A 55,846-nucleotide genomic window follows, 5' to 3' on the forward strand; every position below is an offset into this window, starting at 1 on the left:
CCATTGGCGATCTGTATGTGCTGGGCCATCCGGTAATCGGCGCTTATACCGCCTATAAATCCGGCCATGCCATGAACAATCAACTGTTGCGCAATCTGCTGGCCGATCAGGAAGCGTGGGAATATGCCACCTTCGAGCGTACCGAAGAAGCCCCTAGCGGCTTCCAGGCACCGATTGGCATGCCGCCTGTCTTGCAATACGCCTGAGCCCGGGTAGGCCCTGATGCTGGTCTTGCGACTTTTACTGGTCATCGGGGTCATCGCGGTGGCTGTTTCCATGGCGGTTTACCTGCTGTCTGGCGATAAACGCTACCTCCGCTTCTCCTGGCAATTGATCAAGTTCACCGGTGTTTTGCTGTTTGTGGCTGCTGTCATCATGGCCATGGGCCGCATTATTCTGTTCTGATTTCCCTGGTGTAACCAAAAGTCCCAAGACTGGTTTGCCTGCGCGGGATTGCGTGGCAAAACGTGTCCTATTCGTGCCCCATAGCCAGTAGCCCTGTGCTATGCTTTTCTCAGTAGTAATCGACACAGGCTTTACCCATGCAACGGTACTCCGCAGTTTTCAGTTTTGCTCTCATGCTCATGGTGTCCACGGCGGCGTCTGTACTTCTTGTGCCTGCAGCCCATGCTGCGAGTAATGAAGAGTTGTTCAACGATGCCCGCATCGCCTACAAAAACCGGGATGACCTTACCCTGGAACGTGACCTGCAACAGATGCAGGCTCAAGACTACCTGCTCGCCCCCTACGCCGATTACTGGTTGATGCTGCTCAGGCTCAACCAATCGGATAGCCAGACGGTACGCACTTTCCTCGCCCAATACGCCGATATGCCTTTTGCTGACCGCGTGCGCGGAGAGTGGCTAAAGGGCCTCGCCAAGCGGCAGGAGTGGAGCACCTTTTTCGACGAGCTTCCTGCCTTGAAGCGGGATGATGCCGGCGTCAGCTGCTATGCACTGGAAGGGCGCGCCATTCGCGGCGATAGCGATGCCCTGAGTGAAGGCCGGGCGCTCTGGATGAGCGCCACTGAGCAGCCTGCCAATTGCCTCGCCTTGTACGATCGCATGCAAAAAAATGGCGCCTTGAGCAATGACCTGGTCTGGGAAAAGTTTAGGCTGCTGATGGCCGATAACAAGGTGAGCCCGGCCAAGCTGGTGGCACAGCGCATATCCACAATGGATGCCGCCGCACTCAAATTGCTGGACAAGACCTATCAAAATCCACAGCAGGCCCTGGAAAAGAAAACACTTAGCCTGAAAACCCGCTATGGCCGCGAGCTCAATCTTTACGCCCTGGACCGTCTGGCCCGCACGCAGCCTTTATATGCGCTGGATATGTGGCAAAAGCTGCAAGCTTCCTTTGAGCCCGCTGAGCAGGATTACTTCTGGAGCAGATTAGCCCTGCATGCTGCGCGTCGCCACGACCCGGCTGCCCTGAGTTTTTATGATCGCGTCCCTGCGGCTGCCCTGGATAAGGAACAGATGGCCTGGAAAGCCCGCGCCGCGCTGCGCGTCAGTGATTGGCCACGCCTCTTGAACACTATCGCTGAAATGCCAGCCATGCAGCAGCAGGAAGCTGCATGGCGCTACTGGAAAGGTCGCGCGCTGAAAGAGCAAAAGCAGGTTCCTGCCGCCAATGCCCTGCTGGTGCCTCTGTCGCGCGAGCGCAGCTATTATGGCTTGCTGGCGGAAGATGAGCTGGGCGATGTGCTGAGTGCGGTCCCTGCTAGTTATCGACCCACGTCGGCAGAAGTGGATGCCGTAAGTGCCGTGCCCGGCATACAGCGCGCGATGGAACTGCAGCGCTACGACATGCGCTGGGAGTCGCGTACGGAATGGGCCGCAGCGACTACCGGCTTTGATGACAAACAGATGATCGCTGCCGCTGAGTTGGCCGCGAAGCAGGAATGGTATGACCTCGCGATTATTACCGCCGACAAGACCACCAACACGCATGATTTTTCCTTGCGCTACCCTACGCCTTATCGCGAAATCGTGCGCGGTTTTGCCAAGGAGCAGGGGCTGGATGAGGCCTGGATTTACGGTCTTACCCGCCAGGAAAGCCGCTTCATGCACTATGCTAAGTCGGGCGTGGGTGCTTCTGGTCTGATGCAAGTGATGCCTGCCACTGCCAAGTGGATCGCCAAGCGCATGGGGCTGGATAACTACCAGAACACCATGATTCACCAGCTGGATACCAATGTGCAGCTGGGGACTTACTATATGCGCTACACGCTGGATCTGATGGGTGGACAATCCCTGATGGCAACGGCGGCCTATAATGCAGGACCGGGGCGCGCACGGCGCTGGATGGCGGATCAACCGCTGGAAGGGGCCATTTATGCTGAAACCATTCCTTTCAGTGAGACGCGCAACTATGTGCAGAAGGTGATGGGTAATGCCTATTTTTACGCGCATCGCTTGGGCACTAAAATACTAAGCCTCAAGCAGCGGCTCGGCACAGTGGGCGGCGGCGGAGGGGTAATGACGACGGAAGAGGCGGAAAACTAAGCATGAAAATAAAACAAATATGTGTACTCGGTGGTTCCGGTTTTGTCGGTAGCGCAATCGTTCACCGGTTGAGTGCGGCCGGCTATCTGGTCAAGGTGCTGACGCGCCGGCGTGAAGCCAGCAAGCATCTGATTCTGCTGCCTAATGTGCAAGTGGTGGAATGCGACGTCATGGATGATCAGGCGCTACGTACGCACCTCACAGGCTGTGATGGCGTGATCAATCTGATTGGTATTCTGCATGAGAGCCGCAAAGCCAGCTTTGAATCGATGCACGCCGAGCTGCCCAGCCGACTGGTGCAATTGTGCGTGAAGCTGGGAGTCTGTCGCCTGCTGCATATGAGCGCCCTGCAGGCAGCGCCTGATGCGCCCAGTGCTTATCTGCGCTCGAAGGCGAAAGGCGAAGCCGCCGTGCTGGCCAATGCTGATCGACTCAATGTCACTATCTTCCGGCCATCCGTCATTTTTGGCCGCAATGACAGCTTTCTTAATCTGTTTGCCAGCCTGGTCAAGCTCATGCCCGTGGTCGCCTTGGCGAAACCCCAAGCGCGCTTCCAGCCGATATGGGTGGAAGACGTGGCGCAGGCCTTTGCCAATGCCATTGAAAATGCCGATACCTTTGGTCAGGTTTACGAATTGGGCGGCCCGCGCGTATACACCATGAAGGAGCTCATCCTGTTCGTGGCATTTGTGCTGGGCAAAAAGCGCATGGTGGTGGGGCTTAACGACAAGCTCTCCTATCTGCAGGCCTACGCGCTGGAAAAAATGCCAGTGAAGTTGATGACACGTGACAATCTGAGCTCCATGGAGGTGGATAGCGTGACCAGTGCGCCTTTCCCCGCCGTGCTGGGTGTGACGCCTACCGCACTGGAAGCGGTGGTGCCTGAGTACCTGACCAATGACACGCCACGCAACGCCTATAACCGTTTCCGCGGCTTGGCTGGTCGTTAGGGCCTAGTTGCTCATGCAAACCTTTGTCGTGGGCGGTGCGGTGCGTGATGCACTGCTGGGCCTGCCCGTGCAGGATCAGGATCATGTCGTGGTCGGCAGTACGCCTGCCGAGATGGAGGCGGCGGGCTTTCGCCGTGTCGGCAAGGATTTTCCTGTCTTCCTGCATCCGGATACCCATGAGGAATATGCGCTGGCGCGCACTGAGCGCAAAACCGCCAAAGGGTACAAGGGCTTCGAAGTGCATGCCTCCCCAGATGTCACGCTGGAAGAAGACCTGGCGCGACGCGATCTCACAATCAATGCCATGGCGCGGGCCGATGATGGCAGTCTGATCGATCCCTATCAAGGCAAGGCGGATCTGGAGGCGCGCCTATTGCGCCATGTCAGCCCGGCGTTTGCGGAAGATCCTGTGCGTATTTTGCGGGCAGCGCGTTTTGCCGCAAGGTTTACCGAGTTCAATCTTGCCCCGGAAACCCTGGCTTTGATGCAGCAGATGGTGGCCGATGGTGAAGTGGATGCCCTGGTGCCGGAACGGGTGTGGCAGGAGCTGGCAAAAGGCCTGATGGAGGTTAAACCTTCGCGCATGTTTGAGATGCTGCGCGCCTGCGGGGCCTTGCAGAAAATATTCCCGGAGCTGGACCGCCTGTGGGGCGTGCCGCAACCGGCCCAGCATCATCCCGAAATAGACACCGGCGTGCATGTCATGATGGTGATTGATTATGCAGCCAGCCAAGGCTATTCGCTGGCTGTGCGCTTTGCCGCACTGACGCATGATCTGGGCAAGGGCACCACGCCGCCCGACATCTGGCCACGGCATATCGGCCATGAATTGCGCAGCGTGGATTTGCTCAAGGATGTGGTCAAACGCCTGCGCGTGCCCAACGATTGCCGTGAACTCGCGCAACTGGTGGCCAAATTTCATGGCAAGGTGCATCAGGTCAATGCCATGCGCCCGGATACCTTGCTACACTTTTTGCAGGAGCTGGATGCCTTGCGCCAGCCGACGCGGTTTGATGATTTTCTGAAGGCCTGCGAGTGCGATTCCCGTGGACGGACTGGGTTCGAGCACAAAGCCTTTCCTGAAGCTGCCTATCTCAAGCATCTGTTGCAGGCGGTTCAGCAGGTCGATGCTGGCGCCATTGCCCGACAGTTTTCCCATCCCGAAGAGATTAAAAGCGCCGTATTTACTGCCAGGCTGAGTGCCTTGCAGCAAGTATTGGCCGCCAGCCATTCCTGAAAAGCGTCACCCTGCGGTGACACTTATGTGCATGGTGAGATTGGACATAGCTGGACTGTTTACAGCCCACGCCCTGTGTGAGCCAATAGGGGCGCCATTTGTAAGCAGATTGCACGCAGAGTGTTGCATATAAAGCATGCATCTGGTGCATATTGATCGTGCGTTGTGCATGTCAGCGCAAAGGCAAACTTCCGAGTAGTCTAAATCGCAGCATTTAAGCGATTTTTGACGATTTTCCCCCGAAACATGTGATTGATAAGACTTGGCACGCCGATTGCTTAAGTTACAGCAAACGTAACTTAAGGAGCCTGCACCATGAAACGAGCACTTGGTACTTCCTTTATCGCCGCGGTTGTCGGTCTTTCCCTCAACCATGTTGCGCAAGCAGCAGAGATGCCTAACAGTCAGGCAACGGCCAACTTCACCATGAGCGAGCCGGTGGCATTGACCAACAATTCAGCCACTTTGCTGGCGATGGCCGATACTGGTCGCACGGACCGGTTGTCCATGACGGGAACAGCAGATGCCAACATTCTGTTTGATGCGCCAGTGGCACCAACCCAGTCTACAGAGCTGGCCTTGCGTCCTGTGCCTGAGCCCAAAGCCGTGATGCTGCTGACCGGTCTCGGTTTGCTGATGTTTGTGGGTTATCGCCGTTCACGACTGTAATTTCTTAGTCGATAGCGCATCCATTCGCTACTTCAAGGCGATAAAAAAGGCGGACATGTTCCGCCTTTTGTTTTTTCGAGCTTTGGGTAAAAAACCTTTTTGCTGGATTAACTAGGTTTAGTTAATTAGGTTTTATCAGTTAACAAGCAGCCCGAGTTGTTGCTGCACGAATTCCATCGGTTTGCGCTTGAACCCGCTCTTGGCGAATTGCTGCCAGCGACCCACGACAAAACACAGCATCAGGTTGGCCTTGGCTTCGGGCTGCAGTTCACGCCCGGTTTGGGTTTCTGCAATGCGCAGGCTTTGCTTGAGTGTGGACTCAATACGATCAAACAACTGATTGATGCGAGTTTGCAGCGCGTCATCTTCATTTACCAGCGCGTCCCCGATCAGGACACGTGTCATTCCAGGGTTTTTTTCTGCGAACAGTAGCAGGATGGTCACAATGCGCTGTGCCTGTTTCATGCCTTCTGTTTCTTCACTGGTGATTTTGTTGATGAGGCCAAACAGGGTTTGCTCGATGAATTCGATCAGACCACCAAACATCTGCGCCTTGCCAGCGAAGTGGCGATAAAGCGCCGCTTCAGATACATTCAGGCGAGCAGCCAGAGAGGCGGTGGTAATCTTTTCGCGCTTGGGCGTTTCCAGCATTTTTGCCAGCGTTTCCAGAATTTGTTGTTTGCGTTCTCCAGCCATTGGATGTCCTTAGCTACGTGTCAGGTAAGCGGATTTTAGGGGAAAATGGCCATAAGCGAAATAGCTGATTGCCCGCGGCGCTTACAGATTGCAGCGAGTAAGCGCTAACACGCTGTTTAATCTGACAGATACATAACATGGCTTGTGCAGGCGGCGCGTGATGTGCACAGTCTTCATTCCGAGGCGCCGGGCGGTACGTAATGCAGGCACATTATCCTCCACCATGATGCAATGGGCGGGATTGGCACGCAGGGTGCGCAGCAAACTCTGAAAGCCCCGTACGGAAGGTTTGGGGTGGAAGCGGGTGGATTCGACGCTGTGCACAATCTCGAACATGTCCTCCACGCCAATCAGCTTGAGTACGCGCAGAGCGTATTGCATGGGCGCATTGGTGAAAACAACTTTGCGACCAGGCAGGCGCTGTAAGGCATGACGCAGGCGCTTGGCATGCACCACCATGTCGGGCAGGTTCATCAGCTCGTGGGTGCGCACCAGAAAATGATAAGGATCAGTGCCATGGTGGCGCATGAGCCCTTTCAGCGTGGCCCCATAAATACGCCAGTAACGCTGGCGCAAGGCATGAGCTTCCGCCTCGCCTAGCGCCAGGGTATCCATGATGTATTGCGTCATGGCGCGATTCAGGTGCGGGAAGATATGGGCGGACGCGTCGTGCAGCGTGTCGTCCAGATCAAAGATCCAGATAGGGCGCAAGGCGGAGCGACTGCTTTACTTCGCCTTGATCAGGGTGCCTACCCCTTCGTCCGTCAGCACTTCCAGCAGCAGGGCATGCTCCACCCGGCCATCGATGATGTGTACCGATTTGACACCACTGCGCGCAGCATCCAGCGCCGAACTGATCTTGGGCAGCATGCCGCCGGAAAGCGTGCCATCGGCTACCAGATCGTCAATCTGCTTGGGTGTCAGGCCGGTCAGCAGGTTACCTTCCTTGTCCAGCACGCCAGGCGTATTGGTCAGCAGGATGAGTTTTTCTGCGCCGAGAATTTCGGCCAGCTTGCCTGCTACGACGTCGGCGTTGATATTGTAGGTTTCGCCTTCCGTGCCCACGCCGATCGGTGCGATCACGGGAATAAAGTCGCCGCTATCCAGAAACTGGATCAGGCTGGGGTCTATGCCGCTGATTTCCCCGACCTGGCCGATATCGATCATTTCGTCCGGCTTGTCCTTGTTGGGGATCATCAGCTTGTGCGCGTGAATGAAGTTGCCATCCTGTCCGGTCAGGCCGACTGCCTTGCCGCCGTTACGGTTGATCAGGTTGACGATTTCCTTGTTGACCTGGCCGCCCAGGACCATTTCCACGATATCCATGGTTTCTTCATCGGTCACGCGCATGCCCTGGATGAACTCGCCTTTTTTGCCCAAGCGGTCCAGCAGCTCATTGATTTGCGGGCCGCCGCCATGCACGACGACGGGGTTCATGCCAACCAGCTTGAGCAGCACGACATCGCTGGCAAAGCATTCCTTGAGGTGTGGATCCGTCATGGCGTTGCCACCGTATTTGATGACGATGGTCTTGTCAAAAAAGCGTTTGATGTAAGGCAGGGCTTCCGCGAGGGTCTGGGCTTTTTGCGCGGAGGTGGTGTCGTTCAGCATGTGGAGTCTCGGCGTTGGCAATGCTGTGCATTTTACCTTGAACGGCTGCATTTGAGATGGTGTAATCTGCTAAAAAACAAGGGGTATGGCGATGACGTCCGATATTGAAATTGCGCAGCAGGCCAGCATCCTTCCCATGGAGGACATCGCGGCCCGTTTGGGGCTGCCTGCCACGGTGCTGGAGTTGTATGGCGCCCACAAGGCCAAGATCAATCTGCACAAGCTGCCGGTGCCTGCGCACGAGAAGCAGGGCAGCCTGATTTTGGTCAGCGCCATTAGCCCGACCCCCGCTGGCGAGGGCAAAACCACCACCACCATCGGGCTGGGCGATGCCTTGCAGCACATCGGCAAATCGGTGTGCATCTGTTTGCGTGAGCCCTCCATGGGGCCGGTGTTCGGCATGAAGGGTGGGGCGACCGGCGGTGGTCACGCCCAGGTCATGCCGATGGAAGATATTAACCTGCATTTCACTGGCGACTTTGCCGCGATTGCGGCAGCACATAATCTCCTGGCCGCGCTCATTGATAACCACCTGCATCAAGGCAATACGCTCGGGCTGGATGTGCGGCGCATTACCTGGCGCCGGGTGCTCGATACCAATGACCGCGCCCTGCGGCAAGTAGTGGTAGGGCTGGGCGGCAAGGCCAATGGCTATCCGCGCGAAGATGGATTTGACATCGTGGTGGCTTCCGAAGTCATGGCGATTCTGTGTCTTGCCTCTTCGCTGGCCGATCTCAAGCGCAGGCTGGGCAATATCGTGGTGGGCTATCGCACCGATGGGCAGGCGGTGACGGCGGGGCAATTGCAGGCGCAAGGCGCCATGGCCGTGTTGCTGAAAGAAGCGATCAAGCCCAATCTGGTTCAGACGCTGGAACATACCCCGGCCCTGATACACGGCGGCCCGTTTGCCAATATCGCGCATGGCTGCAACTCGGTGTTGGCGACGCGAATGGCATTGCAGCACGCCGATTATGTGGTCACCGAGGCCGGGTTTGGCGCCGACCTGGGTGCGGAAAAATTCATTGATATCAAATGCCGCAAGAGCGGCTTAAGACCGCAGGCATGCGTAATTGTGGCGACTGTGCGGGCACTCAAATATCACGGCGGCGAGCCGCTCGCTGCTCTGGCGCAGGAGAGTCTGCCCGCTCTCAAGCAAGGACTGGCCAATTTGCAAAAGCATGTGGAAAACGTCAGTACGCATTACGGTCTGCCCTGTGTGGTGGCGCTGAACCGTTTTGCGCAGGATACCGAGGCTGAGCTGGCGCTGGTGCAGGCCTGCATGGCAGAGCAGGGCGTCAAGGTGGTGATGTGTACGCACTGGGCAGATGGGGGCGCCGGGGCGGAGGCGCTGGCGCATGAAGTGGTGCGGCTGGCGGCTGGCGAATCCGCCGTGCGCTTTGTCTATGCGGATGAAGATACGCTCTGGGAAAAACTGCGCAAGCTTGCTACTGCGGTGTATGGGGCTGCCGATATTGCGGCGTCTTCCCAGGTTCGGGCGCAATTGCAGGCTTGGCAAGATGCTGGTTACGGGCATTACCCCATCTGTGTGGCAAAAACCCCATATTCTTTCAGTACCGATGCTGCTCTGCGCGGAGTGGCTGTTGGCCATACCCTTGCCGTGCGCGAAGTCAGGCTATGTGCCGGTGCCGAGTTTATCGTGATGATTTGCGATGGCGTGAACACCATGCCGGGCTTGCCCGCCGAGCCTGCGGCGAATCGTATTGATATTGATGATGATGGGCGGGTAAGCGGTTTGTTTTAATCTTGCCTGGTGCTGGCGTGTTTCAGGCATGAATGGAAGGCAGAGGATAAGCGTAAAAAACGAAAAGCCCCGACAATATGCCGGGGCTTTTCTCTCGGGCGACTTGTGATCGCGCTGGGATTGTTGCAGAGGGATCTTAGTTAATGGTGAGTTTTCTGGCGCTGGTTGCCGCTTTTTTCGGCAGCACCAATTGCAGTACGCCATCCCGGTATTGGGCTTCGGCGCGACTGTCGTCAATTTCATTCACCAGCTCAAAACTGCGCGAGAGTTTGCCGTAGTGACGTTCGCTGCGTAGCAGTCTTCCGTCTTCCTTGGCATCCTGTTCGCGCCGGGATTCCGCGCTGATGGCAACGCGATTGCCATCAATCGTGACATGAATGTCTTCTTTTTTTACGCCGGGCAGATCAGCATGCACGGTGTAATGGTCGTCGTGTTCTTGGACGTCAATTTTCAATACGGCGGAGCGCTCAGCGCTGACTGGACGGAAAAAGCCCTTGAAGACATCGTCAAACGGATCCAGTGCGCTGACGGTGAAGGGATCGAAACGGGTAAGGTTGGCCATGTTTAATCTCCTTTAATGACATTGGGAATTGTGTTCCTGTTGTCATTAATGGGATCGGGCTTTTGGTTTTCAAGCCCTCATCCGTATCTATTTTCGCCGCCATGCGGCCTGGTTTTTACAGTTGCTTGGTAAATACCTTGGAGCGGCGTTGCAGGTTGTAAAGCTGCTGCCGCTGCTGCGGCAGGGCGTTCACATCGCGCTCGATGAATCCCCGCTCTTCAAACCAGTGCTCGGTATGGGTGGTCAAGACAAATACCGATTTCAGGCCTTGTTCCTTGGCAATGCTTTCGCAGTATTGCAGCAGCCGGTCGCCACGTCCGCCACGGCGATAGGCATGATGCACCGCCATGCATGCCAGCTCTGCGGTTTGTTCTTCCGGGAATGGGTAAAGCGCCGCGCAGCCAATGATCCGGCCATCATGTTCCATCACATGAAAGCGGGTGATTTCCATCTCCAGGCGTTCGCGGCCGCGCCGCACCAGTACGCCCTCGGCCTCCAGTGGTTCTATCAGTTGCAATATGCCGCCCACATCGCCGATTTCTGCTTCACGCATGGATTCCAGCGGCTGCTCGGTCACCATGGTGCCAATGCCGTCGTACGTGAATAGCTCCTGCAGGATGGCACCATCAATGTGGCGGCTGATCAGGTGGGTGCGGGCAACGCCTTGGTCGCAGGCGCGCACGGCGGCGGGCAGGTAATATGCCTCATCTTCGCTGAAGTTTTGCGCCCCACTGCCCTGTGTGTTGTTTTCCACATTGCGCAGCAGGTTTTTGGCTTTCAGCGCGGTCATTTCACGCAGCAGTTCGCCGCGCACGTTGTGCACACCATTGGCATCCATCAGGAAGATCAGCTTGTCCGCGTCGAGTGCAGCAGCGGCGCTCACGGCCACATCTTCCAGCGTCAGGTTGAATACTTCACCCGTAGGCGAATAACCCAGCGGCGATAGCAAGACCAGTTCGCCGTCGTCCAGCCGCTTCTGGATGCCGATGGCATCGACCTTGCGCACGGTGCCGGTATGCTGCAGGTCCACGCCATCGCGTACGCCCAGTGGCCGCGCCGTAACGAAATTACCGCTGGCAACGCGGATATCGGAGCCAGCCATCGGTGAGTTCACGATGCCCATGGAGAGCTGGGCTTCGATTTCTACCCGAATGGCGCCGTTGGCTTCTTTTACCGCTTCCATGGCTTGTGCATCTGTCACCCGCAGGCCGTTGACCAGGCGGGTTTCTATGCGGGCGCGCTTCAGGCGCGATTCGATCTGGGGCCGGGCGCCATGCACCAGCACCAGCCTTACTTCCAGGCTGGCCAGCAGGTTAAGGTCATGCGACAGGGCGGTAAACTGCCCGTCTTCAACGACTTCGCCACCAAATGCGATCACAAAAGTCCGGCCGCCAAAGGCGTGAATGTAAGGTGCCGCCGAGCGGAACCAGCGTACAAAATCCTGGGGATGTTGCATGGGGCGCGGCGTGGATGCGGGAGTGGTGGCGGTGTCGGCCTGCGCATACAGCTGGGCGGGTGTGCAGTCCAGCGCATGACAAAGCTTGCGCAGCATGGACTCGGAAACGCCTTGTGCGCCGCGCTCGATGCGGGAGAGGTTGCCGCTATCGGTGCCTACATTGGCGGCGAGTGTTTGCAGGGTGAGCGCGAGGGTTTTGCGCCGTTTGCGGATGGCTTGGCCCAGTGACATGGCGGTGTCCTTTTATTTAATGCGCAGACTTTATATAAATTTTGCGTAATTTGCAATTAATGAAATGAGTCTGTCTTGCCGAGAGTCAAGGGCGATGCTATAAACAGCCTTAATTCGCCTTCATTCCAATAACATCAATATCGGTGGCTTCATGATCAGATCCCTGCTTGCCCGACTGCCGCGCACGGCCACAGCGCCTTTTTGTCCGTCCGAAGTACGTGGCACGGTTCAACTGGCCCCTGGGCTGCCATTCTGGAAAAAGCTGCTGAAATTTGCCGGGCCCGGTCTTCTGATTGCAGTGGGATATATGGATCCGGGCAATTGGGCAACCGATATCGAAGCCGGTTCCAAATATGGGTACGCGCTGCTCTTTGTGATTTTGAGCTCCAGCCTGATTGCCATTTTTCTGCAGGGCTTGTGCATACGCTTGGGTATTGCCAGTCGCCGTGACTTGGCACGTCTGTGCCGGGATCACTATAGCCGCCCCGTCAATCTCACTTTGTGGGGCATGGCGGAGCTGGCCATTATTGCCTGCGATCTCGCGGAGGTGCTAGGCGCGGCCCTGGCGCTGCACCTGCTGTTTGGCTGCTCAATTCTGACGGGTGTGGTGTTGACGGCCTTTGATACCCTGATCGTGCTCGGGCTCAAGGGCAAGGGATTTCGCCAGGTGGAGGCGATAGTGCTGGGGCTGATCATGACCATCAGCTTGTGCTTTGTGGTGCAGCTCTGGCTGGTGGGGCCGGATTTTGCCGCCGCCGCTGCGGGCCTTGTGCCATCGGGCACTGCCTTGCAGGATGCTGAAGCGCTTTACCTCGCCATCGGCATTCTGGGGGCGACGGTGATGCCACATAACCTCTACCTGCATACCTCCATCGTGCAGACGCGCGTGGTGAGCGATCGCCCGGCTGACAAGCGCGAGGCTATCCAGCTTTCCACCATCGATACCGGGGTGTCGCTCAGCCTGGCCTTTTTCGTCAATGCGGCGATTCTGGTACTGGCGGCGGCGGCTTTTCACGCCAATGGCCACAGCGATGTGGCGGATATCCAGGATGCGCACCAGTTGCTGAGCCCGGTGGTAGGCACGGCGGCCGCTGGCGTCTTGTTTGGCCTAGCCTTGCTGGCCGCCGGGCAAAGCTCCACGCTGACGGGCACGATTGCTGGTCAGGTAATCATGGAAGGATTTCTTGACCTCAAGATTCCCTGCTGGCAACGCCGCCTGATTACCCGGGGTCTGGCGCTCATTCCCGCCTTCATTGGGGTTTCGTTGTGGGGTGAAGGGGCGGTGGGCAAGTTGCTGGTGCTAAGTCAGGTGGTGCTGAGCTTTCAGTTGCCGTTCGCCATTTATCCATTGATGCGGCTTGCCAGCAACCGCAAGGTGATGGGGGAGTTTGCGATTGGTTGGATGAGTCAGGCGCTGGCGTGGTTTCTATTCCTGATGATTTCCGCGCTCAATGCCTGGCTGGTGTTCCGGTTTTTTGTGGCTTAAAAATCACCCCATACTGTATTGATGGCAGCAAGCGCAGCAAGGGCCGCGGTTTCTGTGCGCAGGATGCGCGGGCCTAGCTGTACTCCGGTAAAGCCCTGCGAGGCGGCCATGGCAATCTCTTCGCTGGTCAGCCCGCCCTCGGGGCCTATCAGCAGGCAAATGGGCCCCTGCGGGATCGGGAGTTCTTGCAGGCGTCTGCCCGCCAGCGGGTCTAGCGTAATGCGCGTAGCAAACGGCGGGGCGCTTGCCAGCCATTTTGCCAGCGATGTTGCCTGCCCAACCTCGGGAAGAAAGGCGCGGCCAGACTGTTCGCAGGCGGAGATGGTAACGTTTTGCCAATGTTCGCGTCGTTTGTCTGCCCGGTCACCGTTGAGCTTCACCACGCTCCGCTGGCAACTGATGGGCTGAATGGCGTGAATGCCGAGCTCTACCGATTTCTGTATCGTGAAATCCATGCGGTCACCCGCCGAAATGCCCTGTGCCAGCGTGATCTTGAGGTCAGGCTCATTGCTCACGGCGGTAGCTTGCCCGGTTTTTACGATGACTTCGTTTTTGCGGATGACTTCGATTTCAGCGCTGTAGTCATGACCGTCGCCATTAAACAAACGCAGGGTATCGCCCACCTGCAAGCGCAGTACCTTGACTGCATGGTTGGCAGCCGTGGTTGGGAGGACAATTGAGCTGTTGCTGGATAAAGGCACATCAGAGAAAAAGCGGGGGCTGGACATAAGAGCCTAAGTGAATGTTAGTATTGCGGATTATTTTAAAAGAACGACTTGCTGGCGGCGAATTTTTATAACATGGCAATGGGGTTTTATGCGCAGGTGTCGGGAGACGCATATGTCGGGTCAGCATGCCAAAGCCAGCGGGTTAACGCAAGATAGGAGTAGTCGATACAAATGGCAAGCGTAAATCCCCCGGTATGTGACTTTGGCTGGAAGGCTCCTGACTTCAGTCTGCCCGATGTGAATGGCCGAATCTGGACCCTGGCAGATATCCGCGGTGAGCGTGGCACACTTGTCATGTTTATCTGTAATCATTGCCCATATGTGCAATCCATACGTCAGCGGCTGGTGAATGATGTGCGTGAATTGCAGGCGCAAGGTATCAATACGATTGCCATCCAGTCCAATGATATCCTCGCTTATCCGGAAGATGGCCTGGATCGCATGCGGGAAGTGGCCGCTGAGTATGGTTTTTGCTTTCCATACGTCATTGATGAGAGTCAGGATGTTGCCCGCGCTTATGGGGCGGTGTGTACGCCTGATTTTTTCGGCTTTAATGCCGGGCTCGAGCTGCAGTATCGGGGACGTTTTGATGCATCACGCAAGGAGCTTGCACCAGAGAGTAGCAGGGATTTATACCGCGCCATGGCGCAAATTGCGGCCACAGATCAAGGGCCGCGTGAACAAATTGCCAGTATAGGCTGCTCACTCAAATGGAAAGAGTGAGTCATTTAATAAAAGCTTGAGCTTGTATATTCCTTCATTAATTACTGAGTCTGCATTGTACTCGCCCACCATTCAAGGGGTGTTAGCCAAGCTGATTGCGCTTACCAGCGAACGCGATGTGAACGCGCTGGAGATTTCGCTCGCCCATGCATTGTTTGAGCTGGTGGCACCAGGCGCTGTAGCCATCTATAAGCTCGAAGATCCACATAGCAAGAAATTCGCCCTCACCGTGATGGAGGGGGCGGATACGCCTGGCGCGCAGATTCCTCCTGATTTGCAGCATATGCTGGAACAGTGCGTTGCGACGGGGCAGCGCCAGCAATATGTGCGGCAAGATGGCGAAACCGTGACGCTGTACCCCGTGAGCTGTGCCAAAAACAAGCCGCTGGCCGTCATTGGTGTCACCGCGCCTGAAGTGGCTGGTTTTGATCAGATCACCGGCATGTTGCTGCAGGTGTATCAGAACTTCATCGCGCTGATTAATGATAATGAGCAGGACACCCTGACCGGGCTGCTTAATCGCAAGACCTTCGAACACAAGGTGAACAAGGTGGTAACACGCGTGCAAAACCGGCATCAGCGCGAAGACGATGCGCTGGGCTTGCACTATTACATGGCGATTTTTGACATTGACCATTTCAAGCTGGTGAATGACCGCTATGGCCATTTGCTGGGGGATGAGGTGCTATTGCTGTTCGCGCAGCAAATGACGTACAGCTTGCGTGATCACGATCTGCTGTTCCGCTTTGGCGGTGAAGAGTTTGTCGCTATCTTTGAATGTCACGATCATGACGAAATGCAGATGGTGCTGGATCGTTTCCGCGAGCGGGTGGCTGAATTCGAGTTTCCGCAGGTGGGCCGCATCACTGTGAGTGCCGGGTATACCGAGATCATGGCGTACGATGCGTCTTCGCATATCATCGATCGCGCGGATGTGGCTTTGTATTACGCCAAGCATCATGGCCGTAACCGGGTTTGCAATTATGAACGGCTGGTGGCGGAAGGTGCTCTGGAAAACAAGCGAAACGAAGGGGGAGTAGAGCTCTTCTAGTCCTTTTGATTAAACGGCGGTATTGCTCAAAAGTGGGTTCTAAGGAATAATTAGGCACTGAACGCGTACCGCAGTAGCAACGTTATATAGCGTTACATTCCCTGCATCAGGGGATTTCCAAAAGAATTTGAGGTAAGGCTTCTAGTCGGCTGAGATGGCCGGGTAGATGCCTTTTTTCTCTTTAACCGTGGGAGATTTTAATGGCAACTCGTGTAGATTTAGCAAACGCCATCCGTGCGCTTTCGATGGACGCTGTCCAGAAAGCCAACTCGGGGCACCCAGGCGCGCCTATGGGTATGGCGGAAATTGCAGAAGTAGTGTGGAACCACAACCTGAGCCACAACCCGACCAATCCTCAATGGGCTAACCGCGATCGCTTCGTGCTGTCCAATGGTCACGGCTCCATGCTGATTTACTCCCTGCTGCACCTGACTGGTTACGATGTGTCCATCGAGGACATCAAGACATTCCGTCAATTGCATTCCAAGTGTGCAGGTCACCCTGAATATCACTACGCTCCTGGCGTAGAAACCACCACTGGTCCTCTGGGCCAGGGTATTGCCAATGGCGTTGGTTTCGCCATGGCCGAAAAGCTGCTGGCCAGCCAGTTCAACAAGCCAGGCCACGACATCGTTGACCACTACACCTACGTGTTCCTGGGCGACGGCTGTATGATGGAAGGCGTTTCCCACGAAGCTTGTGCACTGGCCGGTACCTGGGGTCTGGGCAAGCTGATGGCATTCTGGGATGACAACGGCATCTCTATCGACGGCCACATCGAAGGCTGGTACACCGATGACACTGCCAAGCGTTTTGAAGCTTACGGCTGGCACGTTCAATCGGTAGATGGCCACGATGTTGCTGCAATCCAGGCCGCTGTTGATGCTGCCAAGAAGGTAACTGACAAGCCATCCTTGATCTGCTGCAAGACCATCATCGGCAAGGGCTCTCCAAACAAGTCCGGCAGCCACGACTGCCACGGCTCCGCACTGGGTGACGCTGAAGTGGCTGCCACTCGCGCCAACATCGGCTGGAACCACGAGCCATTCGTTATCCCTGCTGACGTATACGCAGGCTGGGATGCCAAGTCCAAGGGTGCTGCTGCCGAGTCTGCATGGGACGCCAAGTTCGATGCATACGCCAAGGCTTTCCCTGCTGAAGCTGCTGAATTCAAGCGCCGCATGGCAAATGAACTGCCAGCAAACTGGAAGGAAGCGACCACCAAGATGATCGCCGACTTCAACGAAAAGGCAGAAGGCGTTGCCAGCCGCAAGGCATCACAAAACGTGATCGGCGCTCTGGCTCCAATCCTGCCAGAATTCCTCGGCGGTTCCGCTGACTTGACCGGCTCCAACCTGACCAGCACTGGCAGCTTCGTGCATGTGGATGCCAAGAAACCAGGCAACTACATCTCCTACGGTGTACGTGAATTCGGTATGGCTGCGATCATGAATGGTGTGGCACTGCACGGTGGCTTGCTGCCATTCGGCGGTACCTTCCACATGTTCTCTGACTACATGAAGAACGGCATGCGCATGTCCGCGCTGATGAAGCAACGTGTTGTTTACGTGCTGACTCACGATTCTATCGGTCAAGGCGAAGACGGCCCAACCCACCAACCAGTTGAAAACACCTCCGGTCTGCGTTATATCCCACGCATGAACGTATGGCGTCCTGCTGATGCGACAGAAACTGCCGTGGCATGGGTGGCGGCTGTTGAGCGTACCGATGGTCCTACCAGCCTGGTGCTGAGCCGTCAGAATCTGCCTGGCATCAAGCACGATGCTGCGCAAATTGACCTGATCCGCAAGGGTGGTTATGTATTCTCCGACGTGGCTGGCAAGGCTGATGTGATCATCATCGCCAACGGTTCCGAGCTGGATCTGGCGATCAAGGCTGCTGCTGAGCTGAATGCGGCTGGTACCAAGGTGCGCGTGGTTTCCATGCCATCCACCAACGTATTCGACGCACAAGACCAGGCTTACAAGGACAGCGTGCTGACCCCAGGCGTGAAGCGTGTTGCAGTGGAAGCTGCTCACCCTGACTTCTGGCGCAAGTATGTTGGCCTGGAAGGTGCTGTGGTCGGTATCGACACCTTCGGCGAGTCCGCTCCAGGCGGCGTGCTGATGAAGCACTTCGGTTTCACGGTTGAAAATGTTGTGAAAACCGTAAAATCCGTACTGTAATAGTGTGTAGTTAAGTAAAAAGGGAGCCAGTCTAGCGTTGGCTCCCTTTTTCTTTACCAGGAAAGGGAAGACAAAATGGCAATCAGGGTTGGTATCAATGGTTTTGGCCGCATCGGCCGCATGGTGTTTCGCGCAGCTGCCCAGCATTTCACCGATATTGAAGTGGTCGCAATCAACGACTTGCTTGAGCCGGACTATCTGGCATACATGCTGAAGCATGACTCGGTACACGGCAAATTCAAGGGTGATGTCGCCGTCGAAGGCAATCATCTGGTGGTGAACGGCAAGACGATCCATCTGACCGCTGAAAAGGATCCGGCCAACCTCAAGTGGGACGAGGCGGGCGTGGATATCGTGATCGAATGTACGGGTTTCTTCCTTACCAAGGAAACCTGCCAGAAGCATATCGATGCAGGCGCCAAAAAAGTGGTGCAATCGGCCCCCTCCAAGGACGATACCCCCATGTTTGTCTATGGTGTTAACCACGCCAGCTACCAAGGCGAAGCGATTGTGTCGGCAGCTTCTTGCACGACCAATGGCCTGGCGCCGGTTGCCAAGGTGCTGAACGATGCATTCGGCATCAAGCGCGGCCTGATGACCACGGTACACGCTGCCACGGCAACGCAGAAAACCGTTGATGGCCCCTCCAACAAGGATTGGCGCGGTGGTCGCGGCATTCTGGAAAACATCATTCCTTCGTCCACCGGTGCTGCCAAGGCTGTCGGCAAGGTGATTCCTGCCTTGAACAAAAAGCTGACTGGCATGGCCTTCCGTGTGCCAACTTCGGATGTTTCCGTGGTTGACCTGACCGTGGAACTGGAAAAAGAAACCAGCTACGAGCAAATCTGCGCCGCGATGAAAGCCGCTTCTGAAGGTGAGCTGAAGGGTGTGCTTGGCTATACCGAAGAAAAAGTGGTGTCCACCGATTTCCGTGGTGAAACCTGCCCATCGGTATTTGATGCCGATGCTGGTATTCAGCTTGACCCGACCTTTGTCAAAGTCGTGGCCTGGTACGACAACGAGTATGGCTACACCTGCAACCTGATGCGCTTGGTTCAGCACGTCGCCAAATAAGGAGCTGGGCATGAAAGTCATCAAAATGACCGACCTGGACCTTAAGGGTAAAAAGGTACTGATTCGTTCTGATCTCAATGTGCCGGTCAAGGACGGCAAAGTGACCTCGGATGCCCGCATTACCGCATCCATGGCTACCATCGAGCACGCGCTGAAAGCGGGTGCCAAGGTCATGGTGACGTCCCATCTGGGGCGTCCGGAAGAGGGCGTGTATTCCGAGGAGAACTCGCTCAAGCCGGTGGCCGACGTGATTGCCGCCAAACTTGGCAAGCCTGTGCGCCTGATCAAGGACTGGGTGGATGGCGGTTTTGAGGTGGCCGAAGGTGAACTGGTGCTGCTGGAAAACTGTCGGTTTAACAAGGGCGAAAAGAAAAACCTCGATGAAACGTCACAAAAGTACGCCAAGCTGTGCGATGTCTTTGTGATGGATGCCTTTGGTACCGCGCACCGGGCTGAGGCCTCTACCCATGGGGTCGCCAAGTTTGCGCCAGTCGCCGCAGCAGGCATCTTGCTGGTAGGCGAGCTCGATGCACTGGGCAAGGCCTTGCTGTGTCCGGCCCGACCTATGGTCGCTATTGTCGGTGGCTCCAAGGTGTCGACCAAACTCACCGTGCTGGAAAGCCTAGCTGAAAAAGTGGACCAGCTGGTGGTGGGCGGGGGTATCGCCAATACCTTCCTCAAGGCTACCGGGCATGAAGTCGGCAAGTCTTTGTGCGAGGATGACCTGGTGCCCACTGCCAAGGCGCTGATCGACAAAATGTCGGCACGTGGTGCAGCGGTGCCGATTGCCGTGGATGTGGTCGTCGGCAAGCAATTCGATGCCAACGAGCCTGCCGTGCTGAAGGACGCGAATGATGTGGCCGCAGACGACATGATTTTTGACATTGGCCCGAAATCTGCTGAGGAATTGGCAGACATCATCATGAATGCCGCCACTGTGGTCTGGAATGGCCCGGTGGGTGTGTTTGAGTTTGATCAGTTTGGCGAAGGTACCAAAAAGATTGCCGAAGCCATTGCCCAGACCAAGGCGTTTACTCTGGCGGGCGGTGGCGACACCATTGCGGCTATTCAGAAGTATGATATCTACGACAAGGTGTCCTATATTTCAACCGCCGGTGGCGCTTTCCTGGAGTTTCTGGAAGGCAAACCGCTGCCAGCAGTTGAAATCCTGGAGGCTCGCGCACGCGGCTAAGCGTCTATCGCGCGGGTATTCAGCAAAAGGGGCGCTTGCGCCCCTTTTTTTATGGGCAGCCGTTATTTGTAATCTGGTTTCAGGTGGCTGAGCCTGCGGTCTGCAGGTGACTGCCACATCAGGAGGTAGCAATGGAATTACGCAGAACCAAGATCGTGGCGACGCTGGGGCCAGCCTCCAGTGAGCGTGAAGTGCTGGAACGCATGCTGGATGCCGGGGTGGATGTGGTGCGCCTGAATTTTTCGCACGGGCAAGCGGCGGACCATATCGCCCGTGCAGAGCTGGTGCGTGAACTTGCGCGTGCCCGCCGTCGCTCGGTGGGCGTGCTATGCGATTTGCAAGGCCCCAAAATCCGTATCGGCAAGTTTGCTGATGGCAAGGTGCTGCTGCGTCCTGGCGACAATTTCATTCTGGATGCCGCCTGCCCGTTAGGCGATCAATCGCGCGTCGGGCTGGATTACAAGACCCTGCCACAAGAGGTGGTCACAGGGACGGTGCTGCTGCTGGATGATGGCCGTATCGTGCTCACCGTGGATTCGGTAGAAGGCACGGCGGTCTATTGCACCGTCAAGGTAGGCGGCCTGCTGTCCAATAACAAAGGCATTAACCGCTTGGGCGGCGGATTGGCGGCCGAGGCGCTCACTGAAAAAGACCGCGAAGATATCAAGACCGCTGCTGCCCTCAGCGCCGACTATATCGCCATCTCGTTTCCGCGTAGCGGGGCGGATGTCGAGCTGGCGCGGCAACTGGTGCAGGAAGCAGGCGGCCATGCGCATATCGTCGCCAAGATCGAACGGGCAGAGGCGATTCCTGCGCTGGAGGAGATTGTGGATGCGGCTGATGTGATCATGGTGGCGCGGGGGGATCTGGGCGTGGAAGTGGGGGATGCTGTGGTGCCCGGCTTGCAGAAGCGCATGATCCGACTGGCCCGCGCCAGGAACAAGCTGGTGATTACCGCCACGCAGATGATGGAATCCATGATCCTCAATCCCATCCCGACCCGTGCCGAAGTGTCGGATGTGGCAAACGCCGTGCTGGATGGTACCGATGCGGTGATGCTGTCGGCGGAAACAGCGGCCGGGCAGTTTCCGGTAGAAGCGGTGGCAGCCATGCACCGCGTATGCAAGGAAGCAGAAAAAGAATATTACGATGACAGCATGCGACGACTGGGCCGCGAGACCTTTGACGAAATCGACGAAGCCATTGCCATGGCCACCAGTTACAGCGCGCGGCATTTCCAGGTCAAGGCGATAGCGGCGCTTACCCAGTCGGGAAAATCGGTCATCTGGCTATCGCGTGCCAGCACCCATGTGCCAATCTACGCGCTGAGCCCTGAGCAGAATACGCGCCGCAAGCTCACGCTGTGCCGTGGGGTGTATCCTTATCGCATGGATATCGGCACGCATGATATCGACCGTATCCTGTTTGATGCGGAAGAAGAGCTGGTATCGCGTGGTGTGGTGACCAACGGCGATTATATTTTGCTGACCTTTGGCCAGCCCATCGGCAAGGCTGGCAGCACCAACACCATGAAACTTGTCCAAGTAGGGGAACATCGCCAAAGTTAGGAGTTTGCCATGGCACTCATTACGCTCAGACAGGCACTGGATCACGCGGCCGAATACGGCTACGCCCTGCCTGCGTTCAACGTCAATAATCTGGAGCAGATACAGGCGGTGATGCAGGCTGCCGATGCGGTGGATAGCCCGGTCATTCTGCAAGCCAGCGCCGGCGCCCGAAAATATGCAGGCGAGATGTTCCTGCAGCATCTGGTGCTCGCTGCCATTGAAACCTACCCGCATATTCCCGTGGTCATGCATCAGGATCATGGCGCCTCGGCTGATGTGTGTGTGCAGGCCATACGGCTTGGCTTTTCCAGCGTCATGATGGATGGCTCGCTGCGTGAAGACGCTTCTACCCCTGCCGATTTTGCCTACAACGTGGAGGTGACGCGTCGCGTGGTGGATATTGCCCATGCGGTGGGCGTTTCCGTGGAGGGCGAGCTGGGCGTGCTGGGTTCGCTGGAAACCGGCATGGCGGGCGAGGAAGATGGTGTGGGTGCCGAGGGTCATCTGGACCACAGTCAGTTGCTAACTGACCCGGAAGAAGCTGCCGATTTTGTACGGTTTACCAATGTGGATGCCCTGGCGATTGCCATTGGCACTTCCCATGGTGCCTATAAATTCAGTCGACCGCCCAGCGGCGATATTCTTGCTATCGAGCGCATACGTGACATTCATGCCCGCTTGCCCAATACCCATCTCGTCATGCACGGCGCATCCTCTGTGCCGCAGGAGTGGTTGCAACTGATCAATGCGCATGGCGGCGATATCCCCGAAACCTATGGTGTGCCAGTGGAGGAGATTGTGCAGGGCATACGGCATGGTGTACGCAAGGTGAATATTGATACCGATCTGCGCATGGCGTTTATTGGTTCGGCGCGAGAATTTTTGCATGGTGGGCAGCACAATCGCGAGCTTGATCCGCGCAAGCTGTTGACCGCTGCCACGCAGGGCATGGCCAGCATTTGCCAGGCGCGTTTTGAGGCATTCGGCTCGGCCGGGCAAGCGGGGCGCATACGGCCTGTTGCATGCGCCGAGATGGCACGGCGCTATCGCCAGGGCGAGCTAACGGCTCTGGTGCAGCCGCGCTAGGGGATTGTGATTCTTGCGTAAGTGCTTGCTTATCTGCATATCGTGCGGGTGTGGTTGTAAGGTAAAATAGCGCTCAGGCCAGCATGCCAGGATTCACCTCGTGAGTCTGGTGCATCCGTTCATGGCACATAAGACAATATCAAGTAAAAACCTTGGGGAGCGCCAGCATGAGACCAAATAAATTTAGCAGCCTCGGCCAGTACGGCCTGGGCATTGTCGAGCAGATTGTATTGATCGTAATTGCGCTGGCGACGGTGGTGGCGACGTATCAGCAAATCGCCCATATCTGGCAGGCATGGTCGGTGACGGTGGGCGATTTGCTCCTGCTGTTCTTGTACCTTGAAGTCATGACCATGCTCAACCATTACCTGGGTTCGGGCAAGCTGCCAGTGCGCTATCCGCTATACATCGGCATTATTGCCCTGGCCCGCTATCTGGTACTGGATATCAAGGAGCTGGATGCCTGGCGCATTTTTGCCGTATCGGCCTCCATCCTGCTGATTGCCATGGCGATTTTGCTGGTGCGTTATGGCCATGTGCGCTTCCCCTATACCGATGGCACCGATCTGCAATCCAAATAGCACAACAACTTCCAGATGGCCTTAGCCGCAGACCGTATTAACGCATATTGATAAGGAACCCGTTTTGACAGCACCTCTCATGCGATCCAGCATTCACAGCCTGCCTTTGATAAACCAAGGCAAGGTCAGGGATATTTACGACATCGACGACAAGACCATGCTGCTGGTGACGACCGATCGCCTGTCGGCTTTCGATGTGATTTTGCCGACGCCGATTCAGGACAAAGGCGCCGTGCTGACCCAGATTGCCAATTTCTGGTTTGATAAGCTGGGCCATATCGTCCCCAATCACCTGACCGGCATTGCGCCGGAAAGCGTGGTGGCAGACCCCGCAGAAAAAGCCCAGCTGGCGCGCCGCGCGCTGGTGGTCAAAAAGCTGAAGCCTTTACCGATTGAAGCCATTGTGCGTGGCTACCTGGTGGGTTCTGGCTGGAAAGAATACAAAACCGCAGGCACGGTCTGCGGTATATCGCTGCCCGCTGGCCTGCAAGAAGCTTCGCCATTGCCGCAGCCATTGTTCACCCCATCCAGCAAGGCTGAGATGGGCGACCACGACGAAAATATCACCCTGGAAAAATGCGCCCAGCTGCTGGGCAAAGAGCTGGCCGAGAAAGTGGCGCGCATCAGCATTCAGCTCTATACCGAAGCCGCGGCCTATGCGCTGACGCGTGGCATTATCATTGCTGACACCAAGTTTGAGTTTGGCCTCGATGCCGCTGGCGAACTTTATCTGATTGATGAAGCGCTCACACCGGATTCATCGCGTTTCTGGCCTGCCGAGCAATATGCCGTCGGCAGTAACCCACCCAGTTTCGACAAGCAGTATGTGCGTGACTGGCTGGAATCCACCGGCTGGAACAAGGTGGCGCCTGGCCCCGAATTACCCGCCGATGTCGCGCAGAAAACTGCAGACAAATACCGCGAAGCCTATCGCAAGCTGACGGGCAACGAGCTGGCCAGCTGAAACAAAAACTGAAACAGCTCGCCGCCACGCTCAAGACCGAGTTTCAGGTCTATAAGCGTGTGCTGGCGCACCCCAAGACGCCCAGGGCCGCCAAGGCCTTGTTATGGCTGGCCCTGGCTTATCTGGTAATGCCGTTTGACCTGATACCGGATTTTATTCCTGTCATCGGCCAGCTGGATGAGCTGATCATCATTCCCGGCCTGGTTTATCTGGCGCTCCGCATGATCCCATCCTGGGTGGTTGATGAGTGCCGGGCCCAACTAAAGAAAGAGACCTGCATGGCAGATTTTCAGAAACTGATAGATGGTTACCGCCGTTTCCATGACAACTACTTCGTCACCGATGAGCAGCAACTGTTTGCCGAACTGAGTCAGGGGCAAAAACCCAGCACGCTGGTGATTGCCTGTTCCGATTCGCGGGTGGACCCGGCAATTGTGCTGGATTGCAAACCCGGGGATCTGTTCGTGGTGCGCAACGTGGCCAATCTGGTTCCGCCATATGAGCAAGGCGGTGGTTACCACGGCGTGAGCGCGGCGCTGGAGTTTGGCGTGTGCGCGCTCGAAGTCCAGCACATCATTGTGCTAGGGCATCGCCAGTGCGGCGGCATCAAGGCGCTGTTTGAGGGCATACCTGAAGGCATGGAAGGCGAGTTCATCAAGCCTTGGGTTGGCATGGCCAAGCGTGCGGCTGACCGCGTCAATGCCGAGCATGGGCATGAAACGGCAGATGACAAGCTGTGTGCCTGCGAGATGGCAGGTATCGTTGTCTCGCTGGAAAATCTGCAAACGTTCCCGTTCATCCGTTCCCGTGTTGAGCAGGGGCTCATCAAGCTGCATGGTTGGTATTTCGACATCATTAACGGCGAAATGAAAGCCTACGATGCTGATCAGCTCAAATTCGAAACGCTAGTTTAAAATAACAATTGAATCACCCTATTTTTGATAAAGGATCAAAGTAATGTCATTGAACAATGTGCCAGCAGGCAAGGATATCCCTAACGATTTCAACGTTATCATCGAAATCCCGATGCGTGGCGAGCCAATCAAGTTTGAAGTGGATAAAGAATCCGGCGCGGTTTTCGTGGATCGTTTCATGGGCACGTCCATGCACTATCCCTGTAATTATGGCTATATTCCCCATACCCTGGCAGAAGATGGCGATCCAACCGATGTGCTGGTCATTACCCCTATCCCCTTGCAGCCTGGTGTGGTGATTCGTTGCCGTCCTATCGGCATGCTGACCATGGAAGATGATGGCGGCATCGATGCCAAGGTGCTGGCAGTGCCGGTAGACAAGGTATGCCCGCAATACAAGGATGTGAAAAGCTATCACGACATCCCTGAGTTCCAGCTGGCACCTATTTCCCACTTCTTTGAGCACTACAAGGATCTGGAAAAAGGCAAATGGGTCAAGGTGGGTGGCTGGGTTGGCACCGATGAAGCCAAGGCGGAAATCCTGGCCAGCGTGGCACGCTACAGCAAGTAATCTCTGCTTAAGCTTTCAATAAAAAACGGCGCATAAGGCGCCGTTTTTTATTGTCCGCGAGGCATGATGTGCCAGGCTGGCTTACCAGTGTATGGGCGTTTGCCTCCAGTCGGCCAGCACGGTGTTGGTCTGGCTGAATGGTCGGCTGCCAAAAAATCCGCGATGCGCTGAAAGTGGCGAGGGATGAACGGATTCGATTATGCGGTGCTGCGGTGCGATCAGGGATTTATGGCGTTGCGCGTGACTGCCCCAGAGGATGAATACCAGGGGCTGCTCGCGCTGGCCGAGCCAAGCCATCAACCTTTCGGTGAAGGTATGCCAATAAGCCGCATGCGCGCCAGCTTCACCGCCGCGCGTGGTGAGCGAGGCATTCAGCAGTAGCACACCCTGCTTGCTCCAGTTGCTGAGGTTGCCGCCCTCAATATGCGGTTCACCAATATCGCTCGCCAGTTCCTTGAGTATATTGCGCAGCGAAGGTGGCGGGCGCACGCCTGCAGGCACGGAAAACGCCAGGCCATGGGCTTGCTGTATGCCTTTGTCCTCACCGTGATAGGGGTCCTGGCCGAGAATGATGACACGCGCTTCTTCCGGGCCTACTGCTCGCAAGGCTTCAAACCACAGGCCGGGCTGGGGACGGATATCGGATTCATCGCGCAATTGCTCGCGAACGCTGGCATATTGCTGTGCCAGCTCTGGTAGCTGCTCGGCCCAGGCAGGTGGGATGGTTTCAGGGGAAGGCATGATGACTCCGGAGGGACGGGTAAGGGACATTACTCGCCGATTTGCAGTAGCAATCCGCGACGGCGGGCTGCACGGAAATATCCCAGAAAGGCAGCAATGCCACCGCCCAGGTATAAAATATTCAGCAGCATGGCATTTACCAGGTAATGCATATTGAATGTGCCATGCAATAGTAGCTCGCGCATGCCTTCAAACACGTGGCTTGCTGGCAATGCCCAGGCCACCGGCTGCAGCCAGTGCGGCAGGGTGGCGACAGGATAATAAATGGCACACAAGGGCTGAATGGCAAACACGGCAATCCAGGCGACACTCTCGGCGCCGAGGCCGTAGCGCAACACAATGCCGGACACCAGCAATCCCACAGCCCAACCCATGGCGATCAGATTGAAAAAGAAGGCGATGAGCGGCAACCCCATATCAAAAATGTTGTAGTCAAACAGGGGAATCGCCACCAGCGCTGCGCCGCCAATGCCAATCAGGGTGCGGATCAGGCTCATGACAATCAGCGCCGAGACCATTTCGTAGGGGCGAAGAGGACTGACAAAAAGATGACCGAGGTTGCGCGACCACATTTCTTCCATGAACACCAGGGCAATGCCCAGTTGGCTGCGAAACAGCACATCCCACAACAATACGGCGGACAGGAGAATGCCTGCAGCCTGTGCGATGTAATGGCTGTTTTCCTTGAGAAACAAGGTGATGAAGCCCCATAACACCATCTGCACCGTGGGCCAGTACACCATTTCCAGCACGCGCGGCCAGGATGTACGCATGAGGTAAAGATGGCGCAGCACGATGGCGCCGATACGGCGCGGCGAATAATGGATGTCTTGTTTGCTCATTGTGGGGCGCGGTCCCGTGCGATGTCGATAAAGACCTCTTCCATGGAGGTGCGGCCGTAACGCGCCAGCAGGGCGTCGGGCGAGCCGGTGTCGACTACTTTGCCCGCGCGCAGCATGATCACGTCACTGCACATGCGCTCGACTTCGGTCATGTTGTGCGAAGCGAGCAGAATGCTGGCGCCGGTGCGTTGCTGGTATTGTTCCAGGTGCGTGCGGATGGCGTCGGCAGTATCCGGGTCCAGCGAGGCCGTCGGCTCATCCAGCAGCAAGACCTCCGGTTCGTTGATCAATGATTTGGCGAGGGATACCCGGGTTTTTTGTCCTGCGGACAATTTGCCATAGGGGCGGTCCAGCAGCGAACTCAGGTTGAGGTCTTCGGCCAGTTTGGCAATGCGCTGCTTGAGCGCGGGCAGGCGATAGAGATGGCCAAATACCGTGAGGTTTTGGCGTACGGTAAGGCGCTGCGGCAAATCGACGTAAGGCGATGAAAAATTCATGCGGTGCAACAGGCGGTGCCGGTGTTTCAGCATGTCTTCGCCCAATATGCGGATATTGCCGCTGCTGGGCAGCAACAGCCCCAACAGCATGGCAATGGTGGTGGTCTTGCCCGCGCCATTACCGCCGAGCAGGGCCGTCGTCACCCCGCGCCGGGCCGTGAAATCCAGGCCGTTGATCGCGGTGACCTGATCGAAGTGCTTGTACAGGGCGCTGACTTCAATCACCGTATCCTTGCTGTTATCAAGGCTCATGCCATACCTCCGCTCATATGATTTTCCACAGCATGTTGAGCCCGAGAGCAAGCAGCAGGCAGGCAAAGAGGCGCCGTAAAATCGGTGTCGGCAGGCGATGCGCCAGAGCAGCACCCCAAGGCGCCGTGACAATACTTGCCAGTGCAATGCCAGCCAGCGCAGGCAGGTAGATAAACCCCAGGCTGTTGGCGGGCAAGCTGGGCACGCTCCAGCCGGTATAGATATAGCCTATGGTCCCCGCCAGGGCGATAGGCAGGCCGATGGCGGCAGAGGTGCCAATGGCGCGTTTCAAGGGAATATTGCAATAGTGCAGGTAGGGCACGGATACCGTACCGCCGCCGATGCCAACCAGGCTGGAGATAAAACCGATAATCACCCCCATGACGCCATTCAGCCAGCGGCCAGGGACGCGTCGTGCCTGATTGGGGCTGAGCTTGAACAACATCTGGCATGCCACCGTCGTGAGGAATATCGCAAAAATCGCTTGTAGCGCATGGCTGTGTATCTGGGCAACGAGCAGGCTGCCCAGCAGGGTGCCTAGCACAATGGTGGGCGCCAGTTGCTTTATCAATGGGAAATCTACATTGTCCTTGCGGTGATGTGCCCGTGCCGATGACAGCGATGTAAACACAATGCTGGCGAGCGACGTGCCCAGCGCAATGTGCATGATATGACTTTCCGGGAAGCCAAGTCCGGCGAACAGGTGCGCCAGGATAGAAACAATCACCACGCCGCCGCCTATGCCAAAAAGGCCAGACAGCACGCCGGTTGCAGCACCGGCTGCCAGATAGTACAAAAATTCCATAGTCAGATCAGAGCTTGGGTTAAGAGATTAGTTTCAGAAGGGATGTTGAGTGCTTATTTTTCTGCCCGGCTAATGAGTCGGCTCAATGCTTCACCCAGCGGGGAACCTTTGAGTTTTTGCGCCAGATCGTCCAGGTTTTCCGCGGCTTGCGCGCTTAATGTACGCAGTATTTTGGGTGTTTCGCGCGTGCCAGATTGCACTTGCACTTCCACCCGAATTGAAGTAACTTCAACCCCTTGCTTTTGCAGACCACTGATTAAAGTAGGTAATAAAAGCTTCAGTCTGGCCGCAATCGCGCCGTTATGGGCGTATACGGTCAGGCGCTTGTGCTTGATCACACCCGGTTGCGTATAGCGCGCCAGCTGAGCAGGCACAACAGCATTCCAGGCATTTTTAGAGGCAGTCAAACTGTCCGACAAGCTGGTCAATGCTTCGAGATTGGCATTGTCTTTGAATAACGCGTTCAGCTTGCGCATGCCGATGGGCTCTCAAAGGGGAATTGCGTGAATATCATTATTGTCTCTGACACAATGGCAAAACCCAGGGTTCTCACTCTGGGGCAAATAGTGCTGTTTTTGGCGCTGCTGGTAGCAGGCATTGCTTTGCTCACATCCTTCCTTATTCTGCCACAGGCAGATGGCAAGCACCATGGCGTCAAGGCACTCATTCCTGCCGCCCTGAATCTCGTATCCCCCAATACTCAAGAGCATATTGATGCCCTCGCCATGCAGCTTGGTGAATTGCAGGCGCGCATGATGCGGCTGGATGCCACCAGCGAGCGCCTCTCCGGCATGGCGGGTATCTCGCCATCCACTCCTGAAGAAGCGCAGCACGAACCTGGACGGGGCGGCCCCGAAGTACGCGGGTACGGACTGGATGTCCCGCAACTGCAGGAGAAGATATCAGAACTGCTGTTTGAGATGGAGCGCAAGCAGGACCAGCTGAGTGCCATTGAGGCATTCATGATGCAGCAGAGCGTGCAGAAAAATGCTTTCCCCAATGGGCATCCCGTCAATGGCGCTTATAACTCTTCAAGTTACGGTTGGCGCCTGGACCCCTTCAGCGGCAGGATGGCCTTCCATGAAGGCCTGGATTTTACCTCTGAGGTAGGTACGCCCATTTACGCGGCGGCAGGTGGCCTTGTCACGACGGCAGAGCAGACGCCCGATTATGGTAAAATCGTCAAGATTGACCATGGTGCAGGTTTTGAGACCAGATATGCCCACGCCTCAGAATTATTGGTAAAGGTGGGTGACCGGGTTGAAAAAGGCCAAATGATCGCAAGAGTAGGTACTACAGGACGTTCTACGGGTGCCCATCTGCATTTTGAAGTGCGTCTGAATGGCGCTCCGCTCGACCCAAGGAAATATTTGCTGAATTAAGTCGTCCATCATGGATGGACGCGCGTTGTTGCTGGCATTGTTACATATCCAGAAACTGTTTAAGTCAACCTAGAGGTTTCCGTCCATGTGGCGGAAAGTTGGTGTTATTGCATGTTATCCACGCTGTTCAAGAAAATTTTCGGTAGCCGCAACGAGCGGCTGGTCAAACAATATGCACAGAATGTGCAGGCGATTAACGCGCTGGAGCCTGCATTGCAGGGTCTGAGCGATGAACAGCTGAAAGCCAAGACGGAAGAGTTCAAGCAACGCTATCAAAACGGCGAGTCGCTGGAAAAACTATTGCCTGAAGCCTTTGCGGTGGTGCGTGAAGGCAGCCGCCGTATTCTGGGCATGCGCCATTTTGACGTGCAACTGATTGGTGGCATGGTGCTCAACGCTGGCAAGATTGCCGAAATGCGTACTGGTGAAGGTAAAACCCTGGTGGCCACATTGCCCGCCTACTTGAATGCGCTTACCGGCAAGGGCGTGCATGTCATTACCGTCAATGATTACCTGGCAAAGCGTGACGCCGAGTGGATGGCGCGTCTGTACAACTTCCTGGGCCTAAGCGTCGGCATCAACCTCTCGCAGATGTCGCATGATGCCAAGCAAGAGGCTTATGCCGCTGACATTACTTACGGTACCAATAACGAATTCGGTTTTGATTACCTGCGCGACAACATGGTGTTTACCTCGCAGGAGCGCGTGCAGCGCGGTCTCAGCTATGCGCTGATTGATGAAGTCGACTCCATCCTGATTGACGAAGCCCGTACTCCCCTGATTATCTCTGGTCAGGCCGATGACAGCATCGATCTCTATGTGCAGATGAATGGCATCGCCGCCAAGCTGAAGCGCCAGCAGGAAGAAGAAGGCGAGGGTGATTTCTGGGTGGATGAGAAATCCCATCAGGTGTTGATGTCCGAAGCCGGTCATGAGCATGCCGAGCAATTGCTGGCTGAAGCCGGTTTGCTGTCCGAAGGTGCAAGTCTTTACGATGCTGCCAGTATCAGCCTTGTTCACCATATGTATGCCGCGTTGCGTGCGCAATCGCTGTTCCACCGTGATCAGCACTATGTGGTGCGCGATGGCGAAATTGTGATCGTGGACGAATTCACTGGCCGCATGATGCCGGGCCGCCGCTGGTCCGATGGCTTGCATCAGGCAGTTGAGGCCAAGGAAGGCGTGGCGATCCAGAAAGAAAACCAGACGCTGGCATCCATCACCTTCCAGAATTATTTCCGTATGTATGGGAAGTTGTCCGGCATGACTGGTACTGCCGATACCGAAGCTTATGAATTCAACCAGATCTACGGTCTGGAAACCGTGGTGATTCCTACCCATCGTGGCATGCAGCGCAAAGACATGATGGACAAGGTCTACCGTACCTCAGGCGAGAAGTATCGCGCTGTCATCGAAGACATCAAGGACTGCCAGAGCCGTGGTCAGCCAGTGCTGGTGGGTACGACCTCGATTGAAAATTCCGAACTGATTTCTCATCTGCTGAACGAAGCCAAGCTGGAGCACCAGGTGCTGAACGCCAAGCAGCATGAGCGCGAGGCGCAGATTATTGTGCAGGCTGGCCGTCCAGGCGTGATCACGATTGCTACCAACATGGCGGGTCGTGGTACCGACATCGTGCTGGGGGGTAACCCTGAGCCAGAGATCGCGCTGGTGCGCGGTGATGAAAGTCTCAGCGATGCTGACAAGGAAGCCCGTATCGCTGCCATCAAGGCAGACTGGCAGAAGCAGCATGACGCTGTGCTGGCAGCAGGCGGCCTGCATATTATTGGTACCGAACGCCATGAATCGCGCCGGGTGGATAACCAGTTGCGCGGTCGCTCTGGCCGTCAGGGTGACCCAGGCTCCAGCCGCTTCTATCTGTCGCTGGAAGACCAGTTGCTGCGTATTTTTGCTTCTGACCGCGTATCGGCCATCATGGAACGCCTGAAAATGCCTGATGGCGAAGCGATTGAGCACCCATGGGTGACGCGTGCCATCGAGAATGCACAGCGCAAGGTGGAAGGCCGTAACTTCGATATCCGCAAGCAACTGCTTGAATACGATGATGTGTCGAATGACCAGCGCAAGGTGATCTACCAGCAGCGTAATGAATTGCTGGAAGCCGCCGATGTAGGCGAGACCATCGCCGCCATGCGCGCAGATGTCGTCAATGACACCTTTGCTTCGCATATTCCGCCTGGCACGCTGGAAGAGCAGTGGGATATCGCCGGGCTGGAGAAAGTTTTGCTGGCCGAGCTTGGCCTTGATATTCCATTACAAAAAATGCTGGAAGAAAATCCTGACCTGCATGAAGAAACCTTGCGTGAGCATGTGGTGAATGCCGCTGAAGCTGCCTATGCCGCCAAGGAGCAGCAAGCCAGTGCCGATGTCATGCGTCAGTTTGAGCGCGCTGTGATGTTGCAAAGCCTTGATAACCATTGGCGCGAGCATCTGGCGGCGCTGGATCATCTGCGTCAGGGTATTCACCTACGGTCTTATGCGCAGAAAAATCCTAAACAGGAATACAAGCGCGAGGCATTTGAATTGTTCGCAGCTCTGCTCGATACCGTGAAGCGTGAAGTTACCCAGATCACTATGCTGGTTCAGGTACGTAATGAAGCGGATGTTGAAGCGGTTGAAAAGCCAGTGGAACTGGAAAACGTGCAATATCAGCATGCTGACTATGATGCGAGCGCCAGCGTGGGTGAAGACTCACTGGAAATTGCCGATGCTTCCGCTACCGAAGAAAGCCAGCCCTTTGAGCGTGAAGGCGTCAAAGTTGGGCGCAATGATCCTTGCCCATGTGGTTCCGGTAAAAAATACAAGCAGTGCCATGGCAAGCTGAGCTGAGTTACCGCTTTTTGTTTGGCTTGATGAAACCCGGCTGATGGCCGGGTTTTTTATTGGTGGCATGGCTTTTGCGTGAATAAGCCTGTGAAAGAAGTGCCCGGTGAGTGTTGGTTCGGGCAAAAGCAGAAGGCGAGGCGTATCAATGGCAGTCAGCAGCGGTGTTACGCGCATGATATTGGGCCTGGGCGGGCTTATGCCAGCAAGTGTGATGGCCGCTGTCGCTGGCCCCGGCATGGTGCCTGTGACACAGATCAGTGCCGGGGATACGGCGTGGATGCTCACAGCCACAGCCTTGGTGTTGCTGATGACCATTCCCGGTCTCGCCTTGTTTTACGCAGGCATGGTGCGCAAAAAGAATGTGCTCTCGACCGCCTTCCAGAGTCTGGCGGTTACCTGCGTGGTCACCCTTGTCTGGGTGGTGGTGGGCTACAGTCTCGCGTTCACGCCATCCAGTTTTTTCATTGGCGGCTTTGATCGGGTCTTGCTGCATGGGCTGGGTTTCAGCCCGGATGGGGCGGAGATCAGTGTCAGTCATATTGCCTCCAGCGTGCCTGAAGCCGTGTTTGTCATGTTTCAGCTTACCTTTGCCATCATTACGCCAGCCCTGCTGACGGGCGCTTTTGCCGAGCGTATCCGCTTCCCTGCCATGCTGCTGTTTATCGCTCTATGGAGCTTGCTGATCTATGCGCCGATTGCGCACTGGGTGTGGGAGCCAGGCGGCTGGCTGGCCGCGCAGGGTGTGCTCGACTTTGCGGGTGGCACGGTAGTGCATATCAATGCGGGCATCGCTGGTCTTGTCTGCGCTTACATGCTGGGGCCGAGGCTGGGATATGGCCGAGTCGCTTTCCCACCATTCAATCTTACCTACACCTTGCTTGGGGCTTCTTTGCTGTGGGTGGGCTGGTTTGGGTTTAATGCAGGGTCTGCCGTAGCCGCCGACGGCCGGGCAGCCATGGCCATGCTGGTGACGCAAGTGGCGACTGCCATGGCGGTATTAACCTGGATGGCGCTGGAGTGGTGGGTGAAGTCGCGCGCGACTTTGCTTGGGGCTTGCTCGGGTGCTGTGGCGGGCCTGGTCGCCATTACCCCAGCCTCCGGGTTTGTGGATGCAGGTGGCGCCCTGATTATCGGCGTGGTGGCAGGTATTGCCTGTTATTGGGGCGCCACCGGCTTGAAGCAGGTGTTGGGCGCGGATGATGCGCTCGATGTGTTTGGCATTCATGGCATAGGCGGCATTGTCGGTGCTTTGCTTACCGGCCTGTTGGCGAATCCTGCCGTGGGCGGCATGCATGGCAACATGATCGCGCAAACCACAGGGGTGATTGCCACCCTGGTGTATAGCGGCGTCGGTACCTGGGTGATCTTGCTGCTTGTGAACCTGGTGAGTCCGTTGCGGGTGAGTGCCGACGATGAGGAAGATGGGCTGGATATTTCGCAACATGCGGAGCGCATCATCTGATGGCGGACACTGAAAAAACAGCGATTGCCGCGCATCTCTATGTTGCCTTGCGTCGGGTTGCCAACCGCGTCATTGATATCGAGTGGATGGCGCAGAACGAAGAGTATGCCCGTGCCATCATCAAATTCGCGGTTGAGCAGGGCAATGAAGAACTGGCGCGCCAGGCGCTACGCTACCAGGCCTTGCTGGATGGCGAGCCTGCACCCAGGGAAGCCTCCGCCAGAGCCGAGGCCACTCCACCTTCGGCCGATACTGTCAAAAAGCGCTATATCGGCACGTTGCGATAGTATGCTTGATCAATCCTCCGGGGTCGCTTGCTGTTGACAGGCTTGTGATTCTTGAGATGGTTTCATCTTCGCCTGCACTACGCTCATTCCATTGCACTATCCATATCCAGGGTTTTCTGCGCCTATACCTCGCTGCATGTTTGTTATAATCCTGAGGCTATTCTCCAGAGGTTGTTTCCCATGAGTTCTGATCCCAATTCCACTGCTGTATCCTCGCCCTGTATCGGGGTCTGTGCCATGAACGAAGAAACTGGCTTGTGCGAAGGCTGTTTTCGCACCATAGACGAGATTCGCGAGTGGTGGGATATGTCACCACAACAGCGCCATGAAGTGAAGGATCGACTGGCGCAGCGCCAGATCGAGATTGCCCGGTTCGACGACTAAGCCTGCTTATCCTCATTTGCCAGCTTTGGGGCTTCAGCTTGCGCGGATAATGACGCTCAGGTTTGCCCCCGCCCACATGTCATGCCCTTGTCGTGGTGATCGGGTAGAATCGCGACTACTTTTAATTTTGTGTCCATCTTTCGGGAAACCTCCACATGCCAGTTCACCTTACTGCTCCTGATGCCGCCACCCTGAAGCCGGTTGCCGGCATTACCTTAGGCTATGCCAAAGCGCATATCCGCAAGCCAGACCGCAAGGATGTGCTGGTTATGCAACTGAGCCCCGGCACTCGGGTGGCGGGCGTATTCACGCAGAACCGTTTTTGCGCCGCGCCAGTCACGCTTTGCCGTGAACACCTGGCTGGCCCGAATGAAATCCGCGCGTTGGTGGTCAATACCGGCAATGCCAACGCGGGTACTGGCGAGCCCGGCATGCAGCATGCGCGTGAAACCTGTGATGCTCTGGCGCAGTTGCTGGAGTGCAAGGCTGAACAGATTCTCCCATTTTCGACCGGTGTGATTCTGGAGCCTTTGCCAGTTGATCGTCTCGTGGCGGGCTTGCCTGCTGCCGTTGCCAATCAGCGTGCTGATGGCTGGCTGGATGCCGCCGAGGCCATCATGACGACCGATATCGTGGCAAAGGGCGCATCGCGTCAGGTAACGCTGGGCGGCAAGCTGGTGACGATTACCGGCATCGCCAAAGGCTCCGGCATGATACATCCCAACATGGCGACCATGCTGGGCTATGTGGCGACCGATGCGGCGGTTAGCCAGTCTGCCCTGCAGGCGATCATCGATCACGCGGTAAATCACTCGTTCAACTGCATTACCGTCGATGGCGATACCTCGACCAATGACTCCTTGATCCTTATGGCGACGGGCCAGGCGGCGAATGCGGAAATTACTGAAAGCAGCAGTGAGTTTGAGGCTTTGCGTGCGGTGATGACCGAAGTAGCTGTTGAGTTAGCGCAAGCCATTGTGCGCGATGGCGAGGGTGCTACCAAGTTCATGACCATTCATGTCGAGGCCGGCAAGGATCGCGAAGAATGCCGCAAGGTGGCCTATGCCATTGCGCATTCCCCGCTGATCAAGACGGCATTCTTTGCCTCTGACCCCAATCTTGGCCGGATTCTGGCGGCCATCGGTTACGCCGGTATCGCTGACCTGGATGTCAACGCCATGCAGCTTTACTTGGGCAACGTGCTGGTGGCGGAGCATGGTGGCCGTGCCGCCAGTTATGAAGAAGCCCAGGGTGCGGCAGTCATGAAAGAAGCGGAAATCACCGTTCGTGTGGTGCTGAATCGCGGTAATGCGAAAGCTACCGTGTGGACCTGTGACTTTTCCTTTGATTACGTCAAGATCAATGCAGATTATCGCTCCTGATTTTTGAATCCAGACGAGGTATACATGGCGGATATTGAACAGTTGATACAGAAGGCCGAGCGCTTGCTCGATCGCCTGGAAAAGCACTTGCTGCCGCAGACGCAGGATACCGATTGGAGTGCGATTGCCTGGCGCTGGGTCGCGCATCAAGGACGTGGCTACCTGCAAGCTGTGCATCATCCGCATTATGTCAGCCTGTATGGCTTGCAAAATATAGATGAGCAGAAGGCGCGCATCGTGCGCAATACCGAGCAGTTTGTACGTGGCCTGCCTGCCAATAATGCCTTGCTGACGGGCGCGCGTGGTACCGGAAAATCCTCGCTGGTGAAAGCGGTGTTGAGCCATTTTGCCCAGCATGGCTTGCGGCTGGTCGAGGTTGAAAAGCAGGATCTGGTGTCATTGCCCGAGATCGTGGCAATTTTGCGCGAGCGCCCCGAGCGCTTTATTGTCTTCTGCGATGACCTGACGTTTGATGCTGGCGAGCCTGGGTACAAGGCGCTCAAGGTAGTGCTCGATGGCTCGGTCTCGGCGACCTCGGATAATGTGCTGGTGTATGCCACTTCCAATCGCCGTCATCTGATGCCGGAATACATGGCCGAAAATCTCGAAACCCAGCATCTGGGCGAAGAGATACGTCCTGGTGACACCGCCGAAGAAAAAATTTCCTTATCGGAGCGCTTTGGGTTGTGGTTGTCGTTTTATCCGTTCAGTCAGCAAGACTACCTGCGCGTTGCCGAGCAATGGCTGGAATACCATGGCATTACGCCATTTACCGAAGATGCCCGCCAGGCGGCCTTGCAGTTTGCGCTGGCTCGCGGCTCGCGCAGTGGCCGTATTGCCTCGCAATTTGCCCGTGATTACGCAGGCCAGGCCAAGTTGAGTGAGCTGGCTGGTGTGAGTAATCCACCGGATGCGCAATGACCGATAAGCCGGCGGTGCATGCGGCCGTAGCTGTGCTAGTGCGGGATGACGGGCAGGTACTCCTGGCGCAACGCCCCGAAGGCAAGCCTTGGGCTGGGTGGTGGGAGTTTCCCGGAGGCAAGATTGAGCAGGGCGAATCCGTATTGCAAGCGCTCAAGCGCGAAATAGAAGAAGAGCTTGGTACCGGGATTGTCGAAGCTTATCCCTGGATCACCCGCCGCTTTGCTTATCCCGAGCGTACGGTCCAATTGCATTTTTATCAGGTGCGCCGATGGATTGGCGAGCCCCATGGCCGGGAGGGCCAGGCCTTGTCCTGGCAGTTTCCTTCGTCGGTGAATGTTGGGCCTTTGTTGCCGGCCAACGAGCCTTTGCTGCGCATGTTAAGCCTGCCAGCCATCTATGCGATCACGCAGTTGGAGGAGCTTGGTGAGCCGGTGTTTCTTGCCCGACTGCAGCGGGCATTGCAAGCCGGGTTGAAGTTGATACAGGTGCGTGAAAAGCATCTGAATGAAGAGGCTTTGCAGGCATTTTCCGCAAAAGTCATCGCACTCGCCCGCCCCTATGGTGCTCAGGTCTTGCTGAATGGTTCGCCGGAATTGGCTTCCATGGTGAATGCCGATGGCGTGCATCTCAGCAGTCAGGCACTCATGGCCTTGCGGCAGAAACCTGAAGGCTTGATAGTGGGGGCGTCCTGTCATGATGCGCACGAGCTTGCCCGCGCGGCGGAGCTTGAGCTCAACTTCGTCGTGTTTTCCCCTGTGTTGCCAACCTTGTCCCATCCGGATGCCAAGCCCCTGGGGTGGCATGGGCTGGGGGAGGCCATTGCAGGGTATGCGTTGCCAGTGTATGCATTGGGTGGCTTGCAGAGGCAGCATCTGCAAGAGGCTTGGCGCCAAGGGGCACATGGCATTGCTTTGTTGAGAGGGGCCTGGAATGAAGCTGGCTAAGCGCAAAAAATGGGCGTTGTTGGCGCTCTTGCTAATGGTGGGATCGGCGGCATTGTATTTCTACATGCGAGCCCCCGAAGTGCCGCAAACTATCAAACTCTTATATTGCCCTACACCTCTCGAAGGTTGTGGTGATCAGAATCTGCATGTGGTATTCGCTTCGCAGCCTGCTGTGTTAAAACCGTTTGGCATTGATGTCGCCATGACGGGTGCCCAGGCTATCCATGCCAGTTTTGCCATGGACGGCATGGAGATGGGGCTTAACAAATATCGGCTGCTGCAGAAGCCGGATGGCCGCTGGCATGGGGATATTACGCTGCCGGTGTGTGTGCAGGGGCGCAGTGACTGGATCGCGCGTATTGATGTGGAAACCGCCACCGGGCTGCAGCGTTACCAGTTCACCTTCAAGGCTGAACCGCGCTGAGAGATTCTTTGGGCGCGGGAAGGCCCTATTAATCTGCTGCCGCTTTTATCGGGCTGCTATGCGTGTAGATGTGTTGCTTGCCGTGGCTATCCTGTACGTAGAGTTTGAACGTCACATTTGAGCCTGCCTTTAGCGGGGCTTTCAGATCAAACAGCATCAGGTGAAAGCCGCCCGGTTCCAGGTTAACCGCTTGCTGTGCTTTTAATGGCAAGGTTTCCAGCATGCGCATACGCATGACTCCGTCGTTCATGGTCATGCTATGTATCTCGACCGATACTGCTACGTCACTTTCCACTTTGGTCAGCGTTGCGTCTTCTGCACTGGTCAGTGTCATGTAAGCGGCGCCCACGGCTTGTCCGGGCGCGGTGGCTCGCACCCAGTCTTGGCTGATGCGCAAGGCATCGGCTGCCCAGGCACTCTGCGTGCTTGAAAGTAACAGGCATAAAGCGATACATCTGAGCTGTTGGAACATAGAATGGCTCCTTATTCTTCCAGGAAATCGTCAGGTTCTATGGGTTGTGGAATGCGGTAGCCTTCGTCCGCCCACAAGCCAAGATCAATCAACTTGCAGCGCTCGGAGCAAAAGGGACGAAAGCGATTTTCGACGGAATATTCAGACACAGACTGGCATTGCGGGCAAGTGACCAGGCGTTTTTTTACGGGTTTTACAGGTTGCACAGAGTAAGGGTGAAGTTAACGTTTTTATCGCATGCACGCGGCTTTTGCGCGTAGTCCAGGCTATTGAAACGGATGTTGATAGCGTATTTGTTGGCGCTGACTTCCGGGAAGCACTCGACATCATCGTCGACCTGCAACCTCAGCATCTGGGCAGGTTTTGAGCCCCCCAGCATTTGCTGATAAACACCATTGACTGCGGTCAGCGCAACGGTATTGCCACTGCCGCGCAGTATATGGAGGATGATGCGCAAGGCCTCGTAAATGCTGATCAGTGGTTGCAACCAGTTATCGAGATCCTGGCGACGCCTGTCTTCGTCCAGGCCCAGCCAGTAATGATAGGACGGCAAATCAAATTCGCATACGCCGCCTGGAATACCTGCTCGCTGTTTGATGCTCATCAGCCAGTCGTTATCGCGCAGGGTTTGCCCAAGCTTGGTCGTGTTCTGGCGAAGTACCTTGCTGGTATTCTCAATTTGGCCGATCAGGTCGGTGAGTACGTTTTCTGCGATGGAAGGGTTGCCGAGAAGGCTGGTCATGACGATCTTTTGCCGGTCCAGCTCTTGCAGCAGGTCTGCCTTGAGCTCGGCGCGATCAATGACATCAAGAATCTGGAACAGGGAGAGCAGCGCGCAGTGATGGTGATACTCATGCCCGGCTGCCATATTGTGCAGCACTTTAGTGAACAGATCCTCCAGGCGCAGCAGCGTCCGGATACGTTCATTAAATGGGTAATCGTAACTGGGCACGGGCTTTTTTTGGCTGAGCGCTTAGCGTTTTTAAAGTTACGGTGGATTATGAAATCTAAATGCTAACTATGCAAGGATTAATGTATTTTTGGTGAAAAGCGATGACATTTTTTTGTAGTTGATCAAGGCTGCCATTGTTGCTGATGATGTCATTTGCCAATTGCCGACGGGTTTCGCGTGATAGCTGGGCTGCCATAATGTTTTTCACCTCGATTTCCGACATATGGCTGCGTTGCATGGTGCGGGCAATCTGTATGGACTCCTCACAATCAATCAGCAGGCTGCGATCTATCAATTGCCGGTAGCGTTCGCTTTCAAACAGCAAGGGCACAACAATAATGCAGTAAGGCGCGGTGTTGCTGACCCGTTGCAGCTGGCGTTGCGCCTCTTCATAGATGGCTGGATGCAATATTCTCTCCAGCTGCTGACGCGCCGCGGCATCTTCAAATACCTTGCTGCGCACTGCTGCGCGGTTCAGGCTGCCATCAGCGTTCAGCATGCCATCGCCCAGTGCGTCGGCTATCGCGAATACGGCTGCTTGTCCTGGAGCGGTGAGTTCGTGCGAGATGACATCGACATCAATGACAGGGGCGCCCAGCGCAGCAAACTGCGCTGCTGCCGCTGATTTTCCGCTGCCTATGCCGCCCGTCAGTCCAACGATCATGTCAGCTGCCCAGGTAGAAGCTTGCCAGGATCGGGCCGAAGAACAAGGCGGCAATGCCGCCCAACGCCAGATAGGGGCCAAATGGGATGGGTGTGCTGCGACCATGGCGGGCAAACAGAATCAAGCCGATGCCAATGACCGAGCCCGCGAGTGAGGAAAGCAGGATGACGGCGGGCAGCATTTGCCAACCAAACCAGGCGCCTATGGCGGCAAGCAATTTGAAGTCGCCGTAACCCATGCCTTCTTTGCCCGTTATCAGCTTGAATAGCCAATAGATGCTCCACAGGATGAGATACCCGGCAGCTGCACCAACTACGGCGGATTGCAAATCGGTAAATCCGCCATTGAGGTTGATCAGCAAGCCCAGCCATAACAAAGGTAGCGTGATGTCGTCAGGCAGCAGCTGGGTATCCAGGTCGATGAAGGTCAGGGCGATCAGCGCAAATACAAACAGCCACGCAAATACCGTGGTGCCAGCGTAGCCCAGCTTCCAGCTCACCAAGGCGGTCAAGACGCCGGTGAGCAACTCGACGGCCGGGTAGCGTATGCTGATAGGTGCCTTGCAGCCGCGGCATTTGCCACGCAGGCCGATATAGCTGATAAGGGGGATGTTCTCCAGCGCCGTGATGGCATGACCACAGTGCGGGCAACTGGAGCGTGGTGTCAGCAGATTGAATTTTTTCGTGGCCTCTGTGGGCATTTGTCCGTCGAGTGACTGGCAATTCAGTCGCCATTCGGCTTCCATCATTTTAGGCAGCCGGTGAATAACGACATTCAGAAAGCTGCCCACAAGAAGTCCGAGCAGGGCAGAAACGGCAATAAAAAAGACAGGGGAGTCCTGCAATACCTGAAGAAAATTGCTGAAGACGTCGGGCATACGCTTGTTCCATTAAACTTTCTGCATCATCGCACCGTTATACAGATATAGGCAACTATCCACTGTCGGGTACAGTCACACTTGAAATTGCGCCGTATCGACGCCACTTATACCTTAACCAACCACTTGAAACGAAAGGAAGCGAATGATGGAAAACACTGTCCAAGCTGCATGGGAAGCCCCGGTCGTTTGCCGCGTAGAGGTTGATCTTCCAGGATGGATGGAGCAGTTGACCGGCCGCTCCAACTGGGAAGTTTATGGAGAAGAGGAGGACGACGGGTACATGAGCTTTGCCATGAGGCAGGGACGGCAGCAGGCCGAAGTGACGCTCTACCATAACGGGTATGCCGTGGTGGATGTTGATGGGCGCGCCTTGTTTGATGGGGCGCTGACACCCGACACCAGCCCATGCGCACACTTGAGCTACTATCGGGCTGATAGCGGCGAACAGATTGTATTGAATTAAGTTGGAATTGCACTAACGGCACTGGCTTGGCTGGCGAGTGCTGATGCCAGGCTGATATTAAGGCCGAATAAAAAACGCCACCACCCTTTCAGGGTTGGTGGCGTTTTTTATTGGAGGCGGCAGATGCGTGTTGCGCTTGACTCAAAATGTGCGGTCAACAGCAAACTCGGCCAGTTTCAGCAGTGCCTGGCGCGACGGGGAGTCTGGCAGGTGCAGGATAGCAGCACAGCCCGCCTGCGCTTCCTGTTGGGCGATGGCTCTCACCTGATCAAGTGCCCCGGTGTCATGCACTGCCTGCATGACGGCAGGGAGTTCATCCAGGCCGCCCTCTTCAATCGCCTTGCGTATGGTCAACGCTTGTGCCGGAGTACCCAGGCGCATGGCGATCAGCAATGGGAGTGTGGGTTTGCCCTCGGCCAGGTCATCGCCCAGGTTTTTGCCGATCTCCTGGCTGTCGCCACTGAAGTCCAGCACATCATCAATAAGCTGAAAGGCGGTGCCCAGACGCATGCCGTATTCCGCCATGGCATGCTCATCCTGTTTCGAGGCGCAGCAGATAATCGCACCCAGGCGGGTAGCGGCTTCAAACAGCTTGGCTGTCTTGTAGTGGATAACCTTGAGGTAGGCCTCATCCGTAATGTCGGCGTCGTGCACATTCAGCAATTGCAACACTTCACCTTCTGCGATGATATTGGTGGCCTCTGCCAGCACTTCCATCACGCGCATGCTTTCAACGCCGACCATCATCTGAAAGGCGCGCGAATAGATAAAATCACCCACCAATACGCTGGCCGCATTGCCAAACAAGGTGTTGGCAGTGGCGCGGCCACGGCGCATGGCTGATTCATCCACGACATCGTCGTGCAGCAAGGTGGCGGTGTGGATGAATTCCACAACAGCGGCTAGCTCGTGATGGCGGGCGTTGACCTCGCCAAACGCGCCGGCTGACAGAAGAACCAGCGCAGGCCTTAGGCGCTTGCCCCCGCTATTGATGATGTACTCGGCAACCTGGTTGATCAGAACAACATCGGAATGAAGGGATTTGCGAATCACCGCGTCGACTGCTTGCATGTCTTGAGCGATGCAGGATTGTATAAAAGCGAGGGACACGAGTATCAGCCAGAATTAGATGCGGCATTTTAACATATAGGGTCTGGGCTTATACAGCGCTTGTCCCGTGCTTGTTGGCCTTGCGCAACGTATGCGGCATAATGTCGGCGTTGTAGCGAATTGTTTGCGGAAAAGCGCATTAAGATTTGCTAAACGTCCAATTTTCCGTATAATGCTCGATTCATTTGAATGCGTAGCGAACGAGGCTAGATCATGTATGCAGTCATCAAGACCGGCGGTAAGCAGTACCGTGTAGCAGCCGGCGACAAACTTAAGGTTGAGAAGTTGGTGGGCGAAGTCGGTAGCGACATCACCATCGACCAAGTATTAATGGTTGCTGACGGCGACAACGTTACCATCGGTGCACCTGTCATCGCCGGTGCCAGTGTCAAGGCCAAGGTGGTTGCCCACGGTAGAGGTGACAAGGTCTTGATCTTCAAGATGCGTCGTCGTAAGCACTACCGCAAGACCCAGGGTCATCGTCAGGATTTCACTGAAATCCAGATCGAAAACATTGCTGCCAAGTAATTCGGCTGCAGTTACTTGAGATAAGGAATAAAACATGGCACACAAAAAAGCAGGCGGTAGTTCCCGTAACGGCCGCGACTCACAGGCCCAGCGACTGGGCGTGAAAGCCTTCGGCGACCAATTGGTTTCTGCAGGCAGCATCATTGTTCGTCAACGCGGCACCCGTATGCACGCTGGTGACAATGTTGGTATGGGCAAGGATCACACCCTGTTTGCCAAGGTGGATGGCAAGGTTGCTTTCTCAGTTAAGGGCGCTCTGCGTCGCAAGCTGGTCAGCATCATCCCTGCTTAATCCGCAGCACAGGTTGGTAAAAGCCCTATCGTACAGATAGGGCTTTTTTATTTCAGGCGTGCATGTCGGAAAAAACGGCTTGCTATAATAAGCCGCGCTTGTCGATATTGAGATTGACTGGAAAACATGAAATTCATAGATGAAGCAACCATCAAGGTCTACGCTGGTGACGGCGGTAATGGCGTAGCCACCTTCCGTCGCGAAAAGTACGAGCCCATGGGCGGTCCCAATGGCGGTGATGGCGGTCGTGGTGGCTCCATCTATGCGGTCGCTGACCGTAACATCAATACCTTGGTGGATTATCGATACACCCGAACCTTCCGCGCTCAGCGTGGTGAAAATGGCCGCGGTTCTGATCAGTATGGTGCCGGTGGCGAAGATCTGATTCTGCGTGTGCCGGTGGGCACGGTGATCAGCAACAAGGCCACCGAGCAGGTGCTGATCGACCTTGCCGAGCATGGGCAGCAGGCCTTGCTGGCCAAGGGCGGTAATGGCGGTCTTGGCAACATCCATTTCAAGTCCAGCGTTAACCGCTCCCCGCGGCAATGTACTAAAGGTGAGCCGGGCGACGAGTTTGAGCTCTATTTCGAGCTTAAGGTGTTGGCTGACGTTGGTCTGCTCGGCATGCCCAATGCAGGCAAGTCCACCTTTATTCGCTCTGTATCCGCCGCTAAGCCCAAAGTGGCAGATTATCCATTTACGACCTTGCACCCCAATCTCGGGGTGGTGCGCGTGGATACCAACCGCAGTTTTGTCATTGCCGATATTCCAGGGCTGATAGAAGGCGCGGCAGAGGGTGCCGGGCTTGGCCACCAGTTCCTGCGACATCTGGCTCGTACGCGTTTGCTGCTGCACCTTGTCGATATTGCGCCTTTTGATGAGGCTGTCGATCCGGTCAAAGAGGCGCGCGCCATTGTTGAAGAGTTGCGCAAATACGACGAGTCGCTGTATCAAAAGCCACGCTGGCTGGTATTGAATAAAGTCGACATGCTGTCTGACAGCGCAGATGTCGTCGCGAAATTTGTGCGTGACTATGGCTGGGAAGGGCGTGTCTTTGCCATTTCCGCCCTGGCCGGCATGGGTTGCAAAGAGCTGACCTACGCCATCATGGAACATATCGAATCTGTACGCGCGGGTGAGCACGCGCAAGAGGATCAAGATGGACTCCCTGCTGCTTGAGGCTGACTGTATTGTCGTCAAGGTAGGTTCAAGTCTGGTCACCAATAATGGTGAGGGCTTGGATCGGCAGGCGATTGCCGCCTGGGCAGACCAGATTTCGCATCTGGTAAAGCAGTCGCGGCAAGTGGTGCTGGTTTCCAGTGGAGCAGTTGCCGAAGGCATGCAGCGTCTGGGCTGGAAAAAACGGCCAAAGGCGGTCAATGAATTGCAGGCCGCAGCGGCTGTTGGGCAAATGGGCCTGGTACAAATGTACGAGAGCTGCTTCAGCAAGCATGGCTTGCATACGGCTCAGGTGCTGCTGACGCACGATGACCTGGCAGACCGCAAGCGGTACCTGAATGCGCGCAGCACATTGCGCACTCTGCTTGATCTCGGTGTTATCCCCATCATCAACGAAAACGATACGGTCGTCACCGACGAAATCCGCTTTGGGGATAACGACACCTTGGGCGCCCTGGTGGCCAATCTGATTGAAGCGGATGCGCTGGTTATTCTTACCGATCAGCAAGGGTTGTACTCGGCGGATCCACGCAAAAATCCCGATGCCCAATTCATTAATCACGCGGTGGCAGGTGCTCCCGAGCTGGAGGCCATGGCAGGCGGCGCGGGCAGCAGTGTCGGTACTGGTGGCATGCTGACCAAGATACTGGCTGCAAAGCGTGCGGCACGCAGTGGAGCCCATACCGTGATCGCCTCAGGCCGCGAACCGCAGGTGCTGGTTCGTCTGGCGGCAGGTGAGGCGGTGGGGACGCATCTGCAGGCGGGGCAGGTTAAATTGCTGGCTAAAAAACAATGGCTGGCAGATCATCTTCGTCTTTCTGGCAAGGTCATCATGGACGAAGGTGCGGTTAAAGCCTTGCGTGACGATGGCAAGAGTCTCCTGCCCATTGGCGTGGTTGCAGTAGAGGGCACTTTCGAGCGCGGCGAGGCGGTTGCCTGTTTTGATCAGCAGGGGCAAGAAATTGCCCGTGGCCTCGTGAACTACAGTGCCAGTGAAACCTCGCGCATCCTGCGCAAGCCCAGTGCGGATATTGCCCAGATACTGGGCTATGTGGATGAAGCCGAGCTGATTCACCGCGATAATCTTATTCTTTTGTAAAGGTAGCTTCCATGTCTACAACACAGGCGCAAGTCGCCATCATCATGGGGTCCGATAGTGATTGGCCCGTCATGCGGCTTGCGGCGCAAATGCTGGCTGATTTTGGCGTAGCGTATGAAGCCCGCGTAGTGTCGGCCCACCGCACGCCGGACCTGATGTTCGAGTTTGCCGAGCAGGCTGCTGAGCGTGGCTTCAAGGTGATCATCGCTGGCGCTGGCGGTGCTGCCCACTTGCCAGGCATGGTGGCTGCCAAGACCATACTGCCTGTTCTGGGCGTGCCTGTTCCTTCCAAGCATTTGCAGGGACAAGATTCCCTGTTATCGATTGTGCAGATGCCCAAGGGCATTCCCGTGGCCACCTTCGCCATTGGCGAAGCCGGGGCAGCAAACGCTGGCTTGTTTGCCATCGCCATGCTGGCGACGCATGATGCTGCGCTGGCTACCAAGTTAAATGAATTCCGTGCGGCCCAGGCCGCCAAAGTATTCGCCATGCAATTACCGGAGCAACCTTGAGCGTGAATTTAGCTGAACTTTCTTCCAAGATTTTGCCGCCTGCCATGCTGGGCATGCTGGGCGGCGGCCAACTGGGCCGTTTTTTTGTGATTGCTGCCCATGAAATGGGTTATCGCGTCACCGTGCTTGACCCGGACCTGAATAGTCCGGCAGGCAAGATTGCCGATGTGCACCTGTGCGCGGCTTACGATGATCGTGAAGCGCTCGAATCCATGGCGCAAAGCTGTGTTGCCATTACCACCGAGTTTGAAAATGTGCCGGCCGAAACGCTGGAGTTTTTTGAGCAGACCCGCATCGTTCGCCCGGCTGCGGCCGCGGTTGCCACAGCGCAGCACCGTGTCATGGAAAAAAACTTTATTCGCGATGCTGGCTTGCCGGTGGCGCCATTTCATGTGATTGAAACCTCTGCTGATTTTGATGCGGTGGATGCCGCGATTTATCCCGCGATTTTAAAGGTTGCGCGTTTTGGCTATGACGGCAAAGGCCAGGCACGGGTGGGTGGGCGCGAGCAAGCTGAGGCGGCCTTTGAGCAGTTTGGCGGTGAAACCTGTGTGCTGGAGAAAATGCTGGCACTCGATCTCGAGGTTTCTGTGGTGCTGGCGCGCGATGTGCATGGGCATGTGGCTGCGTTCCCAGTGGCAGAAAACAGCCATCTGAACGGCATTCTGGATATCAGCATTGCCCCGGCGCGTTGTGATGATGCCTTGCGCGAAAAAGCAACCGCGCTGGCGATTGAGCTCGCCCAGAAGCTGGAATATGTCGGCGTGCTAGGCGTAGAGTTTTTTGTCTGTGGTGACCAGATTCTGGTGAATGAAATTGCCCCTCGGCCGCATAACTCCGGGCACTACACGCTGGATGGCTGCGTGACCAATCAGTTTGACCAGCAAGTACGCGTGCTGACTGGGCATGCCCTGGGCGATCCGCGTTTGCATAGTCCGTCTGTCATGGTGAATATACTCGGCAATATCTGGCAGGACGGCGAGCCGGATTGGGCTGCTGCGTTTGCCGTACCAGCGCTCAAGCTGCATTTGTATGGCAAGCATGAGCCGCGCGCCGGTCGCAAGATGGGCCATTTTACGGTGGTGGACGCGGATGCGGACAATGCTTATAGCCTGGCCATGCAGGCGCGTGAAGCGCTGGGGATTGGCGAGTAACTCTCGATATATACGTGATTGGTCGGTCAAGTTGTGAGGGTGCGAAGGTTGCGCCCTCATTTGCTTTATGGTGCCCGGATTTTTTAAGATCAGGTTAATTTGCTTGCTGATCATCATGGGGCTGAATGCGGACGTAGTTGATTGGCGCCATTGAAGCGCATGGCGGTGATTGAGAGTGGTCCGGATTTGGGTGTACAAGGCTAGCGCCCAATAAAAAAGCCGAACATCTGTTCGGCTTTTTTGCTTGCAGCTATGTAACTTGAATACTATGCCATGGCCTTGATAGAGGCTGACAGGCGGCTCTTGTGGCGAGCGGCCTTGTTCTTATGGATGATATTCTTGTCCGCGATGCGATCAATCACGCTTACATTTTCAATGTAAGCACTTTGTGCGGCAGCCTTGTCACCTGCTTCAACCGCTTTGATGATCTTTTTGATCGCGGTGCGCAGAGTGGAACGTAAGCTGGCGTTGTGGGCGCGTTGCTTAACTGCCTGACGGGCACGTTTTCTCGCCTGTGCGCTATTAGCCATGGATAATCCTAATCAAGTTTGTAAATTCGAAGCCGAGCATATTAGCCGTTTTTTTGCCATCGTGCAAGTCGTCTCGCGCATGTTGCGCTTTAGGCTTGCCATGTGGGCATGCTAAAATCATGCGCTTGTATTCATGGCTTTATTTGTGCTGCTGATCTTGGCTTGCAAATGCAATATTCTTGGATTGCTGCCCTGGCTTCTGGCCCAAGTTCCATGATGAATTTTTCAGGTTTTGAACTTGAACAGTGGCTTCGCAGGCCACGTGCATTTAGATGGCTCCGCGCCAACCCACGGCGGTGGCAGAATATTAATTGAAAATACTGGCGTAATGAACCTCTTAAAAGCTCTGGCTACTGTCGGCAGCATGACCTTTGTCTCGCGCATCCTCGGTTTTGTGCGCGACACGCTCATTGCTCGTGTATTTGGCGCTGGTATTTATACCGATGCTTTTTTCGTCGCCTTTAAAATTCCCAACCTTTTGCGCCGCCTGTTTGCGGAAGGCGCATTTTCGCAAGCGTTTGTACCCGTGCTGGCCGAATACAAAAATCGGCGCGGCCATGAGGAAACCCGTCTTCTGGTAGATCATGTCGCCACCTTGCTGGGGCTGGCGCTTATCGTCGTGACGATATTGGGCATGCTGGCAGCGCCCTGGGTGGTCTATATCAGTGCCCCCGGCTTTGAATCCGAGCCTGACAAGTTCGCCATGACCGTAGCGCTGTTGCGCGTGACCTTTCCCTATATCTTCTTCATTTCGCTGGTCTCGTTGGCGGGCGGCGTGCTGAATACCTATAGCAAGTTTTCCGTGCCAGCCTTTACGCCGGTCTGGCTCAATATCACCTTCATCGTGGCGGCACTGTTTTTTGCTCCCTACTTTGATCCACCTGTCATGGTGCTGGGGTGGGCGGTATTTGCCGGAGGTGTGCTGCAGCTGCTGTATCAGATTCCCTATCTGCGCCAGATTGGCTTGCTGCCGCGCATACGGCTGGGCCTGGGCGACGAGGGGGTCTGGCGCATCTTGCGCCTGATGGGCCCGGCGGTGTTTGGTGTGTCGATTGCGCAGATTTCCCTGCTCATCAACACCATTTTTGCCTCGTTTCTGCAGACTGGCAGCGTCTCCTGGCTCTACTACGCAGACCGCCTGATGGAATTTCCGACCGGCATCCTGGGTGTGGCCCTGGGGACCATCCTGCTGCCCAGCCTGTCCAAAAGTTTTGCCGACAAGGCCGATGGCGAATATTCGCAATTGCTCGACTGGGGTTTGCGCTTGACCTTTATTCTGGCATTGCCTGCGGCAGTGGCACTCGCGGTGATTGCCGTGCCGCTGGTGGCGAGCCTGTTTCACTACGGCGCGTTTTCTGAACAGGATGTCTGGATGACGCGCCAGGCCTTGATGGCATACAGCCTGGGGCTGCTCGGCCTGATTCTGGTCAAGGTGCTGGCGCCTGCCTTTTACTCGCGCCAGGACATTAAAACTCCGGTGAAGATCGCCATTTTTACCCTGCTGGCGACGCAGGCGATGAATCTGCTGTTTATCGGTCCATTCAAGCATGCCGGGCTGGCGCTGGCCATTGGCCTGGGGGCTTGTCTTAATGCGGGGCTACTGTATTTCTACCTGCGCCGCGCCAATATCTACAAGCCGCAAGCTGGCTGGTGGGGGTTCATGTTCAAATTGCTGGTCGCGGTTTCAGTCATGGGCGGCGTACTGTATGTCGCCATGGGCGATAACCAGCACTGGATGCACCTCAAGTTGCTGGCAAAGCTGACTTCCGTGACCATGCTGGTAGGGTTGGGAGCGGTTTCTTATTTTGCTGCGCTGTGGCTGATGGGCATACGCCCCAAAGATTTCATGCGGCGGGTGGCTATCTGATGCGGGTATTCCGACATTTTCCTGATAGCGGACAACGCTTACCCGCAGCGCTGGCGATAGGCAATTTCGATGGCGTGCATCTGGGGCATCAGGCCTTGTTGCGCCAGCTGGTGCAAGTGGCGGCGGCAAAAGGATTGCAGCCCGTCGTCATGACGTTTGAACCGCATCCCCGCGAATTTTTCACTCCACTGCAAGCTCCGGCACGCTTGACCTCACTGCGCGAGAAGCTCGAGCACTTTATCGAGGCAGGCGTGGCAGATGTGTACGTTTGCCATTTCAATCAGCGCTTTGCTGCGTTGGAGGCTTCTGCCTTCATGCAGGATGTTCTGCGCGGGCAATTGAATGCCGAAGCCATTCTGGTGGGGGATGATTTTCGCTTTGGTGCGCGGCGCCAGGGTGGACTGGATGATCTGCGCCAGGCGGGTTTTTCACTGGAAAGTGTGCCGGAGATTCAACTGGATGGCGATCGCATTTCCAGCACGCGCGTACGTCAAGCACTGCATGATGGCGATTTGCCCTTGGCGAGTGCCTTGCTGGGACGCTACTACAGCATCAGCGGCAAGGTGGTGCATGGCCGCAAGCTGGGGCGGCAGCTGGGATTTCCCACTGCAAACATACACATGCGGCACGAACGGCCTGCACTGACCGGGGTATATGCGGTAAAATTGGACGGTTTGCCGGGGGTTGCTAATCTTGGGGTGCGCCCGACCATTGCCGGAACCCCGCGCCTGAGTCTCGAGGTCCATCTGCTGGACTACAGTGGCGACCTTTATGACCGCCATGTCCATGTCAGCTTTCTGAAAAAGCTGCGTGAGGAAATGAAATTCCCCGGGCTGGATGCGCTCAAGCAACAAATCGCGCTGGATAGTGCCGAGGCGCGTGCATTTTTTGCCAGCCAACCAACCTGATGGTTAAGCAATACCGATATACATTTTTCAAGCCTTAGGGCTCAACTTAAAGATACGCGTTCATGACCGACGAAACCAAATACCCGCTTAACTTGCCGGAAACCAGCTTTCCCATGCGTGGCGATCTCGCCAAGCGTGAGCCAGGCTGGCTGAAAGCCTGGCAGGATAAAAAACTTTACCAGCGCATCCGCAAGGCACGTCAGGGCAAGCAGAAATTCATCCTGCATGACGGCCCGCCGTATGCCAACGGGGATATTCATATCGGTCATGCCGTCAACAAAATCCTGAAGGACATCATCGTCAAATCCAAGACCCTGAGTGGTTTTGATGCCCCCTATGTGCCGGGCTGGGATTGCCATGGCCTGCCTATCGAGCTGATGGTGGAAAAGCAGCACGGCAAGAATATTGATCCTGCGCGCTTCCGCGAGCTGTGCCGCGAATATGCTAGGGAGCAGATTGAGCGCCAGAAGAAGGATTTCATCCGCCTGGGCGTGCTGGGCGATTGGGATCATCCCTACCTGACCATGGACTTCAAGACCGAGGCCGACATCATGCGCGCCCTGGGGGAGATCTATCAGAATGGTTACCTGTATCAGGGCAGCAAGCCCGTGCATTGGTGCGTGGACTGCGGCTCTGCGTTGGCCGAAGCCGAAGTGGAGTACGAGGACGTCAATTCGCCTGCCATTGATGTGGGTTTTCGCTTTGTTGACAATGATGCCCTGAGTGCCGTTTTTGACACGCCATTGGATGGTGATGTGTATGCCGTCATCTGGACCACGACTCCTTGGACGCTGCCTGCCAACCAGGCAGTGAGCGTGCATCCTGAGCTGGATTATGATGTGCTTCGCACAAGCAAGGGCCTGCTGGTGTTGGCGCATGCCTTGGCCGAGGCTACGCTCAAGCGCTATGGCGAAGAGGACGCGACTACGCTCGGCAGCTGCAAAGGCTCAAGCCTGATGGGCTTCATGTTGCAGCACCCGTTCGATAAGCGCCAGGTGCCTGTGATCACTGGCGAGCACGTCACCACCGATGCTGGTACCGGGCTGGTCCACACGGCGGCTGCCCACGGTAACGACGACTGGCTGGTGATGCGCGCCAATTACCCTAATGAAAAGCCATTGGTACTCATCGGCGGGGATGGCAAATTCTTCACTAGTGATCTGGTCGAGCTGGAAGCGATCCGTGGCCTCAACCGTCAGGAAGCCAACAAGGTCATTCTCGCCAAGTTGCAGGAAAACGGTGTGCTGTTTGCCAGCGCCCGTCTGAATCACAGCTTTCCGCATTGCTGGCGCCACAAGACGCCGCTGATGCAACTGGCGACGCACCAATGGTTTATCGGCATGAATGCCCAGGACAGCAACGGCACCAGCCTGCGCGAGCATGCCAACCAGGCCGTCGACGCTACCGAATTCTTCCCGGCATGGGGCCGTGCGCGCCTTGAAGCCATGATCAGGAATCGTCCGGACTGGTGCGTGTCGCGTCAGCGCAACTGGGGCGTGCCCATGCCGCTGTTTGTGCACAAGGAAACCGGCGAATTGCATCCCGATACCATGCGCCTGCTGGAAACGGTGGCGTTGCAAGTGGAACAGCAGGGCGTCGAAGCCTGGTTCTCGCTGGATGGGGCTGCCTTCCTCGCCCAGCATGCGCCGAACAATGCCGAGCAATACAAAAAAGTCACGGATACCCTGGACGTCTGGTTTGATTCCGGTGCCACGCATGCGGCCGTGCTCAAGCGGCGCGAAGAGCTGCGCAGCCCGGCTGATCTGTATCTGGAAGGCTCGGACCAGCATCGTGGCTGGTTCCAGTCCAGCCTGCTGACCGGTTGCGCCATTGATGGCCGGGCGCCGTATAACGCCTTGCTGACGCATGGCTTTGTCGTGGATGGTGCTGGTCACAAGATGAGCAAATCCAAGGGCAATGTCGTCGCGCCACAAAAGGTGATGGACACTTATGGCGCCGATATCCTGCGTCTGTGGGTGGCTTCCACCGATTACTCCGGCGAACTCACCATCTCCGATGAAATCCTGAAGCGCGTGGCCGAAGGCTATCGTCGCATTCGCAATACCTTGCGCTTTCTGCTGGCAAATCTGGCTGACTTTGACGCCAGCAAGGATTTGCTGCCAGTCGATCAATGGCTCGAAATCGACCGCTATGCGCTGGTGTTGACCACGCAATTGCAGGAAGCCATCGTCAAGGATTACGACCGGTATGAGTTCCACCTCGCGGTGCAGAAATTTGTCGGCTTCTGCTCAGAAGACCTTGGCGGTTTCTATCTGGATATCCTGAAAGATCGCCTCTACACTACTGGTGCCAGCTCGCATGCGCGCCGTGCTGCGCAAAGCGCGCTCTACCATATCACGCACGGGCTGATGCGCTTGATGGCGCCTATTCTCAGTTTTACCGCCGATGAAATCTGGCAGACGCTGGGCTTGAGCGCAGACGATAGCGTGTTTGAGGAAGAGTGGTATGAGTTTCCAGAGGTGGATAACCAAATTGACTTATGTACTCGTTGGCATAATTTGAGGGTTATTCGTTCAGATGTTATGAAAAAGCTCGAGGAATTGAGGTCATCTGGACAGATTGGATCATCGCTACAAGCGGAGGTTTCTGTCTTTGTTGGAAAACGGACTTTCGATCAAATTGAGTCCATCAAAGATGAACTGAAATTTGTCCTTCTCACATCCGAAGCAAAACTTTATGTGGATGAATCGCTTAATGGTTCTGACTTTGAGGGGGTAATAATTCAAGCTGAATCGTCACCTCATGCCAAGTGCGATCGCTGCTGGCATTACCGTGCCGATGTCGGTGCCCATGCCGACCACCCGACCCTTTGCGGCCGCTGCGTTAGCAATCTGTTTGGTGCCGGTGAGCCACGTCAGCATGCGTAAATGGCTGGCGCTTAGCGCGGCGGTCATTGCGCTCGACCTCTACACCAAGCATCTGGTGGTCAAGGCGTTTGCTTATGGCGAGCATCTGCCGATCACCTCGTTTTTTGATCTGGTGCGTTACCACAACGAGGGCGCGGCATTCAGCTTCCTCAGTCAGGCGGGCGGCTGGCAGCGCGTGTTTTTCAGTGCAATTGCCTTGATTGCATCGGGCATTATCCTGTTCATGCTGCGCCGCCATCCCACACAGAAACTTTTCTGTTTTGCGCTGGCCCTAGTATTGGGTGGGGCGCTGGGCAATCTGTATGACCGGCTGACGCTGGGCTATGTGGTGGATTTCCTGTTCTTCCATTACCAGAGTTTCTATTGGCCCGCGTTTAATGTGGCCGATTCGGCTATCTGCGTGGGCGTCGCCCTGCTGATCCTGGACAGCTTTAAAAAGAAGTCCTGACCCTCTTTTCTAACCGACGGCCCCGGGCGGGCTAGTCCACAGGAGCCATTGCATGCCGGATTGGGAAAAACTCATCGCTGCCAAGGTCGCCGTCGCCAAGCGTGGCTTGCAACGGCCGGGCAAGGTCAATGCCAACGCGCGCATTCCGGCCGGGCAGACTGAGGTCCGGAATTTCCCCGTGCTTGATTTGGGCATCCAGCCCGAGATTCCCTTGCAGGATTGGTCATTGCGCGTATTCGGTCTGGTGCAGAACGACATCACGCTGGATTGGGCGGCCTATCAGGCTTTACCGCAGGTTGAAGATGTTTCGGACTTCCACTGTGTCACCCGCTGGTCGCAGTTGGACATGGATTGGGTGGGCGTTGCCGCCAGTGAGTTATTGATGCAGGCCGGGCCTTTGCCCGAGGCGGGGTTTGTGACCTTGCATTGCTACGATGGCTATACCACCAACCTGCCGCTGGAGGCCCTGCTGGATGATGATGTGATCATTGCTCATAGTGTATTGGGCCAGCCGTTGACGGTTGAGCATGGTGGCCCGGTGCGATTGGTGGTGCCCAAGCGCTATGCCTGGAAAAGCCCGAAGTGGCTGAAGGCGATCGAACTGCATGCCGAAGACCGCCCCGGTTTTTGGGAAGTGCGTGGATATCATAATGAGGCGGACCCATGGCTAGAACAGCGCTTCGGTTAAAGCTGATCGAAACCCTGATGGCCAAGCGTCAGGCGGATCGTGAGGAGAGCAACATGGCTACGGTATTCAAAACCGATGAGGAATGGCGAGCCCAGCTGACGCCATTGCAATATGAAGTCACCCGCAAGGCAGCCACTGAGCGTCCGGGCACCGGCGAATATGCGTTTCGCTTTGAGCCAGGTGTCTATCGCTGTGTATGCTGTGATACGCCGCTTTTTGCGTCGGATACCA

The 55,846-nt window shown here is 56.0% G+C and carries 59 protein-coding genes (2 of these 59 only partly in view); 41 read left to right on the plus strand and 18 right to left on the minus strand.

The genetic code is table 11. The features are described 5' to 3' along the window. From lpxC to LG204_RS03410, 6 genes are all read left to right on the plus strand, one after another. A protein-coding gene (lpxC, locus tag LG204_RS03385) for a UDP-3-O-acyl-N-acetylglucosamine deacetylase (protein ID WP_230335942.1) crosses the window boundary here: on the plus strand, nucleotides 1-206 show its final stretch. The gene continues 724 nt to the left of window position 1, outside the view; the window shows 206 of its 930 coding nt (coding positions 725-930); the start codon falls outside the window, past its left edge; the stop codon is at nucleotides 204-206. A gap of 16 nt (nucleotides 207-222) precedes the next feature. Continuing rightward, nucleotides 223-405 carry a hypothetical protein gene (locus LG204_RS03390; RefSeq protein ID WP_013441295.1) on the plus strand — a complete coding sequence of 61 codons (183 nt, stop codon included), beginning with the start codon at nucleotides 223-225 and terminating at the stop codon, nucleotides 403-405. Between the two features lie 137 nt (nucleotides 406-542). After that, nucleotides 543-2,510, plus strand: a complete 1,968-nt coding sequence (locus LG204_RS03395) for a lytic transglycosylase domain-containing protein (protein WP_230335943.1) — start codon at nucleotides 543-545, stop codon at nucleotides 2,508-2,510. A gap of 2 nt (nucleotides 2,511-2,512) precedes the next feature. Beyond that, entirely contained in the window at nucleotides 2,513-3,460 is a 948-nt protein-coding gene (locus LG204_RS03400) for a complex I NDUFA9 subunit family protein (protein WP_230335944.1), read from the plus strand. Between the two features lie 13 nt (nucleotides 3,461-3,473). Then, nucleotides 3,474-4,697, plus strand: coding sequence for a multifunctional CCA addition/repair protein (locus LG204_RS03405; RefSeq protein ID WP_230335945.1), 1,224 nt, complete (start codon nucleotides 3,474-3,476; stop codon nucleotides 4,695-4,697). Between the two features lie 315 nt (nucleotides 4,698-5,012). Beyond that, complete coding sequence (locus LG204_RS03410; protein WP_230335946.1) at nucleotides 5,013-5,366, plus strand: PEP-CTERM domain protein; 354 nt, start codon at nucleotides 5,013-5,015, stop codon at nucleotides 5,364-5,366. A 135-nt stretch (nucleotides 5,367-5,501) separates the two neighbouring features. Here the strand turns inward: LG204_RS03410 and slmA are convergent, their stop codons facing one another. The 3 genes from slmA to argB form a co-directional block, all read right to left on the minus strand. Further along, nucleotides 5,502-6,062, minus strand: a complete 561-nt coding sequence (gene slmA / locus LG204_RS03415) for a nucleoid occlusion factor SlmA (protein ID WP_230335947.1) — start codon at nucleotides 6,060-6,062, stop codon at nucleotides 5,502-5,504. Between the two features lie 81 nt (nucleotides 6,063-6,143). Next, complete coding sequence (locus tag LG204_RS03420) at nucleotides 6,144-6,773, minus strand: pyrimidine 5'-nucleotidase (protein WP_230335948.1); 630 nt, start codon at nucleotides 6,771-6,773, stop codon at nucleotides 6,144-6,146. 15 nt (nucleotides 6,774-6,788) lie between these two features. Beyond that, on the minus strand, nucleotides 6,789-7,673 hold the full coding sequence (gene argB, locus LG204_RS03425) for an acetylglutamate kinase (protein WP_013441302.1): 885 nt from the start codon (nucleotides 7,671-7,673) through the stop codon (nucleotides 6,789-6,791). 91 nt (nucleotides 7,674-7,764) lie between these two features. On the opposite strand from argB, the gene LG204_RS03430 reads away from it, so the two are divergent. Further along, on the plus strand, nucleotides 7,765-9,435 hold the full coding sequence (locus LG204_RS03430; RefSeq protein WP_230335949.1) for a formate--tetrahydrofolate ligase: 1,671 nt from the start codon (nucleotides 7,765-7,767) through the stop codon (nucleotides 9,433-9,435). A 136-nt stretch (nucleotides 9,436-9,571) separates the two neighbouring features. Here LG204_RS03430 and LG204_RS03435 read toward each other — a convergent pair whose 3' ends face one another. After that, a complete protein-coding gene (locus tag LG204_RS03435; protein ID WP_230335950.1) occupies nucleotides 9,572-9,997 on the minus strand; it encodes an Hsp20/alpha crystallin family protein in 426 nt (141 codons plus the stop codon). A gap of 115 nt (nucleotides 9,998-10,112) precedes the next feature. Continuing rightward, a complete protein-coding gene (argA, locus tag LG204_RS03440) occupies nucleotides 10,113-11,684 on the minus strand; it encodes an amino-acid N-acetyltransferase (RefSeq protein WP_230335951.1) in 1,572 nt (523 codons plus the stop codon). Between the two features lie 151 nt (nucleotides 11,685-11,835). Between argA and LG204_RS03445 the strand changes: the two genes are divergently transcribed. Beyond that, nucleotides 11,836-13,170: an Nramp family divalent metal transporter gene (locus tag LG204_RS03445; protein WP_230335952.1), complete on the plus strand. Its 1,335-nt coding sequence runs from the start codon at nucleotides 11,836-11,838 to the stop codon at nucleotides 13,168-13,170. On the opposite strand, the gene LG204_RS03450 is transcribed toward LG204_RS03445, so the two are convergent. Further along, nucleotides 13,167-13,898, minus strand: a complete 732-nt coding sequence (locus LG204_RS03450) for a 16S rRNA (uracil(1498)-N(3))-methyltransferase (RefSeq protein WP_230335953.1) — start codon at nucleotides 13,896-13,898, stop codon at nucleotides 13,167-13,169. The genes LG204_RS03445 and LG204_RS03450 overlap by 4 nt on opposite strands. A gap of 171 nt (nucleotides 13,899-14,069) precedes the next feature. Between LG204_RS03450 and LG204_RS03455 the strand changes: the two genes are divergently transcribed. The 11 genes from LG204_RS03455 to ppa all read left to right on the plus strand — a co-directional run bounded on the left by LG204_RS03455 (nucleotide 14,070) and on the right by ppa (nucleotide 25,808). Then, complete coding sequence (locus LG204_RS03455; protein ID WP_230335954.1) at nucleotides 14,070-14,621, plus strand: thioredoxin family protein; 552 nt, start codon at nucleotides 14,070-14,072, stop codon at nucleotides 14,619-14,621. Nucleotides 14,622-14,676: 55 nt separating this feature from the next. Beyond that, nucleotides 14,677-15,672: a GGDEF domain-containing protein gene (locus LG204_RS03460; protein WP_230335955.1), complete on the plus strand. Its 996-nt coding sequence runs from the start codon at nucleotides 14,677-14,679 to the stop codon at nucleotides 15,670-15,672. 200 nt (nucleotides 15,673-15,872) lie between these two features. Then, complete coding sequence (tkt, locus tag LG204_RS03465; protein WP_230335956.1) at nucleotides 15,873-17,858, plus strand: transketolase; 1,986 nt, start codon at nucleotides 15,873-15,875, stop codon at nucleotides 17,856-17,858. 75 nt (nucleotides 17,859-17,933) lie between these two features. Further along, nucleotides 17,934-18,932, plus strand: coding sequence for a type I glyceraldehyde-3-phosphate dehydrogenase (gap, locus tag LG204_RS03470; RefSeq protein ID WP_230335957.1), 999 nt, complete (start codon nucleotides 17,934-17,936; stop codon nucleotides 18,930-18,932). Nucleotides 18,933-18,942: 10 nt separating this feature from the next. After that, entirely contained in the window at nucleotides 18,943-20,124 is a 1,182-nt protein-coding gene (locus LG204_RS03475) for a phosphoglycerate kinase (protein WP_230335958.1), read from the plus strand. Between the two features lie 131 nt (nucleotides 20,125-20,255). Next, entirely contained in the window at nucleotides 20,256-21,692 is a 1,437-nt protein-coding gene (gene pyk, locus LG204_RS03480) for a pyruvate kinase (protein WP_230335959.1), read from the plus strand. A 9-nt stretch (nucleotides 21,693-21,701) separates the two neighbouring features. Beyond that, nucleotides 21,702-22,778 carry a class II fructose-bisphosphate aldolase gene (gene fba, locus LG204_RS03485; protein ID WP_230335960.1) on the plus strand — a complete coding sequence of 359 codons (1,077 nt, stop codon included), beginning with the start codon at nucleotides 21,702-21,704 and terminating at the stop codon, nucleotides 22,776-22,778. Between the two features lie 167 nt (nucleotides 22,779-22,945). Beyond that, on the plus strand, nucleotides 22,946-23,359 hold the full coding sequence (locus LG204_RS03490; RefSeq protein ID WP_230335961.1) for a phosphate-starvation-inducible protein PsiE: 414 nt from the start codon (nucleotides 22,946-22,948) through the stop codon (nucleotides 23,357-23,359). A gap of 64 nt (nucleotides 23,360-23,423) precedes the next feature. Beyond that, nucleotides 23,424-24,323 carry a phosphoribosylaminoimidazolesuccinocarboxamide synthase gene (locus tag LG204_RS03495; RefSeq protein WP_230335962.1) on the plus strand — a complete coding sequence of 300 codons (900 nt, stop codon included), beginning with the start codon at nucleotides 23,424-23,426 and terminating at the stop codon, nucleotides 24,321-24,323. A gap of 59 nt (nucleotides 24,324-24,382) precedes the next feature. Beyond that, on the plus strand, nucleotides 24,383-25,237 hold the full coding sequence (locus tag LG204_RS03505) for a carbonic anhydrase (RefSeq protein WP_328441016.1): 855 nt from the start codon (nucleotides 24,383-24,385) through the stop codon (nucleotides 25,235-25,237). A 43-nt stretch (nucleotides 25,238-25,280) separates the two neighbouring features. Then, nucleotides 25,281-25,808 carry an inorganic diphosphatase gene (gene ppa / locus LG204_RS03510; protein WP_230335963.1) on the plus strand — a complete coding sequence of 176 codons (528 nt, stop codon included), beginning with the start codon at nucleotides 25,281-25,283 and terminating at the stop codon, nucleotides 25,806-25,808. Between the two features lie 81 nt (nucleotides 25,809-25,889). On the opposite strand, the gene LG204_RS03515 is transcribed toward ppa, so the two are convergent. Genes LG204_RS03515 through LG204_RS03535 form a run of 5 tightly spaced genes read right to left on the minus strand, consistent with a single transcriptional unit; the run spans nucleotide 25,890 to nucleotide 29,421 of the window. Continuing rightward, nucleotides 25,890-26,549 (minus strand): uracil-DNA glycosylase, encoded by a 660-nt coding sequence (locus tag LG204_RS03515; RefSeq protein ID WP_230335964.1) that lies wholly within the window; start codon nucleotides 26,547-26,549, stop codon nucleotides 25,890-25,892. A 29-nt stretch (nucleotides 26,550-26,578) separates the two neighbouring features. Continuing rightward, nucleotides 26,579-27,391: an ABC transporter permease gene (locus LG204_RS03520; RefSeq protein WP_230335965.1), complete on the minus strand. Its 813-nt coding sequence runs from the start codon at nucleotides 27,389-27,391 to the stop codon at nucleotides 26,579-26,581. After that, nucleotides 27,388-28,140, minus strand: a complete 753-nt coding sequence (locus LG204_RS03525) for an ABC transporter ATP-binding protein (protein ID WP_230335966.1) — start codon at nucleotides 28,138-28,140, stop codon at nucleotides 27,388-27,390. Before LG204_RS03525 ends, LG204_RS03520 begins: the two co-directional genes overlap by 4 nt. 13 nt (nucleotides 28,141-28,153) lie before the next feature. Then, a complete protein-coding gene (locus tag LG204_RS03530; RefSeq protein ID WP_230335967.1) occupies nucleotides 28,154-28,945 on the minus strand; it encodes a sulfite exporter TauE/SafE family protein in 792 nt (263 codons plus the stop codon). Nucleotides 28,946-28,998: 53 nt separating this feature from the next. Then, on the minus strand, nucleotides 28,999-29,421 hold the full coding sequence (locus LG204_RS03535) for a DUF721 domain-containing protein (RefSeq protein ID WP_013441323.1): 423 nt from the start codon (nucleotides 29,419-29,421) through the stop codon (nucleotides 28,999-29,001). Nucleotides 29,422-29,448: 27 nt separating this feature from the next. Between LG204_RS03535 and LG204_RS03540 the strand changes: the two genes are divergently transcribed. The 9 genes from LG204_RS03540 (at nucleotide 29,449) to LG204_RS03580 (ending at nucleotide 38,981) form a co-directional block, all read left to right on the plus strand. Continuing rightward, nucleotides 29,449-30,327, plus strand: a complete 879-nt coding sequence (locus tag LG204_RS03540; protein ID WP_230335968.1) for a M23 family metallopeptidase — start codon at nucleotides 29,449-29,451, stop codon at nucleotides 30,325-30,327. A 111-nt stretch (nucleotides 30,328-30,438) separates the two neighbouring features. Continuing rightward, on the plus strand, nucleotides 30,439-33,177 hold the full coding sequence (secA, locus tag LG204_RS03545; protein WP_230335969.1) for a preprotein translocase subunit SecA: 2,739 nt from the start codon (nucleotides 30,439-30,441) through the stop codon (nucleotides 33,175-33,177). Between the two features lie 142 nt (nucleotides 33,178-33,319). Continuing rightward, complete coding sequence (locus LG204_RS03550; RefSeq protein ID WP_230335970.1) at nucleotides 33,320-34,636, plus strand: ammonium transporter; 1,317 nt, start codon at nucleotides 33,320-33,322, stop codon at nucleotides 34,634-34,636. Then, nucleotides 34,636-34,923: a hypothetical protein gene (locus LG204_RS03555; RefSeq protein WP_230335971.1), complete on the plus strand. Its 288-nt coding sequence runs from the start codon at nucleotides 34,636-34,638 to the stop codon at nucleotides 34,921-34,923. The genes LG204_RS03550 and LG204_RS03555 overlap by 1 nt, the downstream gene beginning before the upstream one ends. A 180-nt stretch (nucleotides 34,924-35,103) precedes the next feature. Further along, nucleotides 35,104-35,307, plus strand: coding sequence for a DUF1289 domain-containing protein (locus LG204_RS03560; protein ID WP_230335972.1), 204 nt, complete (start codon nucleotides 35,104-35,106; stop codon nucleotides 35,305-35,307). Between the two features lie 155 nt (nucleotides 35,308-35,462). Further along, nucleotides 35,463-36,689, plus strand: coding sequence for a bifunctional glutamate N-acetyltransferase/amino-acid acetyltransferase ArgJ (argJ, locus tag LG204_RS03565; protein ID WP_230335973.1), 1,227 nt, complete (start codon nucleotides 35,463-35,465; stop codon nucleotides 36,687-36,689). A 24-nt stretch (nucleotides 36,690-36,713) separates the two neighbouring features. Continuing rightward, nucleotides 36,714-37,610: an ATP-binding protein gene (locus LG204_RS03570; RefSeq protein ID WP_230335974.1), complete on the plus strand. Its 897-nt coding sequence runs from the start codon at nucleotides 36,714-36,716 to the stop codon at nucleotides 37,608-37,610. Then, nucleotides 37,607-38,557, plus strand: a complete 951-nt coding sequence (locus LG204_RS03575) for a Nudix family hydrolase (RefSeq protein WP_230335975.1) — start codon at nucleotides 37,607-37,609, stop codon at nucleotides 38,555-38,557. Before LG204_RS03570 ends, LG204_RS03575 begins: the two co-directional genes overlap by 4 nt. Beyond that, nucleotides 38,544-38,981 (plus strand): hypothetical protein, encoded by a 438-nt coding sequence (locus tag LG204_RS03580; protein WP_230335976.1) that lies wholly within the window; start codon nucleotides 38,544-38,546, stop codon nucleotides 38,979-38,981. Before LG204_RS03575 ends, LG204_RS03580 begins: the two co-directional genes overlap by 14 nt. 28 nt (nucleotides 38,982-39,009) lie before the next feature. Here the strand turns inward: LG204_RS03580 and LG204_RS03585 are convergent, their stop codons facing one another. The 5 genes from LG204_RS03585 to LG204_RS03605 are packed head-to-tail and all read right to left on the minus strand — an operon-like array spanning nucleotide 39,010 to nucleotide 41,946. Continuing rightward, nucleotides 39,010-39,453, minus strand: a complete 444-nt coding sequence (locus LG204_RS03585) for a copper chaperone PCu(A)C (protein ID WP_230335977.1) — start codon at nucleotides 39,451-39,453, stop codon at nucleotides 39,010-39,012. 11 nt (nucleotides 39,454-39,464) lie between these two features. Then, nucleotides 39,465-39,659: a DNA gyrase inhibitor YacG gene (locus LG204_RS03590; protein WP_407664162.1), complete on the minus strand. Its 195-nt coding sequence runs from the start codon at nucleotides 39,657-39,659 to the stop codon at nucleotides 39,465-39,467. Beyond that, complete coding sequence (zapD, locus tag LG204_RS03595) at nucleotides 39,647-40,405, minus strand: cell division protein ZapD (RefSeq protein WP_230335978.1); 759 nt, start codon at nucleotides 40,403-40,405, stop codon at nucleotides 39,647-39,649. Before zapD ends, LG204_RS03590 begins: the two co-directional genes overlap by 13 nt. Nucleotides 40,406-40,460: 55 nt before the next feature. Further along, entirely contained in the window at nucleotides 40,461-41,069 is a 609-nt protein-coding gene (coaE, locus tag LG204_RS03600) for a dephospho-CoA kinase (protein ID WP_230335979.1), read from the minus strand. Nucleotide 41,070: 1 nt separating this feature from the next. Next, nucleotides 41,071-41,946, minus strand: coding sequence for a prepilin peptidase (locus LG204_RS03605; RefSeq protein ID WP_230335980.1), 876 nt, complete (start codon nucleotides 41,944-41,946; stop codon nucleotides 41,071-41,073). Nucleotides 41,947-42,091: 145 nt separating this feature from the next. Here LG204_RS03605 and LG204_RS03610 point away from each other — a divergent pair, with 145 nt between their 5' ends. Beyond that, a complete protein-coding gene (locus LG204_RS03610) occupies nucleotides 42,092-42,412 on the plus strand; it encodes a hypothetical protein (protein WP_041361967.1) in 321 nt (106 codons plus the stop codon). A gap of 141 nt (nucleotides 42,413-42,553) precedes the next feature. On the opposite strand, the gene ispB is transcribed toward LG204_RS03610, so the two are convergent. Next, a complete protein-coding gene (gene ispB, locus LG204_RS03615) occupies nucleotides 42,554-43,522 on the minus strand; it encodes an octaprenyl diphosphate synthase (RefSeq protein ID WP_328441029.1) in 969 nt (322 codons plus the stop codon). 213 nt (nucleotides 43,523-43,735) lie between these two features. On the opposite strand from ispB, the gene rplU reads away from it, so the two are divergent. From rplU to LG204_RS03645, 6 genes are all read left to right on the plus strand, one after another. Continuing rightward, nucleotides 43,736-44,050, plus strand: a complete 315-nt coding sequence (gene rplU, locus LG204_RS03620) for a 50S ribosomal protein L21 (RefSeq protein WP_230335982.1) — start codon at nucleotides 43,736-43,738, stop codon at nucleotides 44,048-44,050. Nucleotides 44,051-44,084: 34 nt separating this feature from the next. Next, entirely contained in the window at nucleotides 44,085-44,342 is a 258-nt protein-coding gene (gene rpmA / locus LG204_RS03625; RefSeq protein WP_013441342.1) for a 50S ribosomal protein L27, read from the plus strand. A gap of 126 nt (nucleotides 44,343-44,468) precedes the next feature. Further along, the gene (cgtA, locus tag LG204_RS03630; protein ID WP_230335983.1) at nucleotides 44,469-45,521 is read left to right on the plus strand and encodes an Obg family GTPase CgtA; all 1,053 of its coding nucleotides are present in this window, start codon (nucleotides 44,469-44,471) and stop codon (nucleotides 45,519-45,521) included. Continuing rightward, nucleotides 45,502-46,620: a glutamate 5-kinase gene (proB, locus tag LG204_RS03635; protein WP_230335984.1), complete on the plus strand. Its 1,119-nt coding sequence runs from the start codon at nucleotides 45,502-45,504 to the stop codon at nucleotides 46,618-46,620. The genes cgtA and proB overlap by 20 nt, the downstream gene beginning before the upstream one ends. An 11-nt stretch (nucleotides 46,621-46,631) precedes the next feature. After that, nucleotides 46,632-47,132, plus strand: coding sequence for a 5-(carboxyamino)imidazole ribonucleotide mutase (gene purE, locus LG204_RS03640; RefSeq protein WP_230335985.1), 501 nt, complete (start codon nucleotides 46,632-46,634; stop codon nucleotides 47,130-47,132). Further along, nucleotides 47,129-48,286, plus strand: a complete 1,158-nt coding sequence (locus LG204_RS03645) for a 5-(carboxyamino)imidazole ribonucleotide synthase (protein ID WP_268867988.1) — start codon at nucleotides 47,129-47,131, stop codon at nucleotides 48,284-48,286. Before purE ends, LG204_RS03645 begins: the two co-directional genes overlap by 4 nt. A 266-nt stretch (nucleotides 48,287-48,552) precedes the next feature. Here LG204_RS03645 and rpsT read toward each other — a convergent pair whose 3' ends face one another. Further along, nucleotides 48,553-48,816, minus strand: coding sequence for a 30S ribosomal protein S20 (gene rpsT / locus LG204_RS03650; protein WP_230335986.1), 264 nt, complete (start codon nucleotides 48,814-48,816; stop codon nucleotides 48,553-48,555). A 328-nt stretch (nucleotides 48,817-49,144) separates the two neighbouring features. Between rpsT and murJ the strand changes: the two genes are divergently transcribed. The 6 genes from murJ to msrB all read left to right on the plus strand — a co-directional run. Next, on the plus strand, nucleotides 49,145-50,683 hold the full coding sequence (gene murJ, locus LG204_RS03655; RefSeq protein ID WP_230335987.1) for a murein biosynthesis integral membrane protein MurJ: 1,539 nt from the start codon (nucleotides 49,145-49,147) through the stop codon (nucleotides 50,681-50,683). Then, the gene (locus LG204_RS03660; RefSeq protein ID WP_230335988.1) at nucleotides 50,683-51,591 is read left to right on the plus strand and encodes a bifunctional riboflavin kinase/FAD synthetase; all 909 of its coding nucleotides are present in this window, start codon (nucleotides 50,683-50,685) and stop codon (nucleotides 51,589-51,591) included. The genes murJ and LG204_RS03660 overlap by 1 nt, the downstream gene beginning before the upstream one ends. Before the next feature lie 62 nt (nucleotides 51,592-51,653). Beyond that, nucleotides 51,654-54,479, plus strand: coding sequence for an isoleucine--tRNA ligase (gene ileS, locus LG204_RS03665; protein WP_230335989.1), 2,826 nt, complete (start codon nucleotides 51,654-51,656; stop codon nucleotides 54,477-54,479). After that, on the plus strand, nucleotides 54,472-54,927 hold the full coding sequence (lspA, locus tag LG204_RS03670) for a signal peptidase II (protein ID WP_049821862.1): 456 nt from the start codon (nucleotides 54,472-54,474) through the stop codon (nucleotides 54,925-54,927). Before ileS ends, lspA begins: the two co-directional genes overlap by 8 nt. Before the next feature lie 52 nt (nucleotides 54,928-54,979). Continuing rightward, the gene (locus tag LG204_RS03675; RefSeq protein WP_230335990.1) at nucleotides 54,980-55,615 is read left to right on the plus strand and encodes a sulfite oxidase-like oxidoreductase; all 636 of its coding nucleotides are present in this window, start codon (nucleotides 54,980-54,982) and stop codon (nucleotides 55,613-55,615) included. Next, nucleotides 55,591-55,846, plus strand: partial view of a peptide-methionine (R)-S-oxide reductase MsrB gene (msrB, locus tag LG204_RS03680; protein ID WP_230335991.1) — the 5' portion only. The gene runs 230 nt beyond the window's last position; only the first 256 of its 486 coding nucleotides appear in the window; its start codon is at nucleotides 55,591-55,593; its stop codon lies beyond the right edge, outside the window. Before LG204_RS03675 ends, msrB begins: the two co-directional genes overlap by 25 nt.

The sequence above is a fragment of the Methylovorus menthalis genome (genome assembly GCF_020523625.1).
GTDB classification, from domain to species: domain Bacteria; phylum Pseudomonadota; class Gammaproteobacteria; order Burkholderiales; family Methylophilaceae; genus Methylovorus; species Methylovorus menthalis.

Bases quoted from the DNA above. Each gene is read 5' to 3' on its own strand.
- tkt (WP_230335956.1), top strand. From the start codon at position 15,873: ATGGCAACTCGTGTAGATTTAGCAAACGCCATCCGTGCGCTTTCGATG.
- argB (WP_013441302.1), bottom strand. From the start codon at position 7,673: ATGCTGAACGACACCACCTCCGCGCAAAAAGCCCAGACCCTCGCGGAA.
- LG204_RS03390 (WP_013441295.1), top strand. From the start codon at position 223: ATGCTGGTCTTGCGACTTTTACTGGTCATCGGGGTCATCGCGGTGGCT.
- LG204_RS03610 (WP_041361967.1), top strand. From the start codon at position 42,092: ATGATGGAAAACACTGTCCAAGCTGCATGGGAAGCCCCGGTCGTTTGC.
- LG204_RS03605 (WP_230335980.1), bottom strand. From the start codon at position 41,946: ATGCCCGACGTCTTCAGCAATTTTCTTCAGGTATTGCAGGACTCCCCT.
- cgtA (WP_230335983.1), top strand. From the start codon at position 44,469: ATGAAATTCATAGATGAAGCAACCATCAAGGTCTACGCTGGTGACGGC.
- coaE (WP_230335979.1), bottom strand. From the start codon at position 41,069: ATGATCGTTGGACTGACGGGCGGCATAGGCAGCGGAAAATCAGCGGCA.
- ileS (WP_230335989.1), top strand. From the start codon at position 51,654: ATGACCGACGAAACCAAATACCCGCTTAACTTGCCGGAAACCAGCTTT.
- LG204_RS03570 (WP_230335974.1), top strand. From the start codon at position 36,714: ATGGCGGATATTGAACAGTTGATACAGAAGGCCGAGCGCTTGCTCGAT.
- slmA (WP_230335947.1), bottom strand. From the start codon at position 6,062: ATGGCTGGAGAACGCAAACAACAAATTCTGGAAACGCTGGCAAAAATG.
- LG204_RS03675 (WP_230335990.1), top strand. From the start codon at position 54,980: ATGCCGGATTGGGAAAAACTCATCGCTGCCAAGGTCGCCGTCGCCAAG.
- LG204_RS03555 (WP_230335971.1), top strand. From the start codon at position 34,636: ATGGCGGACACTGAAAAAACAGCGATTGCCGCGCATCTCTATGTTGCC.
- rpmA (WP_013441342.1), top strand. From the start codon at position 44,085: ATGGCACACAAAAAAGCAGGCGGTAGTTCCCGTAACGGCCGCGACTCA.
- LG204_RS03525 (WP_230335966.1), bottom strand. From the start codon at position 28,140: ATGAGCCTTGATAACAGCAAGGATACGGTGATTGAAGTCAGCGCCCTG.
- LG204_RS03660 (WP_230335988.1), top strand. From the start codon at position 50,683: ATGCGGGTATTCCGACATTTTCCTGATAGCGGACAACGCTTACCCGCA.
- murJ (WP_230335987.1), top strand. From the start codon at position 49,145: ATGAACCTCTTAAAAGCTCTGGCTACTGTCGGCAGCATGACCTTTGTC.
- LG204_RS03530 (WP_230335967.1), bottom strand. From the start codon at position 28,945: ATGGAATTTTTGTACTATCTGGCAGCCGGTGCTGCAACCGGCGTGCTG.
- LG204_RS03455 (WP_230335954.1), top strand. From the start codon at position 14,070: ATGGCAAGCGTAAATCCCCCGGTATGTGACTTTGGCTGGAAGGCTCCT.
- LG204_RS03575 (WP_230335975.1), top strand. From the start codon at position 37,607: ATGACCGATAAGCCGGCGGTGCATGCGGCCGTAGCTGTGCTAGTGCGG.
- purE (WP_230335985.1), top strand. From the start codon at position 46,632: ATGTCTACAACACAGGCGCAAGTCGCCATCATCATGGGGTCCGATAGT.
- argJ (WP_230335973.1), top strand. From the start codon at position 35,463: ATGCCAGTTCACCTTACTGCTCCTGATGCCGCCACCCTGAAGCCGGTT.
- LG204_RS03430 (WP_230335949.1), top strand. From the start codon at position 7,765: ATGACGTCCGATATTGAAATTGCGCAGCAGGCCAGCATCCTTCCCATG.
- LG204_RS03535 (WP_013441323.1), bottom strand. From the start codon at position 29,421: ATGCGCAAGCTGAACGCGTTATTCAAAGACAATGCCAATCTCGAAGCA.
- LG204_RS03585 (WP_230335977.1), bottom strand. From the start codon at position 39,453: ATGTTCCAACAGCTCAGATGTATCGCTTTATGCCTGTTACTTTCAAGC.
- LG204_RS03395 (WP_230335943.1), top strand. From the start codon at position 543: ATGCAACGGTACTCCGCAGTTTTCAGTTTTGCTCTCATGCTCATGGTG.
- LG204_RS03445 (WP_230335952.1), top strand. From the start codon at position 11,836: ATGATCAGATCCCTGCTTGCCCGACTGCCGCGCACGGCCACAGCGCCT.
- LG204_RS03490 (WP_230335961.1), top strand. From the start codon at position 22,946: ATGAGACCAAATAAATTTAGCAGCCTCGGCCAGTACGGCCTGGGCATT.
- rpsT (WP_230335986.1), bottom strand. From the start codon at position 48,816: ATGGCTAATAGCGCACAGGCGAGAAAACGTGCCCGTCAGGCAGTTAAG.
- LG204_RS03515 (WP_230335964.1), bottom strand. From the start codon at position 26,549: ATGCCTTCCCCTGAAACCATCCCACCTGCCTGGGCCGAGCAGCTACCA.
- rplU (WP_230335982.1), top strand. From the start codon at position 43,736: ATGTATGCAGTCATCAAGACCGGCGGTAAGCAGTACCGTGTAGCAGCC.
- LG204_RS03450 (WP_230335953.1), bottom strand. From the start codon at position 13,898: ATGTCCAGCCCCCGCTTTTTCTCTGATGTGCCTTTATCCAGCAACAGC.
- LG204_RS03580 (WP_230335976.1), top strand. From the start codon at position 38,544: ATGAAGCTGGCTAAGCGCAAAAAATGGGCGTTGTTGGCGCTCTTGCTA.
- argA (WP_230335951.1), bottom strand. From the start codon at position 11,684: ATGTCACTGGGCCAAGCCATCCGCAAACGGCGCAAAACCCTCGCGCTC.
- LG204_RS03410 (WP_230335946.1), top strand. From the start codon at position 5,013: ATGAAACGAGCACTTGGTACTTCCTTTATCGCCGCGGTTGTCGGTCTT.
- proB (WP_230335984.1), top strand. From the start codon at position 45,502: ATGGACTCCCTGCTGCTTGAGGCTGACTGTATTGTCGTCAAGGTAGGT.
- fba (WP_230335960.1), top strand. From the start codon at position 21,702: ATGGCACTCATTACGCTCAGACAGGCACTGGATCACGCGGCCGAATAC.
- LG204_RS03405 (WP_230335945.1), top strand. From the start codon at position 3,474: ATGCAAACCTTTGTCGTGGGCGGTGCGGTGCGTGATGCACTGCTGGGC.
- ppa (WP_230335963.1), top strand. From the start codon at position 25,281: ATGTCATTGAACAATGTGCCAGCAGGCAAGGATATCCCTAACGATTTC.
- pyk (WP_230335959.1), top strand. From the start codon at position 20,256: ATGGAATTACGCAGAACCAAGATCGTGGCGACGCTGGGGCCAGCCTCC.
- LG204_RS03400 (WP_230335944.1), top strand. From the start codon at position 2,513: ATGAAAATAAAACAAATATGTGTACTCGGTGGTTCCGGTTTTGTCGGT.
- LG204_RS03475 (WP_230335958.1), top strand. From the start codon at position 18,943: ATGAAAGTCATCAAAATGACCGACCTGGACCTTAAGGGTAAAAAGGTA.
- LG204_RS03435 (WP_230335950.1), bottom strand. From the start codon at position 9,997: ATGGCCAACCTTACCCGTTTCGATCCCTTCACCGTCAGCGCACTGGAT.
- secA (WP_230335969.1), top strand. From the start codon at position 30,439: ATGTTATCCACGCTGTTCAAGAAAATTTTCGGTAGCCGCAACGAGCGG.
- LG204_RS03520 (WP_230335965.1), bottom strand. From the start codon at position 27,391: ATGAGCAAACAAGACATCCATTATTCGCCGCGCCGTATCGGCGCCATC.
- lspA (WP_049821862.1), top strand. From the start codon at position 54,472: ATGCGTAAATGGCTGGCGCTTAGCGCGGCGGTCATTGCGCTCGACCTC.
- LG204_RS03560 (WP_230335972.1), top strand. From the start codon at position 35,104: ATGAGTTCTGATCCCAATTCCACTGCTGTATCCTCGCCCTGTATCGGG.
- gap (WP_230335957.1), top strand. From the start codon at position 17,934: ATGGCAATCAGGGTTGGTATCAATGGTTTTGGCCGCATCGGCCGCATG.
- LG204_RS03550 (WP_230335970.1), top strand. From the start codon at position 33,320: ATGGCAGTCAGCAGCGGTGTTACGCGCATGATATTGGGCCTGGGCGGG.